The organism is Paenibacillus sp. Y568 (genome assembly GCF_059445545.1).
This window is the reverse complement of record NZ_JCAIUM010000006.1, coordinates 1-57,671: the sequence shown is the minus strand read 5'-3', so window position 1 is coordinate 57,671 and position 57,671 is coordinate 1. Positions and strand designations below refer to the sequence as shown.

Sequence of the window (57,671 nt, the reverse complement as noted above, 5' to 3'; positions counted from 1 at the left end):
ATCAAATTAAAGAATTGAATAAGCAAATAGAGCAGATGAATAAACAGATAGAATGGTGTACATTACAACTTATGAGAACAGTGAATGACAATGAACTACCTACACTGCAAGAAGATAATAATAGTAGAGAGCAGCTCAAGTCCGACAAGGAATGAGCTGCTCTCTTTTTAGGTCGTTATTGTGTAATTCTAATGATCTGTTGCCAAATTGCTAGAATTCAGTAAGGTATTAAAATCGTTGTTTCTAATAAATTCTAAGATTTTGTCAGAAATGATCTGATGGCCATCTTTATTGGGATGAATACCATCAATACAAATGAACTTCGTGAAATCAGGATGTTGCAAGAATGCGCTTCTCACATCGATGATTCTAGTCTTTGTACTCTCGGCTACTTTAATGATCGTTGAGTTATACCGTTCCTGCCACCAATAAATCTTGGTCACACTCCCCAACCATTGCATAATGTTCGTTTCTGAGACGGGGTTATTCTGGCTCACCCATTTGAAATAATTCTCTGCGTTTAGTGGAGGGAGATTCATCAATACAGGCGTAATTTGCTGGCTTTTTAAGAAATCTATCGTTTCTCTAAGCATCTTCTCAAATAAATTGAAATCTGTCTTAGGATTATGTTCTGCATTAGGATCTTCTGCAATTTCATTCCAATGGAAATCACAATCGTTGCCACCATACTCGATCAGAACAATGTCAGGTCGATCTTTCAATACATCTTTTTTAAGATTGTTAAGTCCTTTGAAAAGCGTATTTCCAAACCTCGCTGTATTACGGACGGCTCCTTTTAATTTATTCTGAAGGAGAGATACATAATTATCTTCTAGAATGATATATTTACTTCTCGTTTCATCATAGATAACTCCTTTGGATATGGAGTCTCCTGTAATCATATACTTGGTTTCGTTCGTAGATAACTGTTCAATATTCTTACTCATACGATACACCTCATCATTCCAAAGGAAACTAGACCCTTTGTTTGAGTGTAATACAGGTTCAGCAACAAGTAAATGGAAGGTTATTGAGTCCAGCAACGGATAAGAGGTTTGAGTATTAATGAAATTAAATAATAAAAAATAAAATAAGAAAACTTTGTGAAAAAAATAACTTAAATATTAAAGTTGTGTTAAAATGAAAATGTAATCAGATATGAGGGGGAAATCATAATGAAAAAGTTTATGAGTTTGGGATTGGTATTGGCGTTTGTACTACTGGCTGCTTGTGGTAACAATAATGAACCAGCTGCACAAGAACCGGCAAAAGAGGCAACTACGGATGCGCTAACATCAGCTTCAGTTGTTAATACAGAAGAAGCATTCTTGAATGCAATTAGTAAAGATGGAACATGGATTATAGCTGTTCTTAATGATATGAAGATTGAAAAGGATCTAGTATTAGAAGGCGAATTTACTAATAAAGATGCTGCAGCGCGTAAGATCGCTCTTTATGCACAAGATGCAGATCACAAAAAAACAGCTACTTATACACTAACAGCTCCAAAGTTAACTGTTAAAAGTGAAAACGCTAAAATTCAAGGTGGAACATTTGTTGGTGATGTTTATGTAGAAGCTAATGGTTTCACAATTGCTGATGCTAAGGTTGAAGGTAATGTATATTTCGCTAATGAAGATTTCAAATCAACATTTGATGTATCTAAAGAAGGTGTTGTAACTGGAGTAACTGAAGTGAAATAAACGTTCTATTATATTGGTTTAGAGAAAAGTCCTTAGGATAACCTAAGGACTTTTTTATGCTTTATTCTATGTTTTTAATAATAATTGGTTTAAATTTGATCTTTTTAGGTCTAAATAGGGTGGGAATTACTGGGTTGAAATTGACGATTTGACTTTCCATTGTAGGTCCAAATACCTAAGTGTGTTGAAATGGATGTTTTTCTTGTGGAAAAAGAGAGAATGACTGATATAACAGTGGTTACAATAATTTAATATAATAGTTACAGAATTTTAACTTTATTAATAACTGGAATATTTTAGTTTTTACCTATAACGTTACCAGTTCTTTGTACCTGATTCTCAGAATGTAAATTGAGACCAAAGACCGATTATCTGTTATGTGTGAAGCGTTCTACAATGGGACAAGTATGCAGGAACATAAGCATCTTAGGAGGTAACAACATGATGATTAGTAAAAAAGTGATAACTGCATCACTTACAGCAGTAATGTTATTCGGAGGCTTGTCCACGACAGTCTTTGAGGATAAAGTTGAGGCTGCTTCAACGACTTCACAAGTAACATGGGGAGTGAACTTACGTAAAGCTCCATCGAGTACATCGGCCATTATTCGCATGATCTCTAAAGGTGAGAAAGTTACAGTTGTGAGTAAATCGGGAACAGCATGGCTTAAAGTTAAAGATGCGAAGGGAAACAGTGGTTATATTTCATCCTCATCTAAATATACGAAGAGTGTTTCGGGAAATACGAATAATAATAGCACAGCTAGTAGTAAAGTTGAGAAAATGATTGCAGCAGGTAAGAAGTATTTGGGAACGCCTTATGAGTATGGTTCAAGCCGTTCGAATACGTCTACATTTGATTGTTCCGACTTCGTACGTCAGGCATTCATTGATAGTCTTGGAATAAAGCTACCAGCAGATTCGAGAGCACAAGGAGCTTACGTGAAAGCTAAGGGCGCAGTTAAGACAGATTGGAAGAAGCTAAAACGCGGTGATTTGATGTACTTCATGTCCTATAAAGGAACGAGCGCATCAGCGTATTCAAATAAATCTAAAGCGACCATTACACATACAGGGATTTACTTAGGAAATGGAGAAATCCTTCATACTTATTCTAAGGAATCAGGTGGTGTGACAACTAGCAAGATTAGTGGTACACATTGGGAGAAACGTTTCCTATTCGGTGGAAGTGCATTGTAATTTATATATAGATTATGATTATCCAGACAAAAGACCCCTTTCGAGACGAATTGAAAGGGGTCTTTTGTCTAAAGATATTCCCATGATCATGTTGGATAATCCAACATATCATTAAGAATGAATAATGATATACTGCTTGATAAGAACTAATTTCAACGCGGAGTTTTTCATAAGGAGAATATTGATGATTAGAAAAAGGTGTACGCTAGATACAGATTTTCAAAGATCGATGACTTTTCAAAGAAATGTCGAAGTGTGGATTAAAGAAGAACTAGCGATCGTTGGCAGAGTAGAGTCTTTTACAGCGGAAGTCGTTCGCATTGAGGGCAATGACTATGTCAGAGAATCAAGTGAGTTTATGATGGTCTAATAGAAATCAATGAAATATAGCCATGAAGAAACGGTAGATCTAGGTGATTTCTGGGTCTACCGTTTTTTTTTAAGAAGAAATCGTAGACGCTACTTCATCAATTGCTTCAGCTTCCTCCGCTCTAAACTGAATGTTGTATAATTCGGCATACAATCCGTTCATCGCAATCAAATGTTCATGAGAGCCTTCTTCAACAAATCTACCTTGATCTAACACGATAATTCTAGAAGCATCTCTCACCGTTGATAGTCTATGTGCAATGACCAATGTTGTTCGATCCTTCATCAGTAAATCAAGAGATTGCTGAACAATTCGTTCAGATTCGTTATCCAATGCGGAAGTTGCCTCATCCAACAGAAGAAGTGGTGCGTTACGAAGAAAAGCTCTCGCAATAGCAATACGTTGTCTTTGCCCACCTGATAAAGTCGAACCGTGTTCACCTAACAACGTGTCGTACCCTGCTGGCATTTTTGCAATGAACTCCTCTGCACCTGCAAGTCTGGCGGCTTCTTGGATTTCTTCTTCAGTCGCATAATCTGAGCCGAAGGCGATGTTGTCTCGTATGCTTCCTGAGAATAAATACGGAGTCTGAGGTACATACGTAATCATGGCGCGAGCTTCGTCAAGTTGATCATGAACCGATTTTCCATAAATAGAGATTGTACCGGAGTTAGGTTCATATAACCCACAACATAATCGTACAAGCATCGTCTTTCCTGAACCACTGGGTCCCACAACTGCAATGGTTTCTCCCGGGGAGATATGCATATGAATTCCGTCGAATAGCATGGATTCACTTCCAATTCCATCAAGCGAATGATGTCTGTAATGAATATTCTGTATAGATAACGCAGCGATTCCTTTAGAAACTGCCGGAGATGTGGGAGGTAATGGGTCCGTGTCCCCTTCGTCTGGCATTTCGAATATGGAGAATACACGATCAGCTGCACCTAAAGCTTCTTGCACACCACCCCATGTCTGAGACATGTGAACAAATGGCCATTGAACTCGACTCATCAGAATGACAAATGCTAATACTTCACCGGCTGTCGTTCCACCTCTCACAGCAGACAAAGCAATTAGACTAGCACATCCGATCATGACGATATTATTGATAAATGCGGAGGTTTGCCATAATAGTCCGTTCAGAAGATTCTTTCGTCGTTGTAACCGATTCAATGCCTCGCGTTCCTTCACATAGCGGTTAAGGAGAGTCTCTTCTAGGCCGAATGCGCGGACAACTTTCATCCCCTGTAATGTCTCTTGCAATAACCCACGTAGTTCGGCTTCCTTCTTATAAATCTCAGTAGATAATTTGCGTAGCTTACGATCAAAGAAGCGACCTGAAAGGAATACAACGGGTCCGGAGCCAAGCGCTAAAAGTGCAATCCATACGTCCATCTGGGCCAAATATAGAAAAGAAATAAAACAAAGAAGGAGATTGTACCCTAGATCGTATACTATGCTATTTACCATACCAATCGCCATGCCTGCATCCTTATTGTTACGTGAAGCCAAATCGCCTGAATGTAATGATTGAACATTGCGGAAAGGAATACGGTGACTTTTGTCAAAAAGTCTGGCACGTATATCCCAAGACATCCGACTCTGCACAACGAATCGCAAGTAATGTTGTAACATCAGACAACAGATAATGACGGCACAGACCGCAGCGCAAACAGCAGTTATACGAAACAGAGAGCTCATATTCGAGTTATTGATTGTATCAATGAATACCTGTTGAATGACTGCGAACCCAATATCCATAACGAGCCTAGCGGATAAAAGGAGGATGGCAGCCATAAATGCGATCTTGTAGGGAATAGAATATGGGATCAATCTACGTAGTACATACCCTAATGAATGATTCGTGGAATTCTTAAACTTCATGGTTCAACCTCCATAACCTCAGTAGAGACGTTCTCTTGCTTGAAGGTGGTCTCCACCATAGCGCGATACTTACCATCTAAATTCATTAATTCATGGTGAGATCCCTCTTCAACGATAGAACCGGACTCCATATAATAAATACGATCTGCATCTCTAATGGTGGACAATCTATGCGCGATCACTACGGTAGTTCGACCATACATAAGCACCTTGAGAGCTTGTTGAACAATTTCTTCATTATGGCTGTCAAGTGCTGCTGTAGGTTCATCGAGAAGCAAGAGCTTCGGCATCCGGACAAAGGCCCTTGCAATGGATAGACGCTGCCGCTCTCCGCCAGATAATGTGAGTCCGCGTTCACCGATGACAGTCTCATATTGTTGGGGAGTTGCCATGATGAATTCGTGAATACCTGCATTTTGTGCGGCCTTAATTATGTCTTCATGTAGGGCCTTGGGACTTCCCCAAGCGATATTCTCATACAACGTTCCAGAGAAAAGGTAGGGTTCTTGGGAAACGTAGGCGATGTCATGACGCCATACCCGCGGATGGATGTTACGTAACAACATATCACCACACCGTATGTTGCCTTCACGGGGTTCATATACAGCAAGGAGTAGATTGATGAGCGTGCTTTTGCCACTACCACTAGGCCCTGCAAATGCTGTCACTTTTCCAGGTTCGATTGTAATGGAGATGTTAGTCAATACCGGTTCATCGCTGTAGCGGAAGCTCACTTGTTCGAATGAGATCGCGTGGAATCCACCTACAGCCAAATGGGAATTAGCTGTTGATTTATCGGTGGAATCTTCATCAAGAACAGATTCAAGATCTCTACCTTCTTCTTTTAAATCGAGTATTTCAAACAAACGGTTACCCTGTGCCAAGGAAGCTTGAAATTCGGTCCATAGATTGGCAAGGCGTGACACGGGGTTCGTGATTTGCTCGAAACAGATAAGAAATGCTGCGACGGCGCCTACATCTAGTCGACCATCCATAACGAGGTACCCACCATAGGAGAGTACGTACAGCAAGCCAAAGAGTATAACGGCAAGAGGCATATTATATCCCACAGCTTCTATTCGAGAGACAGGTATATGAATGTTGAAATATTGCTTCACGCGTTGTGCAAATTGATCACGTAGCTTTGGAACAAGGGAGAAGGATCGCACAACCTCAGCACCTTGGATCGTATCTTGAATGAATACTTGCTGGGCTGTTTCTACTTGTTGTCTTCGCTCATGCATAGATCGCAGACGTGAAGTGAATGGAATCATCACTAGAGGAACTAAGGAGCAAATGATGAGGACTCCTAAGGTTAATACATACTGAAGGGACAATAGATAGGTTAGTAGGAAGGCGATCTGCATGAGGTTACTTAGTAACTCAATTGTTTTTTGATTGATGCCTTGTTGTGCAGCGGGAGCAGAATCATTCATACGACTGATGAGATCGGCAGAATGATAGTGGTCTAGATCCTTCATTTGAACTTTTAATAACTTAGACAATACAGATGCCTGGAGCTTAGCTGTTGATTTGAACTCGAGTTGGCCTGTTAATAGGGTATTGAGAAAGTTTCCGGCTGCTTCCACAATAAAGATCACACAGCCAAAGATGAGCGCAGACATCAATCCTGACATATCCTGGTGCGTGGCAGCGTTAATGATACGGCGTAATGCTTCAGCCACGGCAACATTCGCAAGTGAGACGACCGCCGCAATTAGGCACAATACAATATACCAACCTAAGTAAGGTTTGCCTAACTTCATGAGGCGTTTCAACGTGCTAGAAGCGACTGCTGTCGCTTCGTTACTTATAACCTCTTCTTTCGTAGTCCGACTCAAGTTACATCCTCCCAATGATTCAGCAGTTTATGTAGCTCATGGTTGTTTAGTAATCTTTCTCTAACATCACCCTAGTTGTAATAGCTAGTAATTCTTGAAGTTTATCCATATTAAGATGGTAATACATTCGATGGTCCTCTCTTTTCATTTCGAGTAGACCAAGGAAGAGTAAGAAGCCGGCATGATAATTGACTGCGGCTGGAGTAATGCCCATTTTTGTAGCTAATTCCTGTCCATAATAGGGGCGTTCACGTAGATGTAATAAGAAGTCTAAACGCTTTTTGTCAGAAAATGCTTTTAAGAACAACGCTGTCTTCTCTCGATCTGCTGCAGGTCCGAATACACGGTCGTTATGTATACCAAAAATGACCCATCCGATCCAAGAGGTTCCGTTATTTAGGAGTAAGGAGTGGCTACCTACTTGTGATATGAAACTGATATGAAAGACTGTAGGGACGTCATAAGTAGCAGGCTCAGTTTTGATCAGTTCACGTATGAATCGCTCGGGATTGGCATGAAATAGTTCCTTATAGACGAGTGTTGCTCGTTCAGACTCTTCTCTAAATCGATCTTTCCAGGGCGCAAAAGCATCGTGATAGAACATCCGTACAAGTTGCATATACCGTAGTTTTGTCTCTTCTGGATGAGCTAGACATTCGAGCAAGGGGTCGTGAGCTTTGACAAGCTCTGGTTGGGGTTTCGTTTTTTTGACGAGTTCAGAGAGCAAGCCAAGGTCCATCTTAATCACTTCCCAATCCATGCCTTGTAGGAGATCATCCATTTGGTCGTGATATACGCCGTATACCATTTCGGATACGACTTTCTCTGCAGGTCTTTGTTCTAGAATCGTAATCCACTCTTCTGCTGACTGAGGTTCTGATGAGATACAGATCGATTCATAGAAACCGAAATCAAGTCCTTTGTGTAAAAAATGATACTGGGAAAAAAACTGTAGCTCCCGAAGGACATGAGGTGATAATCGTGCTCGTGCTTCATCATGAAAGGACTCAGCTAGAGGATCCGTCTCAATCCTGTAATCCTCCGCAAGGGCGACCATTTGCTCCTCGCAAGCGAGCATACCCATGGAAACTACGAATTCGAGAGCTTCGTTGTAGGCAAAGCGGATATTTTTTTTTAATAGTTCTTTCATTATATCCTCCTAGGAACAGGTTTTAATATTTCGTTAAATATTTAGATGGAATGTATAAGTTTTAGTATCTATTTAATGTTAAAATAAACCATTAGGTAGTAATTGTAAATAGGAAAATAAAAATAATACAGAGTAAATAAAAAGTAGCGAAGATGGCGGAATTGTCCTGAAGAAGCGGTAGCGTTCGCCTTTATCCTTTGATTTCAACCGCTCAAGCAATATACAATCAAGAAATCAGAGGATAACAGCGATCGGAAGGACAATCCGTCATCGTAGCGGCATCCTACGAGAATGTTTGTAATTAACTGGATATAAAATATTTATTTCTATTCACCTAACAGAAGAAATTAGCGAAATTTAGTAGTTTTTGTAGAAGTCTATGTATTCAAAATTATAAATTGACGGGTTCATGAAAGCGGTATACTATATACATGCAAACGATTTCATTTATTTGGAAATTATACTAGTTATGGAATAGCTGAAATGTTTACTCAAGGTGCTAACTATCATGAATCGTACGGCTTCATCAGCTAAAGTTTAATAAAGGGGGGATACTGCCTTTTGGTGCAAGCGCTTGCACAATTTGTTGAATTTTAAATGAAGGAGTGTATTTTAAATGAAGTTTGCTTATAGAAGGAAGAAAATGTGGTCTATCTTCATGACTCTCATTCTTATTATTTCGAGTATCGGATTATATCCCTTACAGATTGAAGCAGCTGCTCCGAGCAAGGTCGTATTAGTTGGTAATTTACAGGTTGCCTTGGGAGCCACTAGTGACTGGGACCCAGCCGCCGCAGCAACTGAAATGATTGACGTAGGTAATGGATTTTATCAGTTTACAGGTACTTTACCCGCTGGCACTTATGAATACAAAGTAGCTATGGATGGGAAGTGGGATGTTAGTTATGGATTTGATAACTATTCCAACACAGCTGGGGTTAATGCTGGAGGAAACATCAGTATTATTCTAAAGCAAGATACAGCAGTGACATTCTACTACAACGGTAACACCCACAGAATTGCAGATTCTACCTACTATACTCCTCTTATAACCAATCAAGATAAACTTCCTAGAATTATTGGTGATTTACAGACTGAAATGGGTGATACTGGCGATTGGTCTGCTACAGATGCCCAAGCTATTATGTACGATAATACATTTAATCATATTTACTCCGTAACCAAGGCAGTCTATGCAGGAGATTATGAGTTTCTAGTAATTCTTGGGACAGACCTTACCACCGATCCAATGTATCCTACTAGCAAAGAACAACTAAGTCTTGCTAAAGATACGGATGTAACCTTTCATTTCAACGCGATCGATCATAGTGTGACAACAGACTATTCTAAACCTGTAGACAATATAGATCCGACAGATCTAATACCGGCAGATCACCTACGGGTTCACTATAATAGAACGGACGGCAATTATGCGAATCTTGGATTATGGTTATGGGGTGATGTTACATCACCATCAAGCGGGTGGGCACTAGGAGCAACGCCATTCCCGGCTGGACAGGTAGACAGTTATGGTGCTTTTGTAGATATTCCACTCACTAGTACAGCCAAAAGCATTGGCGCGATCGTTGTAAACCGTGTAAGCGGGGACAAAGATGGTGGCGACAAGAAAATTTCAATAACGACGTCTCAGATGAATGAAGTATGGATGAAAGAGGGCTCAGATCAGGTAACTCCGTATGAACCTGTGGATATTCCTACTAATACGGTTCGTGTACATTATCAAAGAGCAGACAATAACTATAGTCCCTATGGAGTATGGAATTGGGAAGACGTAGCGAGTCCTTCTGGAGGATGGCCTACAGGTGCAATTCCTTTCCCAGCAGGTCAAGTTGATAAATATGGGGCTTATGTCGATATCCCGCTCATTAATAATGCTAAGAAAATGGGGTTTTTCGTAGTAAATCGTACCTTGGGTGATGCAGATAAAGAGGAGAACAGGAACTTTAATCTGTTAGACCGATATAATCAGTTATGGATTAAACAAGGCGATAATATGGTATACGTTTCTCCTTTTGGTGAGGTACCTACGGGTCTTGTGTCCGCAGAGATCTTATCTGAAAGTAAATTACTTGTAAATTTCATGATGACAGATGGATTGGAAGAAGGAGCATTGAAAAGTGGGCTGAAGATAACGGACAAGAACGGGGATGCCGTAACAGTCAATAACGTTCAGATCACTAGTTCAACAGCAATCGAAGTAAATACAACTCCATTCTTAATGGAGAATGCTCCGTTAAGTATCACTTATTCAGGAATTACCGTAACCGCTCTCACGGGGTGGAGAATGATCGATGAAATGTACAACTATCAGGGTGATGATCTCGGAGCAACCTATCAGGCAGGAAGTGTAACTTTAAAACTATGGGCACCTAAGGCAAGTTCTGTCGTTGCGAACGTATATAACAAAGTTGATTCTACGCAATTGATAGGAAGCGTTAACTTAGCTAAGGAGGAAAAGGGTGTATGGTCCGCCAAGGTTGCCCCAAGTGATCTGGTAGGAGCTCATGTAACCGACCTCAAAGGCTATTTCTATCAATATGAAGTGACGAATAATGGGGATACGAAGCAGGTACTTGATCCATATGCTAAATCCATGGCCGAATTCAGTGTGGATACGAAGGGAGTTAAGGGTCCGGATGGAGATGCTGTAGGAAAAGCGGCGATCGTGGACTTAAGTAGAACGGATCCAGTAGATTTTGACTATGCGGATATTAAAGGGTATGAGAAAAGAGAAGATGCTATCATCTGGGAAATCCATGTGCGAGACTTCACTTCAGATCCAACGATTGAGAATGATCTAAACAATGCAACATGGGGATCTTTTGATGCTTTCAAAAACAAACTTGATTATCTCCAATCCCTTGGAGTTACACACATTCAATTACTTCCTGTAATGGCATGGTATTACGGGGATGAAAGTGCGATGAAACAAAGAGAATTGGATTACTCAGCACAAGATAATGAATACAATTGGGGCTATGACCCACACAACTACTTCTCACCGGATGGCGCTTACTCAGAAGACCCTACAGACCCGGAACTGAGAATAAAAGAGTTAAAAGCGATGATCGATGCCATTCATGAAGCCGGTATGGGCGTAGTGTTAGATGTCGTATATACTCATATGGCTCAAGCAAGTCTTTTGAATGATATTGTTCCTAATTATTATGCCTTCCAAGATGCGAATGGTAACAATATTGGAGGGTTCGGAAATAATCTAGCAACAAGCCATAAGATGGCAGAGAAATTGATGGTAGACTCTGTTAAATATTGGTTCGATGAATACAAAATAGATGGCATGCGCTGGGATATGATGGGTGATGCCACCTATGATGCAGTACAGAATGCCTATGATGCAGCAGAGGCAATCAATCCTAACGCCTTATTTATCGGTGAAGGTTGGAAAACGTTCGGTGGAGCAGCATCAGATCCTTCGTTGGCAGGAAAAGGCGCGGATCAGGACTGGATGGATAAAACCGACAGTGTAGGTGTTTTCTCAGACGAGATCAGAAATGAATTGAAATCGGGATTTGGCAGTGAAGGTGAGCCAAGATTTATTACTGGTGGTGCACGGGATATCAAGACAATCTTTAACAACATCAAAGCACAGCCAAGTAATACACCAGCTGATGATCCTGGCGATATGGTGTCATATATTGAGGCACATGACAATCTACCTTTATATGATGTCATTGCACAATCTATTAAAAAGGATCCTTCTATACCTGCAAATGATGAGGAAATTCTTAAACGTGTGAGACTTGGGAATATGATGGTATTAACATCTCAAGGGACAGCCTTTTTCCATGCGGGTCAAGAATACGGACGTACGAAACAATGGAAGGCACCAGGGAAGCCAGAACAGAAATATCATGAATTAGCAGATGACACAGGCCATGTATTTGGGTATTTTGTACATGATTCCTATGATTCATCCGATGCTATTAACATGTTTGATTGGAACAAGGCCACAAACGAAGCGCAATACCCTGAGAATAATATGACAAGAGAATATACAGCAGGATTGATAGCATTAAGGAAATCGACCGATGCTTTCAGATTAGGGGATAAGTCTTTAGTAGATACCAACGTCACCTTGATCTCAGCACCGGAAGTTAACGCAAGTGACAGTATCATCGCCTACAAGAATAAAGCAACAGATGGAACAGGCAATTATTATGTATTTGTGAATGCAGATAACAAGTCAAGAACGCTGACGCTTAGTGAAGATTTAACAACAGGTAAGGTAATCGTAGATAACGATGAGGCAGGGATCGAAGCGGTTACTACCCAATCGGGATTTTCACTTACGGGAAATACGATCACCCTTGAACCGTTAACATCCGTCATTATCAAACAAGATGCTGCAGCGGCGGTATTGAGTTCATTAGAACTGGACAAAGCGAACTACTCGCTAGAAGTAGGCAAGACGCATCAGACAGCAGCTTATGCGAAATACGATGATAATAGCAAGAGAACGATAACTAACACAGCTACTTACGCTTCAAGTAATAGCCAAGTGGTTACCGTGACTACCAAAGGTTTAGTGAAAGCAGTCGCTAAAGGGACAGCAACGATTACAGTTACTTATGGTGGGATATCATCCCAAGTTACAGTCACTGTTACTGCAACTGAAGGTAAACGTTATGTCCAATTGAACTATATCCGTCCAGATCGTGATTATACGGATTGGAATCTATGGGTATGGAATACGGGCGTGAAGAATGATCAGATTGATTTTGAAAAAGTGGAGAACGGTGTGGCGAGTGTGATGATTGAAATTGCACCTCAAGCTATAAGCGTCGGATTCGTTCTTCGTAAAGGGACAGATTGGAACACGGGCAAGCAAGATATTCAGGATGATCGTCTTATTTCGGTGACACCTGGAGATATGTTTACCAAAGTGAATGTGACGAGTATGGTCAAAGAACTTGATATTCTGCCAAGCATCAGAGGACCTATTCTGAATGATGGAAACATTACGTTTATGTACAGAGACGATGAACTATTTGAAAGTGGTCAAATGACGAAGATCACAAATACAAAGGTGAAGATTAACGGTATTGAATACGATATGACTTACGATCCAATGAAGGAATGGTTTAGTTATACTTTGACTGATGTCGTTGAGGGTACTTATGAGTACTCTTTCTTGGTAACGAAGGATGGCAAAACGAACGAAATTACGGATCCGCATAATACTATAAATGGCAAATCGGTTGTGGAATATCACATTCCGGTTGTAACGATTCTCTCGACAGTTAACCCGCCTTCACTTACGTCTAACACAAGTGCAGTGCTGAAGTTAAATGTATCATCAGATGTAGTGATAACTTATAAGGAAGCTTTTATGGATCTTTCGTTATTGGGTGGACCTTCTCAAGTTAAACTTGATACGGAACTGATGGAGCAGACGATTACCGTGAAGGATTCTATTACTGCGGGAATCAAAGAAATACCAATCACCTTAGTCGATCCATTCGGAAATAAACATAAGCATCTTGCAAAGGTAGAGGTCAAAGCGAGAACGTCTAATGGAGAACTCGATTTCGATTGGGATGAGGCCCGAATCTATTTCGCGCTAACGGACCGATTCCAGGATGGTGATTCAACAAATAATCAGGATGTTGATAAGAGTCATCTAGAAGCTTACCATGGTGGTGATTTTAGAGGTCTGATCGACAAGCTAGATTATATGCAGCAGTTAGGTATTAACACATTGTGGATTACCCCTATTGTTGACAACATTGACTTCAATAAGGGGCTTGATTTCAACAGTAAACAGTATGGTTATCATGGCTATTGGGCTAAAGACTTTACGAAGATTGATGAACATCTTGGCGATATAGAAACGTTCAAAGAGCTCATTGATACAGCTCATGATAAAGGGATTAAGATTATGGTAGACGTCGTATTAAATCATACGGGCTATGGTCTTAAAGCGGATGATAGTCGTCCTGGTATCACGCAGGATGATAAGGATCGTTTCGCCAACATGCTGAGAACAGATGGCATAGCATCGGATGAAGATCCAATGAAGGGAGAACTCGCTCAACTTCCTGATTTTAAAACAGAGGATCCAGTTGTTCGCCAACAATTAATTGATTGGCAGGCAGGCTGGTTGAATCGTGCACAAACAGAACGTGGAGATACAATTGATTATTTCCGGGTAGATACCGTGAAACATGTGGATGAGACAACATGGAAAGCGTTCAAGAATGCATTGACTACGATTGATCCGGAATTCAAAATGATCGGTGAATACTACGGTGCAAGCGTAGAAAGTGACGGAGGAAATCTCCAAAGTGGCCAAATGGACAGTCTTCTTGATTTCAGTTTCAATGAGAATGCAAGAGACTTTGCAAACGGAAAGATTGAATCGGTAGAAGCTTATCTTGCTAATCGAGAAGCACGAATGGATAACACGAGAACGATGGGGCAGTTCCTAAGCAGTCATGATGAGAACGGGTTCTTGAACGATTACGTAGGTGGAGACAAAGGCAAGCTGAAGATCGCTGCTGCGCTTCAAATCACCTCTAAAGGACAGCCTGTCATTTATTATGGTGAAGAATTAGGACGTTCGGGTAACAATGCAGTAGATATGAGTAAAGGACAATTCAGTGAGAATCGTGCAGATATGCCGTGGGATCAGTTAGATGCGGAGAAACCATTGCATGATCATTACCAGAAGTTGCTGAACATCCGCGCTAAGTATTCCAAATTGTTCTCCAAGGGAACACGGACTTCCATTGTTGCTTCTAACGAACAAGGATATATGGCATTCAATAAAAATCTGAATAGTGAGAATATCGTCACAGTCATCAATACAAAGACAACGGCGCAGAACGTTATTCTTCCTGTACCGTTTAAAGCTGGAAGCCAAGTCAAAGACGAGTACAGTGGAGTAGTCTACAACGTAACGAACGATAATAAAGTAAGTTTCAGTCTTCCAGGAATGAATGAAGGTGGAACCGTTATTCTTGCAACTATTGCATCAGTGACTCCACCAGTAACGACTCCACCAAGTGAACCTGGAGCGGGTAGTAATTCTGGAAATAATACGGGTGCTAGTAATCAAATAACACAGAGGAACGTCAGTGAGGATTTACTAAAGAATGCGAAAGGGACAGTAACCATTGATCTTGGAGACAAAGAGAATGGGGTTCTTCTACCGTTGAAGTCTGCGGAGTTAGTAGGATCTAATCCAATCGTAATCCACAAAGGAGATTTCACAGTTGAAATTCCTTCATCGTTATTGAAGGCCATTCAACAATCAATCTCCGCTGATCAATCGGAGGGTGCGATCATTTCGTTCAAACTGGATGAAGTGGAACAATCCGTAGCACAATCTCTTATTGGTCAATCAGATAGTTCGAACACCAAGGTGAAACTAGCAAGTAAGATGTACCATTTCAGTCTGTCCGTCAAAACAAAGGATGGGAAAGAAGTGAAGATCGATCGGTTCCTAACCCCGATCACGTTAATCTTCAACGTGGATCCATCCGTAGATGCAAAACTTCTAGGTGGGTATTTTATTGGGGATAACGGTAAATTGGAATACGTCGGTGGATATTGGGACAACAGCAAGTTGAAAGTAGATGTGTATCATTTCAGCAAGTATGTGGTAGTAGAATACAGTAAATCGTTTGCAGATATGAACGGTCACTGGGCACAAGCAGCAGTCAAGGAACTAGCAGCCAAACATGTTGTCGAAGGTACGACGGATAGTACGTTTAGTCCAGCACAACGCTTGACTCGAGCTCAGTTTGCAGCGATGCTTGTTCGCGCTCTGGGCATAGAAGATCAAGGTAGTGTATCTTTCAAGGACGTTGATCAGAACGCTTGGTATGCTTCAGCAATTTCCTCTGCGTACCATAATGGTCTAGTGAAGGGTAAGACTGAGTCTACATTCGCACCGTTAGAGACCATCACACGTGAAGAAATGGCTGTGATGATCGTACGTGCTTATAAGCTGAATAACGCTGAAACATCGATCCCTAATGATGTGACAGCTACCTACAGCGATGAACAACAGATTAGTACATGGGCCCTTGAACCGGTCCGAGCAGCAACATCACTTGGGTTGATGAACGGACAAAGTAAGAACACATTCGTGCCTAAAAAAGATACAAGTCGCGCGGAAAGTGCTCAAGCCATTGTGAACTTACTCAACAAAATGTAGTGAAACACGCAAAAACCTTCTTATGCTCAATGTTGAGCTAGGGAGGTTTTTCTATATTAAAAAGTGTAACTTTCTCCGTATATAAACGTTTCATATATTATTCCACAAAATACAAGCTACTTGGAGGTTTATCATTAATGAAAAAACAACTCGTTTCACTACTAATGTCTTCTGTACTAATGTTATCTATCGCCACTGTAGTCTCAGCTGATAGTGCCATGGTTTCGGCAAATAATGTCGATTATAAATCCAATAAAGGAAATGAAATGATTGTTCCTTATGCACTCAAAGATATACTAACTTGGAATTTAAATGGGGATACAACGGACCCAGTAACCTCTTATTCTGTAACAATTGGATATCCAAATATTAAACTGTATGCAAAAAATAGAGGAACACAACCATTTAGAGTGGAAGTTATGCACAACAGTAAGAAAACGGTTATTTTTAATACAAAAGTTCCAGTAGGTCAAATAGTAGAAGTTTTAAATAATGATTTTATGCCACTCGTTCCTTCAGGCACTTATACAGTGACTATTTATGGTGGAAGAGCTCAACCCAAAGGACAAGTTGTTCTTAAAAGTTCTGACACTAGATGGCCTTAAAAAATCCAATGAAATACGAAATCGTAGAACTGTAGGAATAAATGAATAGCAAACAAGTAAAGATTAGAAAAGGACCTTCAACACCTGAAGGTCTTTTAGTTTATTTCGCAATACATACAAGTATTTTATCCACCTAAGTTAAATGGAATCCGCAATAAGCTCATTTAGAACATGACGTTTGTCATACTCATGAGTTGACGTTTATGACTACAACGATGGTGATCTATATCATATACTAAATGGAGTAAACTACGCTGACATTGTAATACGTTAATAGAAAGCGTATATCTGAGGAGGAAACAAGTCATGACCGAGGCCAAACAAGTTAACTTACGGAAAAAGGTCGCCCCTTACGAAAAAACCGAAATGAAATCGAGTGTTAGACAGCTTATAAATACATTAGGACCATTAGTAGTACTCTGGTATGCAGCCTATCTAAGTCTTTCCGTTTCTTATTGGCTGACCCTAATATTAGCGATCGTCACATCTGGGTTTGTAATCAGAACTTTTATCATTTGCCATGATTGTACACATCAATCTTTCTTTAAAAGTAAACTAGCTAATAAAATCGTTGGAACGATTACAGGGATCGTTGCGTTAGTTCCATACGAACAGTGGAAATATAGCCATTCCATGCATCATGCAACAAGTAGTAATCTAGATAAACGGGGTACAGGAGATATGTGGCTTCTGACCGTGGATGAATATATAGAGGCTTCTAAGTGGCGTCGGTTGGCATATCGCTTCTATCGTAATCCATTAGTCATGTTTGGATTGGGACCGATTAGTGTATTCTTGGTTCAATATCGCTTCAACCGTAAAGGAGCAAAACGCAAGGAACGCATCAATACTTACGTCGTGAATATTTCTATTGTAGTGATCTATTCCCTATTGATCTGGGCTATAGGTTGGCAAGCGTTTGTGATGATTCAAGGTCCTGTTTTCTTCGTAGCCGGATGTCTTGGCATTTGGTTGTTCTATGTCCAACATCAGTTCGAGGATTCTTATTTTGAGAACGAAGATGAATGGGATTATGTAAAAGCCGCAGTAGACGGAAGTTCATATTACAAACTTCCTAAAGTCCTTCAATGGTTCACAGGTAATATTGGGTTCCATCACGTTCACCATTTGAGTCCGAAGGTGCCGAACTATCATTTGGAAGAGGCGCACAATGCAACACCCCCTCTTCAACATGCGACTACGATCACACTAAGTACGAGTTTGAAATCACTTCATTTCCGCTTATGGGATGAGAACAATAAGACCTTCATTAGCTTTGGTGAGATGAAGCGTCGTCTTCATATGAATTCTGTAGCAGAGAAATTAAATGTTCCTCGGCCTAATCTACAAGAAAAATAATGAAATATGGTAAACTATATAGATTAGAATCTAATCCAACGTAATTGGCATACAAAAAGAGGGTGTGAAGACCATGCTGAAATGGTATCAAATTTTTCATAAAAATACTGGACTTAGTCCTTATGTGTGGGTCGTCTTTTGCATCCTCCCTTTTTACTTTATATTTCGTGCATCGTCTCCATATCATGTAGCTTCAGGGATCGTTATGATTATTGCGTTCATGGGATGTTATGTGTTGTCTTTTATAACTAAAGGGTGGCAGGTATACTTCTGGACGAGCATACAGATTATCATCTCTATAGGCATGACCATTGTATTTGGTTATGTTTATTTTGCTATCTTCTTAGCCCTTTTTATCGGTAACATTCAGAATAAAGCGGGATTTATAACGCTGTATTGTATTCATCTTGTCACGACATTTATAAGTATCAATTATGGATTTGTTGCTCAGATTCCCTTATTTATTACGCAGTTCCCGTTTATTGTGATGTGTCTGATTGGGGTTATTTTATTACCTGTCAATACATATAACCGGAACAAAAGTGATAAGCTTCAGGGCCAGCTTGAGGATGCGAACAAGCGAATTTCAGAGTTGGTCAAGTTAGAGGAGCGTCAGCGAATTGCACGTGATCTACACGATACGTTGGGTCAGAAGCTGTCCCTTATTGGATTGAAGAGTGATCTAGCTAGTAAATTAATGACCAAAGATATCACGCGGGCCCAAGAAGAGATAAATGACGTTCGTCAAACAGCCAGAAGTGCATTAAAGGAAGTCAGGGAATTGGTTACTGAAATGCGAGGGACAAGAGTAGAAGATGAAATGTATCGAGTTAGTCAGATTTTAAAAGCGGCTGAAATTGAATGCAACATTGAAGGTGATCCTCAGTTGAAGAACACCTCATTGCTTACGGAAAATGTGCTAAGTATGTGTCTCAAGGAAGCGGTCACGAATGTAGTGAAGCACAGCGAGGCTTCCTCTTGTACGATTTACCTGGAGTCATCCCTAACGAATCTCTCCATTCGAGTGCAGGATAATGGGATTGGTATTGCTACGGATGATTTGAAGAGATCCTATAGTGGTAACGGACTGAAGGGTATGATGGAAAGGCTTGAATTCGTAAATGGGACACTTGAGATTCAATCGGACGAGGGAACAACACTTATCATTACAGTACCAAACGTTGTGAAGAAACCAGAAAAGGAGATGGAGGTATGATTCGTATAGTCATTGCCGAAGATCAGCGTATGCTGTTGGGGGCACTTGCGTCTCTGCTTGATTTGGAAGAAGATATGACGGTTGTAGGAAGAGCAAGTAACGGTGTCGAAGCAATAGCTATGGTTCACCTTCATCAACCGGACATATGCATCATGGACATTGAGATGCCAGCGAAGAGTGGATTGGATGCAGCTGAGGAACTCAAAGAGCTCAACTGCAAGGTGATCATCCTAACGACGTTTGCTAGACCTGGATATTTCGAGCGTGCGCTCAAAGCGGGTGTCAGTAGCTATATGTTAAAAGACAGCCCAAGCGAAGAGCTTGCAAGTTGCATTCGCAGTGTCATGGCGGGACGACGTATTTATGCGCCGGAGCTTGTAGATGATGCGTATGGTCAGGAAAGTCCACTGACGGAGCGAGAGAAGGAAGTTCTCCAATTGATTGCTGATGGCAAAAATACAAGAGAAATTTCAAATCAATTGTTTATTACGACTGGAACGGTTCGCAACTACATTTCCGTTATTCTTGATAAACTTGGCGTAAGTAATCGAATTGAAGCCATCACACAATTCAAGGAAAAAGGATGGTTTAAATAAAAAAAAGGAACCCACAGCAACGGGCTGTGGGTTCTATATTTATATATACTAAAAGGGGTAACTTCATTGTACCTTGACTACATTAATGCCAGATGAAAATTAGATTGCAGGTATATTACAATTAGTTGACTTTATATTACTTGATATCTGATATTATTAAAAAAGCGGGAATTGTTCATATATCTATAAATAGAAAAGGTAGGCGAACTTCATGGTGGAAAGAAAGAAAACGATGTTGATGTTACCTGTCATTGGGGCGGTAATTGCTGCAATCATTGGGGGTGCGATCTGGGCAACGATCGCGATCCTAACTGAATATGAATTAGGAATTATAGCATGGGCAATTGGTGGACTGACAGGATATACGGTAGCTGTATTAGCGAAGAAACAGACTACCCGGGCACATCAGATTATTGCAGTCATTGCTTGCTTAGCCGGGATAATACTTGGGAAGTATATTATTATCAGTTACATATTAAATGATGGATTTAAAGGGATTATGAATAGTCAGACTTTCCACTTTTTTAACTACAATTTTACGGGATTATTTAATGGAATGGATGTTGTAATTATCTTGTTCGCCATCGTGACGGCATGGAAGTTACCTAGTAAAATGAATCAACAGAAACATATTCAACCACGAAAGTCTTTATTCTAATGCATGATCGCTTCATTTTTCCATCGCATATTTCCTTTTTTGAATGTGACTATTATGTTAAATGAACTATGTATTTTCACGATAATTCGACAATTTAACTGAAAATCCCTTTTATTTTCAGAAAAGATAGATATCTTTTAACAATTTAGAATTACATAAGAAAAAAAGCCGTTCAATCTCAAACATGAGATGACCGGCTTATCGCGTTTAACGATTTCCTATTTAATGTACATGAGGTTAAAGTATTGCTCTAACATACGTTTACTTGCGAACTCGTGACGAGTAGTTTCAATGCTCTGCTTCATCATTTCGACCCACTTTGGACGGTTCTCGTAGTACGTAGGTAACACTTTGTTAAGTAAAGTGTCGTATAGAGCCTCCGTATCATGACGGTCTAATAGCTCGAAATCTGTCGTCTCAAAGCCATCACCAATTTGCCATCCATTGACTCCATCAATACAAGCCTCTGGCCACCAACCATCCAGAATGGAGCAATTCAATACACCATTCATTGACGCCTTCATGCCGGAAGTTCCACTTGCTTCAAGTGGTCTGCGAGGGTTGTTGAGCCAAATATCAGATCCACGAGTTAACATTGCTCCAATAGTCATATCATAATTCTCTAAGAATACGACACTCTTCGGATATTTCTTCATCATGGAGACTAGATTACTAACAATTTTTTTGCCGTTATCGTCTAAAGGATGAGCTTTGCCAGAGAACACGATTTGTACTTTACCTGATTTTAGATAAGGCTCAATGATTTCAGGAGTAGAGAAGATCAGATCACTTCGTTTGTAAGGTGCTGCTCTACGAGAGAATCCGATGAGCAGATTATTTACATCTAATTGAATACCAGAGCGATCTTGGATGAAATCAATTAATTCTTGTTTAAGATCCATATGGGTTGCCCACAAATCGCCATCATCTTCAAAGGCACGAGTAATACGTTCATCAACCCACGTTGGTGTGTGAATAGCATTCGTAATCGCAATAATTGGGGAACGTCCGGAAACTTCCTTCCACATTTTGTTGGAGGTATCCGCATGAAGTTCTGCTACGCCATTAGAAATGCGTGATAGACGTAAGCCAGCGACAGTCATGTTAAAAGGATTGCCACCAATACGCTCCATTTGGTCGCGAGTCAAGCCATTGAAAGCCGACATATATTCAAGACGCTCTAATGGATGTGTCTCATTACCTTCTTTAATCGGAGTGTGTGTAGTAAATACGACTTCTTCCTTTGTTGCTTTCCATGCTTCTTCGAACGTATCTCCCGTACACATCTTCTCGCGAATTAATTCGGTAGCAGCAAGAGCTGCATGCCCCTCATTGAAATGGTAGACGTCAATTGGGATTTCCAACGCACGCATGGCCTTTACTCCACCTATACCTAGAACGATTTCCTGGGCAATACGTTCTTCGCCGAACCAACCATATAGCTGACCGGTAATCCAAGCATCATTGTTCTCAGGAATATCTGTATCAAGCAAGTACAGAGGGTTATTTCCGAAATGTTCTGTTTTCCAGACTTTACAGATGACATCAATGTTTCTGACTTTAACAGTTACTTTTACACCCGTATCTTCTAGAAAGTCGTAAACGTAGTTATGGTAAGTATCGTAAGGGTTTCCGTCCGCATCAATCCTTTGGTCTGTATAACCCTGTTTCCATTTCACACCGATTGCGACAATCGGCATTTGAATATCTTTTGCACCCTTGATGTAGTCACCGGCTAGAATTCCTAGACCACCAGCATACATTTTGAAATCGGAATGAAGTCCATACTCCATGCTAAAGTAAGCTACTGTCGGTAATGTATTCTCATTCATTTGACAAGCCCCCTAATCATCTCATTGTGGTTAATCCATTAGCAATATGATGTAGTACTTCTCTCGATGCAAACGTTTGCTTCATAATCGATTTCAAATAAACATGTAAGCGATTACGCCCATATATTAGCATACTTATCCATGGAAAATCTATGCATATAAGATAAAATGACCTATTTTCACAAAAAATTCATGGAAATCGGTAGTAGTGACCTTATTTTGATGGGACAAACGTTTGCATTTCTTTCTCTATAGGGGAGCAATTGCACAATGTTAGCTTAAATATTGGACATGAAGATAGGAGAATGAGAGAATGATATTACAAAGATCACATGAGGGATGGGGAGATAAAATTATGATACGATTTGGTATTATTGGAACTAACTGGATAACTGAACGTTTCATCCTTGCAGCATTGGAGACAGAGGAATTTGCTCTTACGGCGGTGTACTCGAGAACAGAAGATAAAGGCAACACGTTTGCTGCTCAATATAATCATCCTAAGGTATTCACGAATATAGAAGAAATGGCTTCAAGTGATCTAATTGATGCTGTGTATATTGCTAGTCCGAATTCATTTCATGCGCAACAAGCAATTCTATGTATGAATCATGGGAAGCACGTCCTATGTGAGAAGCCTATGGCCTCTAATGCTACTGAGATGAAAGAAATGATTAAGGTTGCTAGGGAGAACGACGTGCTACTAATGGAAGCTTTGAAATCGACGTTAATGCCGAATTTCAAGATCATGAAGGACAATTTGTATAAAATAGGACAGGTTCGGCGTTATTTTGCAGGATATTGTCAGTATTCATCACGTTATGATGCGTTTAAACAAGGTACGATTCTGAATGCTTTTAATCCAATATATTCGAACGGTTCATTAATGGATTTAGGTATTTATTGTCTCTATCCGATGGTGACCTTATTCGGTAAGCCAGATGAAGTTCGTGCTGTGGGTGTGATGTTATCTTCAGGTGTTGATGGTGAAGGAAGTATGGTCATGAAATATAACGATATGGATGCAGTTGTTATGCATTCTAAGATTACAGATTCCTATTTACCTGCTGAGATCCATGGTGAGAACGGAACGATGGTGATTGATAAAATTAGTCAGCCGTACGATGTGAAAATTCATTATAGAGATGGCACGATTGAAGATCTAACTCGACCGCAACTCCATGAATCCATGTACTATGAAATTCAGGAGTTTATTGGATTGCTAGCGAGAGGGCAACGAGATGGATCCATCAATTCTCATGCGAATTCATTAGCCGTAGCCGAGGTTATGGAAGAAGCTAGACGTCAGATTGGTCTTCAATATCCAGCGGATCGTCATTCAGATGTATGATCCTACCGTTTACGACAATTTAAAGGTCGCTTTTGAGAATACGTTATACGATTTGGATAATCTGGATGGTACCATTCAGATGGTCAATCGGTTGGACCGGATGGAAATGTCGGTTATGTCGAGGGAATTCGTTATCCAGTTCGTATTGGCGGAATATACAGATATAACAGCTGAGATTTCTTTAGAGGTATCACTCCAGGATCTAGCTGCTGAAATCCTAGAGTTACCAGGTGAGGAACCGGGTTGCACGTTGCGTCTACGATTCTATATGCCAATTCGTAATGTGGAGACACAGTGTGTTCAGGTTGATCAGGCCCTCCTAGAGATCTGGAAATCGCCGACAACACCGACACAAACGTTAAGTTATGTATATGGTCAAGATCCCTCAGGCTATATGAATACCATTGAGGTAAGATTTGAGCGTAAAATAAATGAGGATCAGATGGGAGATATCCCTGAGGTTGTGGATCATGTCATTCAGACACTACGCAATTTAAAAGATATTTAAAATACGTGATTTCCCTTGAATAGATCATAGGTGAGTTATCTAATCAAGGAAGAATCATGTTTTCCCTAATGTGAGAGTTTATTTAAGGTTTCAGGATAACCTTGATGCAATCATCTTCATGCTCATAGAACATTTTATAAGCATCACGGTGCTTGTCCCATCTTCAGGATGATATTTCTTTCAAACATACTTCCTAGAGGGAACATGTTATAGACAGAACCATAGACTCCAGTAAGTTGAATAGTGTAAGCGATAAGGAACATGATCAACCGCAATAACTCTTGATGCACCCTTCATCCAAGCGAATTTTTGCGCCATTAACCCAACAGGGCCACAACCTAGAACCGTCACCGTATCTCCGGGTTTCATACCCGAATGCTCTACACTCCAGTAAGCTGTGGGAAGAACGTCAGACATAAATAATAGGGCCTCATCTTCAAGTTCGCATGACTCTGGAATAACAAAAGGCATGAAATTTCCATAGGGCACATGTAAATATTCGGCCTGTCCTCCAGGATAGTTACCATAACGATCTGTGAATCCAAAGTATCCACCCGTATCTACCTTAGGATTTCGATTAGAGTTGTTACATTGGCTTTCTAAATCGTGCTGACAGTAATAACAATGCCCACATGAAATGTTAAAAGGAAGTACGACACGATCGCCTTTCTTCACCTTCGTGACCTCAGATCCGACTTCTTCAACGATTCCCATCGGTTCATGACCAATCACGTAGTCCTTATCGGCAGGTAGTGCACCAAGATAAATATGGAGATCAGAACCGCAGATGGCTGTTGATGTGATACGAACAATGATATCTTCTTTATTCTGTAAAGTAGGATCTTGGACTTCCTTAACTTGTATATCTTTCGCTCCCTGATATGTAACGGCTCTCATGATCATTCTCCTTTCTATAGGTATCTATTGAATTATGCCCCAGGGTAAAGATCACCATTCCCATGAATTAAAGCTTAAATAATCAAAAAAATCTGGAATCGCTTGTTAGCTATCCCAGAACTTTTGATCTTACATTTAGTTTCCTTTAAACCATTAGCATTTTTTGGTGCTCTGTTGTTGTCTAGTAATGACTAGAACTTCACAAGGAAGAACACCGGTACGTTGAATTTCGAGAACTTGGCTTTCTGTCAATCTAGTACCTACGAGAATAAATGATGAAGTCACATTGTTGAAGTTCGTTGTACTTAAGTTAGCTACATTCGTTCTTCCAGTGTAGATCCGGTATGAACCTTTGAAGTTATTTCGAGAGAAAAGAACTAAGGTTACATTTTGTGGAACCATGGTGTTGTTAACTTTAAAACTAGTGAGTAGATTGTTGAATCGTAAGGCTCCTAGATTCTTTACGGCTACTCCTCCGTTTCTAAAAACAATGTTTCTCCCTGTATAGTTGGCTCCTGCAAACAGGGAGAGTCGAAGATTGTCATTATTGATTGGCATTGCTATCACTCCTTATATGAGATGATAACAATATATGAAAGTATTATAGATTTGGAGTAGACTTTTGAGACGAAATTGAGTTTGCTTTTCTGTTAGCTGAGGGTTGAATGCTAGTTATCCATTCCTTGTCGTTGTTGTTTCAACAAGTCACGGATTTCAGTAAGTAATCGTTCTTCGTTAGAAGGAGATGATGGCTCAGAAGCCTTGGTTTCTTCTTTGCGTTTAAATCTACTCAACACTTTAATAAATAAGAAGATAGAGAAGGCAATAATGGTGAAATCAATAACGGTCTGTATGAATGAACCATATTTCAGAACGGCATCACCTAGAGGATATTGCATTCCGGAGAAATCACGACCCTCAAGAAGTAACCCAATTAAGGGCATCAGTAAGTCATCGACCAAGGAAGAAACAATTTTACTGAATGCAGCTCCTATGATAACTGCAACAGCAAGATCCATGACATTTCCCTTAAGCGCGAAATCTTTAAATTCTTTTAACAAAAGTACGTCACACCCTTATTCTATTAATATTTTATTAAATTATAACAATGTTGAGGATGGGTTACAATAACGGAGTGTGTAAGAGATCGTATTGACCAAGACGAGCAACTTCAAAGGTTTATTGCAAGATAATAGGAGGGAAATCCGATTGTAATCATTAATTATATGAAATATATCACGTAGAAATTGTGGTATACTAGGTGAAGATTGTCATTTTCTAGAATGATGATAATCTTGATAGCCAAATGTGGATACGACGCTCGCTTAGACGATATGTCTTGTGGGCATTATTTTTGTTTGTCTAGGACTTACATAGGTTACTATATATTCGTTCATGATGTGAATGAATAAGCTATCCCTACAAAAGGAGGATACTCTTGATGATTTCTTTGCATCAAGTGAGCAAAACATTTGTTACATCAAATAGTCATTTTCAAGCCATAGATTCTGTATCGCTTCAAGTGGGAGCAGGAGAAATATATGGCATCATCGGCAGTAGTGGAGCAGGGAAATCCACGCTCTTGCGAATGATGAATTTACTGGAAAGACCTGACGAAGGTACGGTGATCGTAGATGGTCAGGAACTGACAGCGATGACCGATAAGCAGCTTCGTGAAGCACGTAGATCGATGGGGATGATCTTTCAATCTTTCAATCTGGTTAATAATCGGACGGTAAGTGGGAATGTCGCGATTCCTCTCGAAATGGCTGGATTACCGAAGAAGGAGCGCTTAGAAAGAGTTCGAGAATACTTGGACTTTGTCGGATTACTGGATAAGTCAGATGAATATCCATCCCGTCTAAGTGGGGGCCAGAAACAACGGGTAGCCATCGCTAGAGCGCTAGTCACTCGCCCGAAGGTACTGTTATGCGATGAGCCGACATCCTCTCTAGATCCGCAAACGACGGCAGGAATTCTGGATGTTCTGAAACATATCAACTGTAATTTCGGAGTTACCGTCGTAATTGTAACCCATGAAATGGATGTAGTTACGAATATGTGCTCTACGGTATCGTTGATGGAGAACGGTGGTTTGGTCCGAACGTTCACGGCGGAGCTAGGGCATGGTATTTCACCCGATGATATTCTGAGCATGACTGAGGCACAAACAGGGAATAAAGTGAGGGAGACTCATGTTTGACTACATCATGCAATTTCAGTCTGAGATATGGCACGCGATTGGTGAGACTTTTGTCATGGTTGGAATTTCGATTGCTGCAGCCATATTATTAGGACTTCCAGTAGGGACATTATTATACTTGTGCAGAAAAGGTCAGTTGTATGAGAATCGTGTCTTGTTCGCTATTATGAATATTGTAGTTAATATTGTCCGATCGTTCCCTTTTCTACTACTTGTAGTGTTCCTCATTCCGTTTACGCGATTTGTTGTAGGAACAGCGTTAGGAACACTTGCAGCTTCTGTACCCTTATCCATTATGGCGATTGCTTATTATTCCAGATTAGTGGAACAGTCACTCTTGGAGGTTCCCAAAGGTGTTATAGAAGCAGCTACCTCAATGGGAGCATCGACGTTACAGGTCATCGTCAAGTTTCTGTACGTTGAAGCACGTTCAGGTCTCATGCTGGGGTTAACCACATCTACGATTAGTTTTATCTCGTATTCAACGGTGATGGGAATCGTAGGTGGGGGTGGAATTGGAGATTTCGCGATCCGGTATGGATATCAAAGGTTTGAGACAGAGATTATGATATTTACGATCATTATTATGATTGTTCTGGTGCAAGCGATACAGTATACGGGTAGCTTTATTTCTAGAGTGTTAGATAAAAGATAATACAGAGTTAAAATAGACAATGGGGGTTTTTGAGTTGATTAGAAATAAATCATTTATGTTGATTGCGGTTGTTGTATTGATGTTAGTTGTGGCTGGATGTGGGAATAAGAACAACAATGACCAGAATCAGGCTGAGGATAAGGCTCAGACTCAAGAAGAAGTAACGTTGAAAGTGGCTACACTTATTCCACCAATGACAGAGGTATTGGATATTGTAAAACCTATGTTAAAAGAAGATGGCATTAATCTTGAAATCGTCGTGCTGTCAGATAACGTTCAACCGAACAATGCCTTAGCTAATAAGGAAGTTGACGCTAACTTTTTTCAGCATGTTCCTTATATGAATCAATACAATGAAGCCAATAAGAGTGAGTTAGTGCCTGTACAACCCATCTATAATGCTATCTATGGTGCATACTCCAAGAAATATAAGAAGATAGAAGAGCTGCCTGAAGGAGCAACGATTGCGATGGCAAATGACCCTTCAAATATCGGACGTTCCCTTGTAATGTTTGAAAAAGATGGTCTGATCAAGTTAAAAGAAGGTGTAGGTATTAATGCAACACAAGCAGACATTATTGAGAATAAGAAGAATTTCAAATTTCAAGAGGTAGATTTGTTGATGTTGGCTCGTACGTTAGATGATGTGGATCTTGTTGCCATGACGCCAGCCTATGCTAAGCCACTAAACTTGACGCCTAAGAAAGATGCTTTGATTACAGAAGGCGATGATTCTGACTTCGTGATTACGTTAGTAGCTCGTAAAGATAATGTAGATTCAGCACCGATTCAGAAGCTCGCTGAGAGAATGACAAGTCCTGAAGTGAAAAAGTTCTTTGAAGACAATTATGCTGAAATTGCTGTACCTGCATTTAAATAGTTGAAGTTGTAAGGCATAGAGCACGGATCTTCGGATCGGTGCTTTTTTTGTTTTTATTTAAAAGGATTAGAAAAAAAGAGTGCCCCTTGTCATTTCATCAATGACTTTCAGGACACTCCCTTAATTACAACCTATTCATCTAAGATTCTTAAGCCTGTGGCACCGACAATCCTAGTCCTTCGGCTACACGTTGCCCGAATTCAGGATCAGCTTCTAACAAGTGACCGATTTGGCGAATCTTGATTTCATCCTTATCTACAGGCATCATAGCACCAACATAGTTCCGAACAAGACGCGTACGTTCATCTTCGCTCATTAGACGGTACAAGTCACCGGCTTGTGTATAATGATCATCTTGATCATAAGCTACGCTGGCTGCTTGCCCAGATACTTCGAATTCAGCTGGTTTATGTTGAGGTACTTCTGTAGCCCCACCATAGCTATTGGGTTCATAATATACAGCACTTCCACCATTGTTATCAGGACGCATTTGTCCATCACGTTGATTGTTGTTTACTTTGGCAGCATAAGGGCAGTTGATTGGCAACGCATTATGGTTGGCACCAACACGATAACGATGTGCATCTCCGTAAGCGAACAAACGGCCTTGTAGCATTTTATCTGGAGAAGCTTCGATACCAGGCACAAATGATCCAGGAGTGAACGTTGCTTGCTCCACTTCAGCGAAATAGTTCTCAGGATTGCGATCTAGTACCATCCGACCCACTTCGATCAGAGGGTAGTCTTTCTGGGACCACACTTTAGTAACATCAAATGGATCGAAGCGATACATATCAGCATCTTCTAATGGCATAATCTGAACATGCAGATTCCAGACTGGGAAATCTCCTTGGTCTATAGCATTAAATAAATCTTCTGTATGATAATCAGGATTCTCACCTGCAAGTTTAGCAGCTAGATCGACATCAAGATTCTGAATACCTTGTGCTGTTTTGAAATGATATTTCACCCATACCGCTTGACCTTCAGCATTAACCCACTTATAAGTATGACTACCGAATCCATGCATATGTCTTAGTGTTGCAGGAATACCTCGATCGGACATGAGAATGGTGACTTGGTGTAATGATTCCGGTGATAAAGACCAGAAATCCCATACCGCATTTGGACTCTTCAAATGAGTCTGTGGATGACGTTTCTGTGTGTGAATGAAATCAGGGAATTTAATCGCATCACGGATGAAGAATACCGGTGTGTTGTTCCCTACTAAGTCATAGTTACCTTCTTCTGTGTAGAACTTGAGAGCGAATCCGCGTGGGTCACGAACAGTGTCAGCAGATCCAAGTTCACCTGCGACCGTGGAGAAACGAGCGAACATAGGTGTACGTTTGCCTACGGTATTAAGAAAGGCAGCTTTAGTATATTGAGATAAGTCATTGGACACTTCGAAATAACCATGAGCTCCGGCACCCTTAGCATGAACGACACGTTCTGGAACACGTTCCCGATTGAAATGAGCCAATTTCTCTAGGAGATGAACATCTTGAATTAATACCGGACCACGAGGCCCTGCGGTCATAGAATTCTGGTTGTCTCCGACAGGAGCACCCCAACTGGTAGTAAGATTGTTGTTATTGTTAGTCATAATAATGAAATCACCTCATAAAATAATTTGTATAAGTATATGATAACAACTTTTAAAATATAATCAATACTTATTTATAATTATTATAAATAAGAGGTATATATGTAGTTTTAGGTTCATCCTAAAACCCAGCATGCAACAGCAACAGCCACCGTCACCGTCACAGGAACAGCAACTCAATCAAGTTCCACAAACTCACGTAATTATGGAGCATTCACAATAGGTCGGCCCCACACGTTCTGTTAACAATGATTGAAGCACTAATCTTACTCGTGATCGGTTACTGGTCGAATTACCTGGAATAACTCCTGTTAATAATCTAATAAATCCACTATTTAACTATGCAACTGGAAATTCTACCGTTAATTCATTCGATTCTCGGCTATTGTTGCTTAAATGCTCGAACTAGATGGAGAATAACGTATCTTCGTATCGTCGTAGCAACCTATCATCATACCGTCGTAGCGGTACCAAACACCGCGGTTTCTCTAAGATGTTGAGTCTAGTCATACCGGATCCATACGATATAAAAAAAGAAAACCGAACGGCTCTTAAAGAGTCGTTCGGTTGTTTGGTGCAGACCATAATGATTCGATTTCTTCCAGCGTCTTGCCCTTTGTCTCGGGAATCACACGCCAAGTGAAAAGGAAGGCAATCAAGGACATGCCGCCGAAAATCCAGAATGTAATTCCAGGTCCAATGGAATCAAGCATCGGTGGAAAAGATTGCGATACAATATAATCAGCCACCCATAATGCCATGGAAGCAATGGCTGTAGCTTTACCACGAATTCGGTTCGGGAAGATCTCCGACATGATTACCCATACGACAGGCCCAAGCGATACGGCAAAGGAAGCGACGTAGAGTAATATGAAGATGAGAACCAAAGGTCCTGAGGTATGACCTGTTTGAAAAGCAGCACCTATAACAATGAGACAGATCATCATCGAAGCTGATCCAACTAATAGCAGTGCTTTACGTCCGACTTTATCAATAAGCCATATGGCCAGAATCGTGAATAGGAAATTGACTAACCCGACAAGAATCGTCTGAGTTAATGCAGCATTTGTACCTGCGCCCGTTGCCTTAAATATCTCCGGTGCGTAATACATGACCGCATTAATTCCTGTTACTTGTTGTAAGACTGCAATCACAACACCTACAATGAGTGCAATACGTAATCCTGGTTTGAACAATTGACGAATAGAGCCACTTTCTTGCTCGAAAGATTTCTTGATATCGATAACTTCTTTTTTCGCTAATTCTTCCCCATGAATACGTAATAGAGCAGGTAACGCTTCAGCGGGTCTTCCTTGTTTAATGAGCCATCTAGGGCTTTCAGGAACGAAGAAGAGGAGACCAAGAAATAGTAATCCTGGAATAGCGCCTACACCGAACATCCAACGCCAAGCCGTAGTGATCCCCCAAGCCGCATCCCCAGAATTTGAGATCCATAAATTAATGAAATAGGTTAAAAAGATACCTGTTACGGTAGCGAGTTGGTTCAACGCGACTAGACGACCGCGATATTTAGCAGGAGCTATTTCAGCATTATACAGTGGGCATAAGGTAGATGTAATCCCTATACCAAGGCCGCCTATAATACGAGCTACTACATAAAGAGAGAACGTATCGGCTAATCCTGAAGCAATAGAACTGATTATAAAAAGGATTGCAGCAGTCATCAGAATTTTTTTGCGACCGAATTTGTCACCTAACATGCCTGATGATGCGGCTCCTACAATACAGCCGATAATTAGACTGGACACAGCCCAACCGACTTGTAACTGACTTAATTGAAAGTGTTGCTCCATGAAACCAATGGCTCCTGAGACAACAGCTGTATCGAATCCAAATAATAATCCACCAAGAGCGGATACAATGGACACTAGAATCACAAATTTCATGCTAATGTGTTCATGGTCTTTCTCTATCGTACTTTCCAAAGGTGTTGACCCCTCTCATTATCCACTAAAAACGATCTCATTGTATCATAGATAACCAAAGTGAAAGGGGGCAAATACCTTCACTTATCTGTGTTCTTACCGCATTTAATTCATACAGCGTATTTATAGCCTTATGACGATGCTGAATTAGCACATTTATGTCTTGGAAACACAAAAAAGTCCATGTCGTAGACATGGACATTACTCAAGATTTCTTCTGATTCCGGAATTCACTTGCGGTTATTCCGGTTACCCTTTTGAATACACGACTGAAATAATTCGGATCGTTGTAACCTACTTTGTAGCATACTTCCTTGAGACTTAGACTCTCAGAGCTCATTAGGAGTTTAGCCTTATCGATTCGTAACTTCGTGACATAATCAATGAAATTACTTCCTATTTGTTGTTTGAATATTTTACTGAAATAGTGTGCGTTAAGATGGACGAAGTCTGCCACTTCTTCAAGAGATAAATCCTCTGTATATCTGTCCTGTATATACGCCTGTGCCCGATCGAGGACGGTTATCGTTTGTTGTTCACGTTCCTCTCGAATCTGGTGCAACGCAGATATAACATAGGATTTATGACCTGATTCGGAGATGGAAGAATGGCTCTCCGACTCGGTTGAGTGTATATCCCTTTGCTTCAATTCCTCAAAGTGACAGATATTACTATTGTGTTCGTCATAGGTAGATGCAAATACTGCTTCAAAATAAGACTTGCGAAACCCTTCCGCTCCGCTATGAAGCGTTCCTATCCCGATGGATACGTCGTATTGGAGTTGCCTTTTCGTCAATATGGCGAGTTTCTCTCCATAACGTTTGGATTCTTCCTTCCATAGATCTTCAGGAATGGTAGGGTCCTTTTCTATGAAAATAGCCATGTGACGTTCAATTAATGAACTAACGATACAACTCGATTTATTCGTCTTTGCGAAACTTCGAATGGTATCATATATTTTCTGTTTGTTTTGTTGATGAATATGCTCTGGGAATGCGATCACAATCGCACAGCCTCGATGAAGAGGAAAGTCGAGCCACTCGGATAACTGTTCAGCATCCGTATCTAATGTCTGGTCGACCATAAACATTAAAGAAAGTTCATTCTCAACTAACGGGAGTAGCTGGGATACTTTATGTCTAAGTTCTAGTTCGTCCGTACGTCGTTTCTTCTCTAGGGTTAGCTCGGAGACAAGTTCTTCAAGCACGCTAATCACTTGATCTCGTTTGGCTGGTTTGAGAAGATACTCTTTCACACCAAGCGTCAGAGCTTCTTTAGCATAGGCAAAGTAATCGTAAGCTGTGACTAGGACGAACTTCGTATCGGGTAGTTTTCCTTTAATTTCTCGTATGGCAGTTAAGCCCTGGATACCTGGCATATTAATATCCATCATCACGATATGTGGCCGATGTTCTTCCGCTCGTTCAATAGCTGTTCGGCCATTATCCGCATGAATGATCTGAAATGTATCTGGCATCATGCGCTGAATGATCCATTCTAGTCCTTCACGTTCCAATGCTTCGTCATCCGCGATCAATATCCGATACATGCTGGGATTCTTCCTCTTTTCTAGTGGGAATTAGAATGGTAACCGTTGTTCCATATCCTAGTGTGCTATCTATGTTCACCAGATCATGTCGTCCGTAGAATAACTGCAGACGTTTGAACACATTTCGTGTACCCAGACCGGTGGAATGTTCTTTCTCCGTACTTGCTTCCATGCGAAGTAAGGATTGTCTTGTTGCTTCGCTCATCCCGCACCCATTATCCGTTATGGTAATGCGTACCCCTTCAGGCACTTTACCTATTTCGAGACGAATGAGGGCATCCTGTTCCATCTCTTGGATTCCGTGTATGAAAGCATTCTCGACTAAGGGTTGAAGCGTTAATGAAGGAATAGATTCTTGTAACGTTGTTTCATCAATATCTAACTCGAATGAAACGCGGTCTCGAAAACGTGCTTGTTGAATCGTGAAATATTCTTGGACCATGGCTAACTCATCTTGGAGTGTGACGGGTTGGTCTAGATTTCGCAAATTATATCGTAGCAGATTCGACATGGACACAATCAGATCGCTTGTCTTCTCAGCGCCTTCAATCAAGGCCAATCGGGAGAGAACATTTAACGTGTTGAAAAGAAAGTGTGGGTTCATCTGATTCTGTAGAGCTTGTAACTCCAATTCTTTCACAAGTTTCTCTTGTTGGATGTTCTCTTTATCTTTCTCTATAAATACCAATAGATCACTCGTCATTTGTTCGAAAGCACCGGATAGAATTCCTAGCTCGTCATTGGAACGTGGCACAAGAGGTTGGACGTGAAGATTACCTTTGGCAATTCTTCTAGCCATACCTACGAGTTGGCTGACCGGGATCGTGATGCTTCGAGAGATCCAGTATGCGAGCACGATACTAATGAGTGTATTAATAACAAATAGGGCTGAACCCAAGTGATTCAGGCGGTTATTCTCTTGTTCAATTTCTTGATATATGCTTTGGTAGAAGCTAATCTCTGAATCGACAAGCCGTCCTGCTCCTTCACGGATGAAGCTTGTCGTCTCCTCTGCATCCGCATAATGGGCAAGTGCCGTACGCGTGATATGATCTTCATCTGCTGTAATGGCGTCTGCTGTCTGCTCCATTAGTGTCTCCAACATATGGACATAACTTATCATATCCGAAGGTGCGAGAGAGGGGCTTGTGATATTCGAGAGTTGATCATGTATATTCTGTAAGTTCTTCTGTTCTTGTTGGAGTTCAACCTGGCTACCCTCTTCAGTATGGATCAAATGGTGATAAAGCAACCTAAGATTACGATCTGCTGTCTGAGAAGATTGTTTATACAGCAAGATTCGTTCCATCATGATGTCGTAGCTTTGTTGAACGGTTTTTCCACTTTGGAACAGAAAGTAGGTGACTACATTGACGAGTAGTACGAGCAAGGGAATAAATAGAAGTAGTTTTTTTCGAATCGTCATGGGCACGAGACCTCTTTAGGAATACCAGGTGAAGGACGGTCTAATATTGTAATCGCTGTGAAATGGTGTTGTTGTACAGTCTTGTTCTGAAAATAGTCATGGATTAACGATATTGCATCGTATCCCATGCGATTCGGCTGCTGTACAATGGTCAATTCAATCTTACACTGCGCGATCCCTTTCTGCGTCTCGTCTAAATCGTCAAAAGCAAAGATATGAATATCTTGTAGCTTCGCACGTTGTGTGGCATCTAAGATACCTAATCCATCGAGAGAGCTGAGACCGACCATATAGCGTACTTCAGGATGATTAGTCAGAATAGTCTCTGCTTGGTCTGCCGCTTGAAGACGAGAAATATTAGAGGATCTCACATCAACAATCGTAAATCTGTCAACTTCATTAATGACGGAGCGGAACCCCTCTAGGCGTTGTTGCTGATTGTCTGCTGACTCGTTGCCAATCAATACACCAATGCTTGCTTGTCTTCCTGTCGCTTGAACGACAAGGTCCCCCATCCTTTTCCCTGCCTCGAAGTTATCTGTCCCTACATAAGACAACCTGGAACTGTTAGGTTCATCCGTATCGATCGTGATTACGGGAATACCTTGATTCGTAGCGGTCATAATTAATGAACGATATATGGGATCATGGATACCTTGAATTAGAATGGCATCGGCTTTGGTAGCGATGGCTTTCTTGAATAGTGTGATTTGTTCATCTGGATTGATTCGAAATGGCCCACTGTACTCCAGATTGATATGGTATTGCTCAGCGGCTTCTCGCGCTCCTTCTTCAATAGAACGCCAGTAAGGATTGTCCAATTCCTGAGAGATTAACACGACGTGCCGACGGAGCGGATCAGCATTCTTCGATGTAGATCCCAAGGGTTCAATCATGTCACGAATACGAAGCATAGAGAACAAGAAACTAAGCATCAATGTAACAAATATGGTAAATAGGATCACTATACTAAGATTCCATTTCCTGTTAGACATGCTGCAACTCCTTAGATTCTTCTTAGTATGGACATTATACAAGAAACATGAGGTAAACCCAAAAGTGAACTTATCCCGGGTTTTCCCTACATAGACCAAATGATTGGAGATAAGATTTATATAGCATTCTTCAATGCGAAATTTAGTAGATTTATACATGAATAATGGAAGATTGAAAGAGAGATTAGAGGGTTTTTTAGCGAAAAAAACAGCAAAATGTCGGTTTGAAGCAATTTTTAAAATTTAAAATAAAAAGCCTAGCGTATATCGTTAAATAAATGTGTATTTTTTCCTGAATCTACTCTATTATAGTATTGTAACTCTAAAAAAGTTATAAAATATTACATTGAAGGGAATGAAATGTTTCATGGAAATGAGTTTCAAGAGCAAGTTTCATAAAGTTATGGCATCGTCGTTGACATTAAGTTTGCTTCTTTTACCTGTCGGAGGCGTTTATACTTCAGCAGCTGCATCAGACGATTCGTCTCTTAAATTGAGAATTATGGAGACAACAGACATTCATACGAACATCATGTCTTATGATTATTATAAAAGTGCTGTTGCACCAACAGTAGGGCTTGCTAGAACGGCAACTGTCGTAAAAGAGGCTCGGGTAGAGAATCCTAACACATTCTTAGTAGATAATGGTGACTTAATTCAAGGAACACCACTTGGGACTTACAAAGCACTTGTAGAACCTATCAAAAAAGGTGAAGTGCATACGGTATATAAAGCTATGAATCTTATGGGATATGATGTAGCAACATTCGGTAATCATGAGTTTAACTATGGTCTAGATTACTTGGATAATGCGATCAAACAAGCTAACTTTCCTTATATTAATGCTAACGTATATATAGACGACAAAGATAAGAATCCAGACAACGATGTAAATCGTTACGAGCCTTACAAGATTATGACTAAGACATTCAAAGATGAAGCGGGTAAAGAACAAACATTAAAAATAGGTGTTCTAGGTCTAGTAACTCCTCAAATTACAGAATGGGATAAGGTAAACCTTGAGGGCAAAGTTATTACTAAGGATATCGTAGCTACAGCTGTGAAATTCGTTCCTGAGATGAGAGCAAAAGGTGCAGATATTGTTATCGTTATGTCTCACACTGGGTTCAATGGTAGTGCACAAGCCAATGTAAATGCAGAAGATGCTGTTCTTCCTTTAAGTAAGGTCCCAGGAATCGATGCCATTACATTCTCTCATACTCATAAAGTATTCCCTGCTGCGAACGAAAAAGCTTTGGATAATCTATTCAAAGATAGCACTGGAAAATTGTTACCAGGTGTAGATAATGCCAAGGGAACAATTAATGGTGTCGCTGCCGTTCAAGCGGGCTATGGTGGTGCTAACCTAGGTCTTATTGATCTGTCTTTAGAGAAAAAAGATGGTAAATGGTCTGTGAAATCTACACAATCATCGACAAAAGCTATTTATGATGCTGTTGCTAAGAAATCGACAGTAGAACCTGATCAAGCGATTGTTGCTGCAGTAACTGCAGATCATGAAGCAACCATTAAATACGCAAACAGTCCAATCGGTACAACAACTTCAGCGATTCACAGTTACTTCGCTCTTGTACAGGATGATCCGTCCGTACAGATCGTAACTAATGCTCAAAAAGCATATGTAAGTGACTATATTAAGAAGAACCTTCCTAAATATGTAGATACTCCGATTCTGTCTGTTGGAGCTCCGTTCAAAGCAGGACGTAATGGAGTAGAAGAGTACACAGATATTGCAAAAGGTCCATTAGCTATTAAGAGCGCTGGAGATCTTTATTTGTACGATAATACACTTAAAGCGATCCTTGTGAAGGGATCCGTTGTTAAAGAATGGTTGGAAATGTCAGCAGGTAAATTCAATCAGATCGATCCTACAAGTAAAGAAGAACAAGAGTTATTAGATTCTTCTTTCGCAGTGTTTAACTTCGACATTATTGATGGTGTAACCTATCAAGTAGATGTAACTAAACCAGCGAAGTACAAAGCAGATGGAACTATGAATGATGAGAAATCAAGCCGTATCGTTAATCTTCAATATAACGGTAAAGCTGTGACTGCCGATCAAGAGTTTGTAGTTATTACTAACAACTATCGTGCAAGCGGTGGTGGTAACTTCCCAGGCGTGAAAGGTAGCACTTATATTATTGATAGCCCAGATGAGAATCGCCAAATTCTGATGGATTATATCTCAGCAAACAAAGAAATTAATCCTTCAATTGATAACAACTGGTCCATTGCTCCGATTACAGGTGAAGTGAACGTTACATTTACTTCTTCGCCAAAAGCGGAATCCTATGCTAAGTTAACAGACAATATCAAGTATTTGAACAAAACAGATGATAAAGGATTCGGAGTATTCTCCATTGATTTAAGCAAGACAAGTATTACACCAACACAACCAACAACACCAGAAGTAACACCAACACAACCAACAACACCAGAAGTAACACCAACACAACCAACAACACCAGTAGTTCAAGTACAATTTAAAGATGTACCTTCGGATCATTGGGCTTATGAGTATATCAGTGATCTAGCAACGAAGAAGATTGCTGCTGGTAAAACGGTAGATACATTTGCTCCTAGTGCAACTGTTACTCGTGCTGAATTTGCAAGCTTACTTGTAAAAGCACTTGGTCTAAAAGCTACAGGTGCAGCAACATTTAAAGATGTACCTGCAAGTAGTTGGTATGCATCGTCAGTGAATGCTGCATTTGAGAATGGATTAATTAAGGGTATAAGTGCTGATAAATTCGAGCCAACACAAAATATCACACGTGAACAAATGGCTGTCATGGCTAAACGTGCGTTAGATCTTAAGTCTGGCAAGACTGTACAAGCGACTACATTAACTAGTTTTACAGATAACAGTGAGATTACTGAATCTGCTAAAGCAGACATTAGTGTTCTTGTAGAGCTTGGAATCATGAAGGGTCACGATAGTGGCGCATTCGCACCTAAAGGAATCTCAACACGTGCAGAAGCTGCTAAAGTCATCGATCTTATTATTACATTGAAATAATAAGAGTAACGCATTGGATAGAATTCATGTCAATGAATAGCAAGTGTTTTTTCTAAGCAAGGCGTTCAAGTATCTTAAGATACGTTGAACGCCTTGCTTTTTTACGTGAATGTAAGGAAACACAACGCGTCCAAGCCTTATTTCATGAAATGTATTTAAAAGAGCCTGTACATTGCAGCCTGAGTTTGCGGAGTGTTTGACTTGATCGTCGAGATCTGAGATGCAGATTCAGATTCAGATGTTAGGTCTTTAAATTGCTGAGGGCCACACTCACGTCCTCCCCTTCCGATACTCCCTTGGTGACACATGAGACACCTTCTTAAAGGTTTTGCCGAAATGCGAGAAGTTATCGAAGCCACATTGCATAGCGATTTCAGAAATGGGTAATGTTGACTCTCGGAGAAGTCTCTGAGCTTCTGTTATTCGGGTTAAGTTTATGTAGCTGCTATAGGTGAATCCGGTGGTTTCTTTAAAGATACGGCTCAGATAAAATGGGCTGATGTAGAAATGTTGTGCAACATCAGATAAGGATAGTGGATCCGCTAGATGATCATTCAGATATCGAGCAATGTCCGCTATTTTGCGGCGAATGGGAGTCTCATTCTCATGTGTGAGGTACTTATTATGCTGACTCTGTCGATGAGCATGAAGTAGTAATTCAACCATTTGATGCCGAAATAAGAGAGAGCTGCTGGGTTGTAACTGAGTTAACTCGCGCTTCATCTTTTCAATGGTATCTGTTACATAACGACTCTCGTATAGGGGGAGTCGGAGAACGGGAATATCCCACTTAAAGGGTTCATCTAGAATATGAATCCATTCGGGATATAGCTGTTCTAGAACGCTGCGATGCAAATAAATGACGATGCGTTCATGATCAGGAATGCCCACATCAGATGTTTTGTGAACAGCATGGCGGTCGATAAATACGAGATCTCCAGCTACAATACGATAGCTTCGATCTTTAATGAAATAGAATCGTTCTCCTGATATTAAGTAATAGAGCTCATAATGATCATGGATATGATCATCATGCATGGTAAAGTGTCCGACTCTACGATCGTATTCAATTTCTATCGCTTGATTGGGGTCACGGAACGTTAAATGGTAAGGCAGGTTCAATACAATCACCTCTAATTAAATTATAGCAAGAATTGCGGGGTATTAGAAATATTAGTCATATTTTGAGGAGTAAACCGTGCTTGATTGCGCTATTCTTGATGTAATACAAAGAGGAGGCGGTTACATTGAGTCACAAGAAACGGTATGTATTGGTAGGTACTGGAGGAAGAGCGGAATTCTTCTATGCTGCATTAGCACAACATTATCATGAGACTTCAGAGTTGGTCGCCTTTTGCGATACGAATCAGACTCGTATGGACTATGCGAATCGATTGTTGAAGGAGAAGTATGATTATCCTGAGGTTCACACGTATACTGCAGATCAGTTCGTTCTGATGATTCATACAGAGCAACCCGATGAAGTTATTGTAACTAGCGTAGATCGTACTCATCACACCTATATTATTCGGGCAATGGAGCTTGGTTGTGATGTGGTAACGGAGAAACCTATGACCGTTGATGAAGAGAAGTGCCAGGAGATTCTAGACACGGTCAAAGAGACAGGACGGAATGTGCGAGTAACATTTAACTATCGTTATGCGCCACATCATACGAAGCTGAAGGAATTAATTATGGATGATGTGATTGGAAATATTCATTCTGTGCATTTCGAGTGGTTGCTTAATACGCAACATGGAGCAGATTATTTCCGTCGCTGGCATCGCGATAAACGTAATAGTGGAGGATTACTTGTTCACAAGTCAACGCATCATTTCGATCTTGTGAATTTCTGGATCGGATCTCAACCTGAGACGGTGTTTGCCTTCGGAGATTTGATGTTCTACGGTAAAGAAAATGCTGAGAAACGTGGCGTAACGAAGTTCTATGAACGAGCTACGGGTAATGAGATAGCTAAGGATGATCCATTTGCTCTTCAACTAGATGATAATGAACATTTAAAGGCCATGTATTTGGATGCAGAACATGAAGATGGATATCGTCGTGACCAAAGTGTGTTCGGGGATGGGATTAGTATTGAGGATACAATGGGTGTGTTAGTTCGTTATAAGAATAAGGCGATTCTGACCTATTCACTTGTTGCTTATCAGCCTTGGGAAGGATACCGGATTGTTTTTAATGGGAGCAAAGGGCGCATGGAGGTAAATGTCGTTGAGAAATCTTATGTAAACTCCGGTGGAGATAAAGCATTAGAGGGTGCTTTGCAAGGTAAGTCAATCCGCGTATTTCCGATGTTCGATGAACCTTTTGACGTTGAAGTAGAAGAGAAGGAAGGTGGACACGGAGGGGGAGATCCGGTATTACTTAATGATATTTTCGGGAATCCAGAGCCAGATAAGTTCAATCGTGCTGCCAATCATATGGATGGTGCGAGGTCGATCTTAACTGGAATTGCCGCTAACCAAGCGATCCGTACCGGACTTCCTGTTCGAGTAGATAGCTTAGTGAAGTTCTAAAATAGTCTAAAACAGAGGAGAAGCCACCTATACTAGGGGGCTTCTTTTGGCTTCCTCCATTTGGTAGAATGTAGTCATTACGTTATGATAGATAGAATGCACTAAAGCTATATTACTAGAACCCAAGGAGGAACATCATGGTAGAAGCAAACAGTCAAAAGGTTAAATGGGGCATCTTAGGTACAGGTTGGATCGCTGATCAGTTCGCTAAAGATCTAGCTCATGTAAGTAATGGTGAATGTTTAGCTGTTGGGTCGCGAACCGTTGAAAGCGCTAATACTTTTGCTGAACGATACAGTATCCCACGGGTTTATGGAAGTTATGATGAATTAGTTCATGATCCAGAGGTAGATGTGATATACGTGGCTACGCCACATCCTTTTCACAGAGAGAATGTCATGCAATGTCTACGGGCGGGTAAAGCCGTTCTATGTGAGAAGCCTTTTACAGTTAATAGTGGTGAGTTAGAAGAGATCGTAAGTTATGCGAAGGAACACAAGGTATTCCTAATGGAGGCCATGTGGACACGCTTCTTACCTCCAATCGTCAAAGTGAGAGAGTGGTTAAAGGAACAACGCATTGGGGACGTAAGGCTAGTGAATGCTGAGTTTGGGTTCCGTACGGGATGGGAGCCAGAGTCTAGACTACTTAATCCGGCTCTAGGTGGAGGAGCACTGCTCGACGCAGGCATCTATCCTGTCTCTTTCGCTTCTATGATATTTGGAGCTGAACCTAAGACGGTATCTAGCTTTGCGCATATCGGAGAGACAGGTGTAGACGAAGAGTTCTCCATGTTATTATCCTATGAATCTGGACAAAGAGCGATGTTGAATGGAGCAGTTCGCTTGGACCTCCCGAATGATGCCTTTATCCATGGAACAGAAGGATATATCCACATTCCACACTTTTTGAACGCACAATCAGCCACACTGTATGTGGGTGGAGAAGAAGTGGAGAAGTTCACGGATGATCGTGAATGTACAGGGTATGCTTTTGAAGCAGAGGAAGTGGGCAGATGCCTACTTGAAGGTCTTACAGAGAGTCCAACTATTACACTGGATGAATCTCGTAACATTATGAAACTACTTGATCAGGTCCGCGGACAATGGGGCTTGAAATATCCGTTTGAGAAATAAATATCATAGGATCCTACATGAGACATTTGAACCTTTATTAAAGGGTTTGAATGTCTTTTTTGTTTAGTTATTTCCAATTGTGACTATTTATACTGAAGGGAAGGCGACTTGTCTGATATAATCCTATCCTATTATATGAAATGCATGACTTCAGAAGGATACAGAGAGCTTCGTAGAATTCATTAGGAATGGGGGGACTCTGATTAGAAATTAGATGATAGTTGTAAGTTCAAATACCAAAATGAAAGAGGGGATAATATGAAGAAAACGAACTTTAAATCCAAATCTCGATATAAACCGAAGTCCAAATCGAAGTCTAAATATATCATAATCATCGGAGTTGTTGTGTTTATTGCCTTAGTAGCCCTGATTGGTATACTTAACAAATCTCAGAATTCCTCAGCACTGGAAGATATGCCTAACTTTACGGAAATCCGTGGAGAGATGAATCTGGATGGTATTGACTACAGTAAGCAACCACATTTGGGCAAAGGAGATACAGGAATCCAAGTCATAGAATTTGCTGATTTCAAATGTCCTGCTTGTAAAGAATGGGACGCAACCTATTTCGAGAAGCTAAAGGCAGAATTCGTGGATACGAACAAAATAGATCTCTACTTCATGAACTTCGCCTTCCTTGACCGGGATTCTATTCTAGCGGCTACTGCAGGAGAAAGTATTGGCAAACAGAATAACGATGCATTCTGGCAGTATAAGAAATTGTTGTTCCAGAACCAAAAGGATGAGACTCAAATCTGGGCAACGGAGAAATTCCTGCTTCAATTTGTAAAGGACAATATCACAGGCATCGATTATGATCTATTCAAGAAGGATCTACAGAATCATACAGATGCTCTAGCTGCCAAAGAAGATTATAAAATCAGCGCATCGTTAGGTGTAAATGGAACGCCTAAATTTATGGTGAACGGTAAGCTTCTCCCTAGTTCCTCTTATGAAGAATTAGTAGCTGCGATTGAAGATGAAATCTCTAGTGGAAAGTAAATAGGTTACTATGAATTACAATTTGAAAGGCACTTGCTGTAAGCGGCGAGGCCACAGAAAAACCTGAATCTGTAAAAGTGGATAAATAGATAAAGGCGAATTCTCACTCCATTTCGAGTAAGAATTCGCCTTTATTTATGTATATTCTCATGATTTTTACTTTAATAGCGTATATTCTTTTGAGATTGACTGCGAATATAGCCATCGCCCCTTGCATTTCCAAGCCTATGAGAACTGAAGAAGATGCCAGATCATACCCGTGTCGGTGTTTTAATTCGCTATTTTTAGGAGGCGCCTTCTAAAAGATGCCTTTATAAAATTAAATAACATTAGAGGAGCGTAGCGAAGGGGGGATTTGAAACTGTAGGAGCGATAGTGACCGCCTTTGTCTCCGGATTTCATCCGCTAACAGCGGCCGGAAGTTCAAATATTCCTCGTAGCTACAACGGACTCCTTAGATGCATAGGTCTCAAATTAGTAGGGACTTCTTCGGTGGCCTAGTAAACAGCAGGTGTCTTTTTTGCGTTGGATTTTATGGTTGAGAAAGTATTAAACATTGTTGGTGTTGGACGACACGGCTTATTAAATGGCAAATGAATTAATTATTCATATAAATTAGACACTTCACACGAGGTTCGAGAATAAACTGCCAATAAGTTTCATTATTGAACCGAGACGGGGGAGCATGACGTGCCGAATCGATACCAGAAGAGTAAGTTTAGGGCCATCACGAAGCAATATGGATTGGACCTTATACGTATTAAAACGCATGATTCTCTATACAAAAAAAATGCCGTGTATTGTGCCACAACAAACAAAGGTAAATTCCTCGTGAAAGCACTAAATACCAGAAGTATGGGTAAGGATTTACCGAAAAAAGAATTCTTCTCGTATGTTCGAAAGTTAAAGGAATCACATTATCCTTATGCTCCACAGTGGTTAAAAACGGGATCAGGCAAGTTCTTGGTTGGTTGGCATGGAAGACCCTATTATATGACTGAATGGGTTACGGGCCGAGCCCTTAATCGTGAACCTGAGGACTATGTATCGCTGGGAAAAGCGCTTGGTCATCTCCACAAACTCCGCAGAATTCATCGTACTCCAACACCGCTCTATACGCAGCAGAGAATAAAAACATTCAAAGCTCAAAGTCATCTTTTTCAACAGCATTTGAATTACATTCGCAATAAGAATAACGAATCGAGTCGATGGCTCGAGAAACATGGTGAGCGTTGTGTCCAATTGTCGAATGAAGCATGGGGAATTCTTCAAGATGCTAAAGTAAAACGCCTTCTTGCAAGAGAAAAGAGACATCCCACCTTGGTCCATGGTGACGTTACCATTCCTAATATCGTGATTCATCACAGGGGATTGTTTCTTATTGATTGGGATTGTCTGAGAACGGAGTCTATGTACTATGAAGTTGCGAAGACACTTGCCAACACAACAGCTTTCAAACCAACACTAATAGACGGTTTCTTGCAGGGCTATGAAGCGATTAGACCACTAAAGTCATCTGAACGTCTACTAATTAGTGCTCTGTTTAGGTTCCCACGGGAAGCATGGAATGTGGCGCGTAAGACGGCTACAGGTAGAAGCTACCATGAACTTGACATACTTGATGAAACATGGAGTGACCGCTTGAATGCCATAAATCATCTTGATGAATGGGCTAAGAGGTAGCCATTACCTTTCAAGGATTCGGATAATCAAAATTTGATGTAAGACGGGTGATCAAGGATGGGTCTAAGATCTGAACTCGAGAAGCATTATGGTATTCATATTTTAAAAATGGCTAGAATTCGCGATGTATACAAAATAGCAACACGAAGTCATGGTCTTCTATGTTTGAAGAGTTATGAGATCCTAGAAGAAGAGATGCAATTCATTACACAGGTCTTCACACACTTACTCCAAAGGGATTTCAACTATGGCCCTAAGGTGCTATTAACGGTTGACCATTCTTATTGTCTTGTAATCAATGGTGTGTATTACATGCTTACGAATTGGGTGAAAGGGGAACATCCGCAATTTACAAAAAAGGAACATTTCAAGAAAGGTATTCGAAGACTGGCAACATTTCATTCCATTGCCCAGGGATTCAACGCCCCACATATTCCAGCTAATCGGATTAGATACACTCAGTTGAAGAAGCATATTAAATCTGATTGTAATTACCTTGTAGATTATCCCAAGCTGAAACATATGATGTCGATTTGCGAAGAAGCATTGGATCATGTTGATAATCCAAGTGTTATTCAAGGGATCGAACGGGAACAAGAGGCGATGGCTTTTATACATGGCGATTACAATTATCCGAATCTGATGTTAGACACAACGAAAAAGATGCATATGATTGATTTCGATAATACATCGTTACATGTGCGTATGGAGGACTTTGCTCATATTTTACATCGAAATGTGGCTTGGAAGGGAAAGGATATGTTGCGTTGGATACAATACTATGATAAATATCGCCCTTTAAGTAAAGAAGACCTACATGTATTGTATACGTTATTGCTTGTTCCTTATCCTATAATTAGGGCACTTAAGCAGAGCAAGCGGTATAACCGACAGCATATCATGCTTCCCTCCAGCCAGAAGATCAAAGAATATAAGCATGAGTTAAAACAGATGTTATAAGTGGCTTGATATTCGTCCACACCAATTAATTGATGTTGGCATTAAATACAACGTATCAATTAATTAGTGATGGAGGTCTTTTAAATGAGTGATTCTGATTTCAAAGAAAAGCATTCTGGGTTTGAAAAGGAAAATCGTAAATTTAAAAAACATTCTAGAGAAAGCCGTAACCATTTCATGGAAGTGAAAGATAAGAAATTATCGGAGGGCTTAATCACACTCGTTCATAGTCTTAAAGGAATGAATTCAAAGTTGAATCGAATCAATAAAAAGGTATGCCGGATAGAAAAATGTTGCAAACGTCAAAACAGACACAAACACTAAAACTTGTTAAAGATCCTCCTCATCTCCTCATCTTGATTATTCAGGTGGGGGATCTTTTTTTTGAAATATAAGCTACTTATGAGGTGACAAAAAATTCAAATGACATGACAGGAGATGATACCAGTGGTATTCTCTTAAGTATACATAGGGTAAGCGCTATCATAGTGATTATATTTGCGATGCGATAAGGGAAGAGGGGACGAACGGATGTATAGAAAGAGAATCACTTCAGGTTGGATGATCATACTTGTGATGATGGTTGTATTAGCTGGATGTGATGGGTCGATTGGTAACACATTGAAAGAAGGAAATAGCACAGCAACACCAACAGATAGTAATGACCAGAAGATTACATTGAAAATGATGCATTTATGGTCGGCGGCAAATTCTGCTCAACAGAATAAGTTAGTGAATGAGATCATTGGCCTATACCAGACAGATCATCCTAACGTGACCATTAAGCAAGAAGTTCTGGAGAATGAACCATATAAGAATAAATTAAAAGTATTATCCGCGTCCAATGAGTTACCGGATGTGGGTATTACTTGGGCCGCAGGGTTTATGGAACCTTATGTAAAGGGAGGGTTGTTTGCAAACTTAGACGATATTCTAGGTGGGGAACAACTGAAGGATAAATTCGTTGCAGGTACAACGGAGGCGTATGCCGTAGACAATAAGACGTATGCTCTTCCCATTGAGTTGAGTATATCGCCGATCTACTATAACAAAGCTATTTTTGCAAAATATAACCTTCAAGTCCCTACAACATATGATGAATTCAAACAAGTTGTAAAAATGTTAGCAGATCGTGGTGTCGCACCCATCGCGTTGGGTAACAAGGATCGCTGGACAGGCTCATTGTGGTATATGTATCTAGCTGATCGAATTGCTGGTAATGAGACGTTGAAGAATGCTATTAATGGTTCGGGTTCGTTTGATGATCCAGGTCTCATACAAGCAGCTGCGGAGATTCAGATGTTAGTGGACATGAATGCTTTTAATAAAGGATTTAACGGACTATCTCATGATGAAGCTAAGTCGGAGTTCATGAATAATAAAGCGGCTATGTATTTAATGGGATCCTGGGAATTACCTAACTATACGACAAGTCCTGATACTCCGCAGAATTTCAAAGATAACATTGGATTCTTTAAATTCCCTACTGTAGAAGGGGGAAAAGGGGATATTAACAGCTGGGTAGGAGGTCCAGGAGTAGGACTATTCGTAGCTGAGAATTCGAAGGTGAAAGACGAAGCTAAAGCTTTCGTAGAATATTTTGTCTCCAAGTGGGGAGAGCAATCCGTCTCAAGTGCAGGCATTATTCCAGCAACGAAGGTGGATACAACCAAAGGGTCCTTACCCGCATTATATAAAGATCTATTTAATGAATTGAATAGTGCTAGTAGCATTACACTATATACGGATGTTCAAATGAAGCCGAACGCGGCACAAGTACATTTGGATATGATTCAGGCATTATTCGGTAAGGTCGTGACTCCTGAAGAATTTGCGAAGAAACATATAGAAGCAATTCGGAAAGGAAATTAATTAGGTAGTTTGGATCAAGGTCTACGAGAGTGTCTAGTTCATTAGTGAAAAAGGGTGAAGGAAGAATAAATAATACAAGAATAAGAGAAGTACGACGCTGTATATGATAATTTTTGTTTTCGTTGGTTTTTGGTAAATGTCATAACATGGGGTTATAACAATCATTACAACTGCGATTAAAAAGGATAACCGACTTGGGAAAGCTATGAAAAAAATCATGCTAAGAAAGTTAATCATTTTGATGATTGTTTCGAACTTCCAACTTTTCATGCTATATCTCCTTAAATATTAGTTTATTATCTACTTAAGTAAACGCAAGGTTACGGTGTGAAGTTTAAAAAAGATGCTATGAGTGGAAACAGTCGTGTGTATGGAACAGCATACTTTCATAAAAGAAAGGCTACCTAATCTGTCCAAGAGATAGATTAGGTAGCCTATTTGTTTGCCTAACTTAATAGTCCCAGCATTTGCAAGGCATGTAATATGCCATCTTCATCGACGGCCTTGGTCACGTATTTCGCAGCATTCTTAGCTTCAGGGATCGCATTTCCCATCGCTACGCTATTTGGAATCATAGATAACATTTCGATATCATTTAATGCATCTCCGAAAGCATATTGGTATTCAGGAGCAATACCAAGCTTGTCGGTAATATGACGGATTCCCTTAGCTTTGGAGCCTCCTGCTGGAACAACATCCACAGCATTCAGATGCCAACGTACGAAATCAAAGGCATGGAATACATTCTCATAGAAGGATTCTTCCTCTGGTCGACACATCAATAGCGACTGGTAGATATCTCTACCTTTGTAATACAAGGGATCGTGAATAGGGACGATTTGGCTTTTAAACGTGTTGATGGTCTTCGCCACATATTCATCGTCAGGAACGTTAGCTCGCATATTCTCATGGTCCATATAGACGATTGCGTGTTCATTGGATAGGGCTACTTGAGTCAGATCACTCAAACTCTCACTGTTCATCGGGTTGCTATAGATGGCTTCTCCTCGTAGAACTACGTACTGACCATTAAAGCTAACATAGGTATCAATATCGAGTTGTTTACGAAGATCTTCGAACATAAAGGGTGCTCGTCCGGTAGCGATAGCTACTTCATGTCCTTGTTCCTTCAGGGAGAAGATGGCTTGTTCCGCAGTCTTGGGGAGTTCCTTGTTATGATCCAGAAGGGTACCGTCAATATCGAAAAAAATAATGCTCTTATTATGCATATAGCTACACCTAATTTCCACAATATTAGTTACATTCACGCTAGTATTCTCCATTATACCAAAGAATAGGCCTGAATTAAGTGATGATGCTCATGACATCGAATATTTACGAATAATCTATATAAAAAGGAAAAAAATGATATTTTTATATACCAATTTATAGAATTAGTGATAATATGTTATGAAGAAATAGAATGTTTCGCGTTAGAGGGGTAGAGCAATAAAGTAAGCGGGAGATTATTGAACATCAGGAGAGGAAGATTCTATGATTAAGCGATCTTTTTATTTATTATGGGGAACACAGACGGTATCGAATACAGCTGATATTATCTATCTAATGGGATTGATCTCATTTGTATTTGGTAGTACGCAATCCCTCATCTTTACAAGCTTCGTTCCATTGTTCCGCATGTCTTCCAAAATACTTAGTGGGTTAATGGCTCCCCTAGTCATTTCACGTTACAAGCTCACGCGTATTTTATTTGTCTCACAGGTAGGACAATTTATTCTGTTCACAAGCATGTTATGTTATCTATGGCTCGTTCCAGCCAATCGGTCCTATGTGATTATATTCCTTATTGTATTTGGAATGTCATTCTTGGATGGGTGGACGAATCCAGCTCGAAATGCACTCGTGCCAAGACTAGCTTCAGAAGAAGGGTTAATGAGAGCAAACGGTTTAATCTCTGTTAGTGATCAGGTTGTTAGATGTGGTGGTTGGGCGCTTAGTGGAGTGATCGTGGCTATCCTAGGTCCAATACCTACGCTAACTATAGCTTCCGTCTGTTATGGTATTGCTATGGTACTAACAGCTTTTATCCGTGATACAACTGTAGATGGTAGAAAGAGTAGCATTCATAGAAAAAGTATGAAACAAGTGCCAACAGATGGTTCGACCATCGTAGCCGAATCTTCTTTACATAAAGAATCACGCTGGAGCAACCTTACTGAGGGATGGATCCTTCTTGGGCGTAATCGTCGCTTACGTTCACTCGCCATTATTGATGTGTTTGACACGTTGGGAGGAACAGCTTGGATTAGCGTATTCCTTCTTGCCTTTATTCAACAAGTACTCCATCGTGATGAGAGCTGGTGGGGGATTATGAATGGATCTTTTTTTGCAGGATCTATAGTGGGTGGATTATTTGTAGTAACCTTAGTGAAGAAGTTGCAAAAGCGAAGTTATCTAATCATGCTCCTAGGGTTGTCCGTATACGTCTTGTTGACGGTCCTATTCGCTTTCACAACACAGCTGTTAGTTGCCTTGATCCTTCTTACGTTATCTGGATTTCCTGTACAAGTAGCGGGTGTGATCCGACATACATTGATTCAAGAGAGCGTAGATTCAACTCAATTACCGAAGGTTTTTGCCGCTTGGGATGTCGTGGTTAATCTAACCTTTATGAGCTCCATGGTGGTATTAGCTTGGTTCGCTGACACATTCGGTATGGTTAATTTATATCTTCTAGCAGCAGCACTTACCACGATTTCAGTTATTATTGCTGTGTTTTACCGCAAAGCATTCAAGGCACCTGAAGTCGTTCAACAAGATCCAATAGGGTTAAGTAATCAGGTGAGCTGAGATTGTTATTATATAGAAATATAGCATTAGCAGATATATACATTTGTGTATAGACCAGATGCGAGGTTTGAAGTATATTAAAATAGATTAACGTTAGCAACGCAATAGTTCCCCTTGAAGCACAAGGCGGATTTCCTCTTTAGGGAAATTCGTCTTTTTTGTTGTCTAATATTATCGGAAGATAGGTAAATATATATTTACTTGTTAGGAATATTATACCAATTTATTTCAGAAGTATGATAGAATGGCTTTGATTTTCGTTTAGTGCAGATTGGGAGGCAGCGGCGCTGATCTATTTTCACGTGAGCGTAGCTGAAATAAATGTAAGGATGTGAGGCTTGGATAATGTTCTTGTAACAAAGAGGGATGAGAGGAAATTATGAGGAGGACAGAAGAATGAAAAAAATATTATTATCTCTAACGATGGTTGTGATGTTCGCTAGTACGGTGGTCATTCCAGTAAATGCTGCGGAAAGTACCATTCCCAAAAATACGGTTATTAACGTGCTTATGGATGGGAAGAAGATTAAATTTCAAGGTGGTAATCCATACTCGGACAGTGCAAGTAGAATTCAAGTTCCCTTTCGAGGGATAGGTGAAGCGATGGGAGCAAAGGTTGATTACTCTGGGAAGAATGTTTCTTTTGAGAAAGGTGATATTTCTATTCAATTGACGTTAGGTTCAAACATGGCTGCGGTAAACGACAAGACCATTACGTTGGATTCTGTAGCCACTGCAAAGAATGGACGAACTTTTGTGCCTCTTCGTTTTATCAGTGAAAACTTAGGTGAGAATGTCCGCTGGGATGGAGAAGGGAACATGGTGTGGATCGGGGAAGAGAAGTTCTATACACAAGAGGAGATTGCAGGAGCGGGTGAAGATATTAGTAAATATGCTTCGTTGTATACAGGTGATGAGTATCTAATGAGTAGTGCTATTAGAGTTCCATACACTAAGATTCATATACTGTCTATCGACCAACTTCCAGTGAAAGTCGGACCTAATATTATTTATGATATGTGGACATATCGGGAAGATGGAAAGAGCTATATTGCCATAAGACATTCGGATACATCTCCTAACATTTATTTTCTTACAGATGAATTTAGACCTAAGTTTAGATACCCTTGGAAAGAAGATTCTAAGAAAAAGGTAATCAAAACAGATGGTTATGCTGTTATGGAATATGCGGATCGCCTGTATGGAGATAACAATGCTGAGAATTTTAAGATCAACCAAGCGAAATATATTGGATTTAGAATTGACACGACCTCTATTGTTCTGCTGAAAAATCCCTGGGAATGAGGTCGTAAATATTGATCAAAAAGAGAATATTTATAACAATCATAGCGATTCTCATTTTCATTGGTAGTCTACCATATTCAGATTCTATTCATGCAGCAGGACTAACGTTGCCTACGTATCCGGATGGAGATAATATAAACATTCATTATTTTGTGGGATTAGGATATCACGATATATGGCAACGGACGAATGGGCAATGGACGAGCGATGGCTATCCTGGGGGTCCTTCAAATACGACTTGGATTTATGAGTTTTATTTCCCAAACAGAAAGATTAAAAGTGTGAAGGTTGATCCATTTGTTTATGCTACGATAAACCGTCAGGTTAAGGTAAATACAGATGTAAATGGTGACGGTCAATTGAATGCACAAGATATTTTCTATACCTCTCGGTATAAGCAACTACACTATCATAATTTTGTAGATAAAATGGTGCAAGAAAACACGTTTACTGTTGGGAAAATTTCTGGGCAGGAGATTGGTGTAGGATCTGATAATGTTAGTGGCCAAGTGGATGTGAATGGAATACTTAATGCTCCTAATCCAGAGAGACTTACGCCAGGAGCAGATAAAGATCCATCCCTTGTCGGTTTAAGGCACTATTTTCCGATCTTCTATACCATTGAGCTTGAACCCGAAGGTGGTACTGCTGAAATACGACACTTATCCACAACAGGTAAAAGCCTAAATGGTGTAGCTGGTTTCACAGATAAAACGAAGGATTTAATCGTAGGTACGAATTACTCCTTCACACATACGTCAGGAACAGTAGACTACGTATATAAGGGATATAAGAAAAGTACAGTATCCACCCCTTCAGGTGGTAGTATCGTTACCGGAGATCCACCGGCGCTCAATCCATATGACGGAAGCTTTCCAGTGTATTATATCAACTACTATTATGAGACTAATGTTCCACCACCACCTGATGCTGAATGCACTATCCCCGCACCCGGACAACCCATATCAGGAAAGTACATGGATCCCGTAGTTACAGCAAGGATTCGAGCAGATTCTCGTGGAAGTGAGCAATTCGATGTGTTGCTAGGTATACCGACATCCGAGAGCCTGTATGGAAATGTATTAGCGAGAAACTACCTATATCAAGATGAGTTTGTTCAAATGACAGGAAAGTGTACCTTTACCGTTTCAGTGAATAAGGAATACACGTTAACGTGGGACCCAGGACAACCAAGTATAGATGCACAGGGAAAACCAATAACCATACCCGATCCTCAAAGTGATACCGTTAGTAAAACTTATCAGTATAAAATAGAGCGTCCATACTCATATTGGACAATTAAAAATTTAGAAGTCTACAAAATAGATCAGGCTAGTCTAGTGAATTATGCGCTCCCGAATTCGGGTATCGTCATTCAACCAAACGGTTATACAGCGCCTTATTATTCGTCATCAACCAATGGTAATTATTATCCTCCAGTACCCCCTGATGAGGTGCAAGCACCCGGACAAACATTAAGTGGAGGGAAAACAAAACCTAATGTTCCAGATGATCAATCTAGTCTGAAATCAAGTGCAGACAAAGTAGTAGAGAAAGTAGAAGTGGAAAATGATTATTTAGAGTTTAACGGACAAAAGATTCTGAACAATTCACGAGTGAAGGAAATCGGACTAACACCAGGGCAAATTCCAGCACCACAAATGGTTGGTCAAAATGTTTTGTATAGTCCCAATCATATGATTAGTAGCAGCAAGGTGAATAAAAAAGATACACCGAGCAGCGGAGTCATTAATTATGATTTAATGTCAGGCAATATTAATGGAGGATCAAACCAACAATTTGCAATCAATGGTATTAACACAGTAACCGTACACACGCCGGTCGTAAATTATTCATCCGTAACAGATGATAGGGCACATAACCAGAAGACGACACCTAACCCCAATCGTGCTGCATTCATATTAGATCGACCTTTTACCGTTCGGATTCCCACAAGTGGACAGCACGTGAATTACCCAGGGTACGGCAACCGAGATTATAGCAAATACATAATGACCAAGCAGGTCTATTTTCCATTCGATGTATACAATATGAACAAAACGTTGTTTATTCCTAAAAAAACGTGGATAGATGTTCCGATCAATCAGCTTGATACGACATTCTTCCTACCTGTATGGGTAGATGAAGGAGATTATACCGTCTATTTCAGGACGATTGCCGAGAATTCACCAACACAGCTAGAGACACAGCCCGACGCGAACATAGATCTAATCCATCATGTAGCTACGGATGAAGTATCGGTCGAAGTAATAGGACGAATCTATGACTTCCGTGTAACGGACATCGCAGACTATCACTGGGAGACCGTCTTCCGTGTGAAGAAGGGAGATTTCACACCACGTGGAGTTTCTTATTGGGTAGGTACAAATTCTATCGATGGAGCTCCGCGAGGAAATCTATCACCATACCTGCTTCCAATCGCTCCCGGGAGTCATCCACAACAAGGATATAAGAATGTCAGTGTGAAGACGGGATACCATTTTAAATTCGATCTGAAGACAAAAGGAAATATGTTCGGATTGCAAGATGGGATCGATATCACACCCAGTTTTTACTTCGTAAGTAAGGACGGGAAGACGCGCCAAAGCGTGGATCTCTACTATAATAGTGGCTCGAAGACGATGATTAAAATTGGATCACCGCAAGATACCGTAAAGAGGTATGTCATCCTGAACGAACGACTGCGGAATGTTCCGCAGCAAGAACTCATGAATACAGCGTCTTATCGGTACAACCATGATGCGTTAGCGCAGAAGGAAGGCAGCAGTAGTCAATATATTGAGAAATATATCAATACGTTGACTAAGGAGAAAACGTGGGTTGGATCGTATAGCGCCCTTACCCTTTCATCGAATATTCGTACCCTCTTTGGACCTACTGCAAATATACCCAATGGGGTAGATACGGAACGAGCGAATGCTTCGATTCAGCACTGGTACGGGGAATACAGCATACCAGCGGATGTATATGCGGTGAAGAAGGGGACGAACGTGGCGGATTACGCTCGGACGAAGGGGCTAGACGATCATTCATCCCTATTCCTAAAGAACGGTTATATTGTCGTTAACTTTGATATGGAGACGTTACAGAATGGAGATGTCACCCACCCGCATTTGCAATATATCCATGCTCCCCTCATGAATCAATGGCAGATGGAAGGATTCAATAGAACGTATACCGACCCGAAAGGACAGAACTTCACACTTCAAGATGGGGATGTTGTATTCTATCATGCGAACTTATCTAGCCGAGATGATTTCGACTCACAAGTTCCTCATTAAAGAATAATTAATGAGTCTATTAGATCTCAAAGACCACAGCAAATCTGGATGCAATAGTATCCAGATTTGTTTTATTTACAGGTTTAATTTGGCTAGAATCCATTTCGAATGCATTCATTATTATTCTTAATATTCAATAATATTGAATTTAACCAAATATTATGAATTGATCTTGCCGATATAGATTAAGGTAATAAATGTACCTATCGTAAGTGAAGTTAGTTAAGGGGGAGCAGCATGAGTTGGTATTTAAAGGCATTAAAGAATTATGTGGGTTTTCAAGGGAGAGCGCGGCGAAAGGAAAACTGGCTATTCGCCCTTTTTACTTTCATAGTCTCCATGATGCTTCTAATCGTGGATACCATTACAGGTCAAGACGGAGTATTAACACTAATATATTACGTAGCCTCAATATTACCATCGCTAGCTGTTGTAGTTCGTAGGCTACATGATACGGGAAGAAGTGGATGGTGGTACTTTTTGAGTCTGATCCCTCTAGTTGGAGGTATTATTGTACTTGTGTTTTTGTGTCAAGATAGTGTAGACGATAATAAATATGGACCTAATCCAAAAAAATTAGGTTAAGTTAGGTTTAGAACCTCTCTCAATGTTGAGAGAGGTTCTGTTAAAACGGTGCCGTCTTTGAAAAGGAACGGCACCGCTTCTACTTGCATCTATATTCCAGGACCGTTAACACTCACTTGGTATTAGAGCATTGGAAAGCTTAGTTCGGTACGAAAGTATTGCCCCGGAAGGTGAGCTTGATGGCTATGGATGACGAATAACAGGAAATTCTCCTGCTAATGTGACTAGTGCACGTTCGGGAGATAATTTAGATGGAATTATTTCATCTAAAGTTTTCTTTACCAGGAAATTTGCGGATAATGGATTGAGTTAAGGGGATAATTGTAGCTAGAATAAAAAGTGGACACCTGTTAAGAGAAACTGGATAATTTACTTAACAAAGAAAGAGGTGTCCTTTTATGAGGGAACAACGACAACGGTTTAATGAGGAATTCAAAAAACAGACGGTGAAATTCATTCAGGAGCAGACAAAAACAGTTGCAGAGATGGCACTGGAAATGAATATTCCTGCAGGAACCATTCATCAATGGATTGCAAAGTACAGAGAGTTTGAGAATGAGTCTTTGGCAAGTCCGGAGAAAGTTCGTCAGTTAGAACAGTTGTTAAAAGAGAAAGAACGTGAATATCAAGAGAAAGATCGTGTATTTGTGGATCTTCAGGAAGAAATGGCAATTTTAAAAAGGCTCTGCACATCTTCAGCAAAGAAAAGAACTAAGGTTCCAGTTTATCGAAAATCATCGCTCTGAATTTCGATTGGAGAAGATGTGCAAAGTGATGAAGGTTTCAAGGAGCGGTTATT

42 protein-coding genes and 2 pseudogenes (1 of these 44 running past the window's edge) are annotated in these 57,671 nt (G+C 40.4%); 28 read left to right on the top strand and 16 right to left on the bottom strand.

What is annotated here, in order from left to right; all coding sequences use genetic code 11:
• A protein-coding gene (locus AC1D7X_RS10240) for a class I SAM-dependent methyltransferase (protein WP_495475156.1) crosses the window boundary here: on the top strand, window positions 1-155 show its 3' end. It extends 712 nt beyond the left edge of the window; only the last 155 of its 867 coding nucleotides appear in the window; its start codon lies off the left edge, out of view; the stop codon is at window positions 153-155.
• A 33-nt stretch (window positions 156-188) separates the two neighbouring features.
• Here AC1D7X_RS10240 and AC1D7X_RS10235 read toward each other — a convergent pair whose 3' ends face one another.
• Window positions 189-947 carry an SGNH/GDSL hydrolase family protein gene (locus AC1D7X_RS10235; RefSeq protein WP_495475155.1) on the bottom strand — a complete coding sequence of 253 codons (759 nt, stop codon included), beginning with the start codon at window positions 945-947 and terminating at the stop codon, window positions 189-191.
• 228 nt (window positions 948-1,175) lie between these two features.
• Between AC1D7X_RS10235 and AC1D7X_RS10230 the strand changes: the two genes are divergently transcribed.
• The 3 genes from AC1D7X_RS10230 to AC1D7X_RS10220 all read left to right on the top strand — a co-directional run bounded on the left by AC1D7X_RS10230 (window position 1,176) and on the right by AC1D7X_RS10220 (window position 3,273).
• Window positions 1,176-1,703, top strand: a complete 528-nt coding sequence (locus AC1D7X_RS10230; protein WP_495475154.1) for a hypothetical protein — start codon at window positions 1,176-1,178, stop codon at window positions 1,701-1,703.
• Window positions 1,704-2,144: 441 nt separating this feature from the next.
• Window positions 2,145-2,903 (top strand): C40 family peptidase, encoded by a 759-nt coding sequence (locus tag AC1D7X_RS10225; RefSeq protein ID WP_495475153.1) that lies wholly within the window; start codon window positions 2,145-2,147, stop codon window positions 2,901-2,903.
• A gap of 184 nt (window positions 2,904-3,087) precedes the next feature.
• Window positions 3,088-3,273: a hypothetical protein gene (locus AC1D7X_RS10220; RefSeq protein WP_495456944.1), complete on the top strand. Its 186-nt coding sequence runs from the start codon at window positions 3,088-3,090 to the stop codon at window positions 3,271-3,273.
• 69 nt (window positions 3,274-3,342) lie between these two features.
• On the opposite strand, the gene AC1D7X_RS10215 is transcribed toward AC1D7X_RS10220, so the two are convergent.
• The 3 genes from AC1D7X_RS10215 to AC1D7X_RS10205 are packed head-to-tail and all read right to left on the bottom strand — an operon-like array spanning window position 3,343 to window position 8,154.
• Window positions 3,343-5,163 carry an ABC transporter ATP-binding protein gene (locus AC1D7X_RS10215; protein ID WP_495475152.1) on the bottom strand — a complete coding sequence of 607 codons (1,821 nt, stop codon included), beginning with the start codon at window positions 5,161-5,163 and terminating at the stop codon, window positions 3,343-3,345.
• Window positions 5,160-7,004 (bottom strand): ABC transporter ATP-binding protein, encoded by a 1,845-nt coding sequence (locus tag AC1D7X_RS10210; RefSeq protein ID WP_495456942.1) that lies wholly within the window; start codon window positions 7,002-7,004, stop codon window positions 5,160-5,162. Before AC1D7X_RS10210 ends, AC1D7X_RS10215 begins: the two co-directional genes overlap by 4 nt.
• Window positions 7,005-7,050: 46 nt before the next feature.
• Window positions 7,051-8,154 carry a hypothetical protein gene (locus tag AC1D7X_RS10205; protein ID WP_495456941.1) on the bottom strand — a complete coding sequence of 368 codons (1,104 nt, stop codon included), beginning with the start codon at window positions 8,152-8,154 and terminating at the stop codon, window positions 7,051-7,053.
• A gap of 616 nt (window positions 8,155-8,770) precedes the next feature.
• Here AC1D7X_RS10205 and AC1D7X_RS10200 point away from each other — a divergent pair.
• The 6 genes from AC1D7X_RS10200 to AC1D7X_RS10175 all read left to right on the top strand — a co-directional run bounded on the left by AC1D7X_RS10200 (window position 8,771) and on the right by AC1D7X_RS10175 (window position 20,791).
• Window positions 8,771-16,357, top strand: a complete 7,587-nt coding sequence (locus AC1D7X_RS10200; RefSeq protein ID WP_495475151.1) for a pullulanase — start codon at window positions 8,771-8,773, stop codon at window positions 16,355-16,357.
• Between the two features lie 137 nt (window positions 16,358-16,494).
• A complete protein-coding gene (locus AC1D7X_RS10195; RefSeq protein WP_495456939.1) occupies window positions 16,495-16,962 on the top strand; it encodes a hypothetical protein in 468 nt (155 codons plus the stop codon).
• Window positions 16,963-17,268: 306 nt separating this feature from the next.
• Complete coding sequence (gene desA / locus AC1D7X_RS10190; RefSeq protein ID WP_495475150.1) at window positions 17,269-18,321, top strand: Delta(5) desaturase DesA; 1,053 nt, start codon at window positions 17,269-17,271, stop codon at window positions 18,319-18,321.
• Window positions 18,322-18,394: 73 nt separating this feature from the next.
• Window positions 18,395-19,537 (top strand): histidine kinase, encoded by a 1,143-nt coding sequence (locus tag AC1D7X_RS10185; protein ID WP_495456937.1) that lies wholly within the window; start codon window positions 18,395-18,397, stop codon window positions 19,535-19,537.
• A complete protein-coding gene (locus tag AC1D7X_RS10180) occupies window positions 19,534-20,133 on the top strand; it encodes a response regulator (RefSeq protein WP_495456936.1) in 600 nt (199 codons plus the stop codon). Before AC1D7X_RS10185 ends, AC1D7X_RS10180 begins: the two co-directional genes overlap by 4 nt.
• 211 nt (window positions 20,134-20,344) lie before the next feature.
• Window positions 20,345-20,791 (top strand): hypothetical protein, encoded by a 447-nt coding sequence (locus tag AC1D7X_RS10175; RefSeq protein ID WP_495475149.1) that lies wholly within the window; start codon window positions 20,345-20,347, stop codon window positions 20,789-20,791.
• Window positions 20,792-21,009: 218 nt separating this feature from the next.
• Here AC1D7X_RS10175 and glgP read toward each other — a convergent pair whose 3' ends face one another.
• Complete coding sequence (gene glgP / locus AC1D7X_RS10170) at window positions 21,010-22,623, bottom strand: alpha-glucan family phosphorylase (RefSeq protein WP_495456934.1); 1,614 nt, start codon at window positions 22,621-22,623, stop codon at window positions 21,010-21,012.
• Between the two features lie 355 nt (window positions 22,624-22,978).
• Here glgP and AC1D7X_RS10165 point away from each other — a divergent pair, with 355 nt between their 5' ends.
• On the top strand, window positions 22,979-23,974 hold the full coding sequence (locus AC1D7X_RS10165) for a Gfo/Idh/MocA family protein (protein ID WP_495457122.1): 996 nt from the start codon (window positions 22,979-22,981) through the stop codon (window positions 23,972-23,974).
• Window positions 23,967-24,482, top strand: coding sequence for a hypothetical protein (locus tag AC1D7X_RS10160; protein ID WP_495475247.1), 516 nt, complete (start codon window positions 23,967-23,969; stop codon window positions 24,480-24,482). The genes AC1D7X_RS10165 and AC1D7X_RS10160 overlap by 8 nt, the downstream gene beginning before the upstream one ends.
• 82 nt (window positions 24,483-24,564) lie before the next feature.
• Here the strand turns inward: AC1D7X_RS10160 and AC1D7X_RS10155 are convergent.
• The 3 genes and pseudogenes from AC1D7X_RS10155 to mscL all read right to left on the bottom strand — a co-directional run bounded on the left by AC1D7X_RS10155 (window position 24,565) and on the right by mscL (window position 26,440).
• Window positions 24,565-25,379 (bottom strand): annotated as a pseudogene (locus AC1D7X_RS10155) (alcohol dehydrogenase catalytic domain-containing protein).
• Window positions 25,380-25,532: 153 nt separating this feature from the next.
• Window positions 25,533-25,937: a hypothetical protein gene (locus tag AC1D7X_RS10150; RefSeq protein ID WP_495456932.1), complete on the bottom strand. Its 405-nt coding sequence runs from the start codon at window positions 25,935-25,937 to the stop codon at window positions 25,533-25,535.
• A gap of 110 nt (window positions 25,938-26,047) precedes the next feature.
• Complete coding sequence (gene mscL, locus AC1D7X_RS10145) at window positions 26,048-26,440, bottom strand: large-conductance mechanosensitive channel protein MscL (protein ID WP_495475148.1); 393 nt, start codon at window positions 26,438-26,440, stop codon at window positions 26,048-26,050.
• Window positions 26,441-26,820: 380 nt separating this feature from the next.
• On the opposite strand from mscL, the gene AC1D7X_RS10140 reads away from it, so the two are divergent.
• Genes AC1D7X_RS10140 through AC1D7X_RS10130 form a run of 3 tightly spaced genes read left to right on the top strand, consistent with a single transcriptional unit; the run spans window position 26,821 to window position 29,117 of the window.
• Window positions 26,821-27,582, top strand: coding sequence for a methionine ABC transporter ATP-binding protein (locus AC1D7X_RS10140; RefSeq protein WP_495475147.1), 762 nt, complete (start codon window positions 26,821-26,823; stop codon window positions 27,580-27,582).
• The gene (locus tag AC1D7X_RS10135; protein WP_495475146.1) at window positions 27,575-28,237 is read left to right on the top strand and encodes a methionine ABC transporter permease; all 663 of its coding nucleotides are present in this window, start codon (window positions 27,575-27,577) and stop codon (window positions 28,235-28,237) included. The genes AC1D7X_RS10140 and AC1D7X_RS10135 overlap by 8 nt, the downstream gene beginning before the upstream one ends.
• A 55-nt stretch (window positions 28,238-28,292) precedes the next feature.
• Window positions 28,293-29,117: a MetQ/NlpA family ABC transporter substrate-binding protein gene (locus tag AC1D7X_RS10130; protein WP_495475246.1), complete on the top strand. Its 825-nt coding sequence runs from the start codon at window positions 28,293-28,295 to the stop codon at window positions 29,115-29,117.
• A 148-nt stretch (window positions 29,118-29,265) separates the two neighbouring features.
• On the opposite strand, the gene katA is transcribed toward AC1D7X_RS10130, so the two are convergent.
• The 5 genes from katA to AC1D7X_RS10105 form a co-directional block, all read right to left on the bottom strand.
• Window positions 29,266-30,723, bottom strand: coding sequence for a catalase KatA (gene katA, locus AC1D7X_RS10125; protein ID WP_495475145.1), 1,458 nt, complete (start codon window positions 30,721-30,723; stop codon window positions 29,266-29,268).
• A 551-nt stretch (window positions 30,724-31,274) separates the two neighbouring features.
• Complete coding sequence (locus tag AC1D7X_RS10120) at window positions 31,275-32,630, bottom strand: sugar porter family MFS transporter (RefSeq protein WP_495475245.1); 1,356 nt, start codon at window positions 32,628-32,630, stop codon at window positions 31,275-31,277.
• A 244-nt stretch (window positions 32,631-32,874) separates the two neighbouring features.
• Window positions 32,875-34,218, bottom strand: coding sequence for a response regulator (locus tag AC1D7X_RS10115; RefSeq protein WP_495475144.1), 1,344 nt, complete (start codon window positions 34,216-34,218; stop codon window positions 32,875-32,877).
• Window positions 34,193-35,644 carry a sensor histidine kinase gene (locus AC1D7X_RS10110; protein ID WP_495475143.1) on the bottom strand — a complete coding sequence of 484 codons (1,452 nt, stop codon included), beginning with the start codon at window positions 35,642-35,644 and terminating at the stop codon, window positions 34,193-34,195. Before AC1D7X_RS10110 ends, AC1D7X_RS10115 begins: the two co-directional genes overlap by 26 nt.
• Complete coding sequence (locus AC1D7X_RS10105; RefSeq protein ID WP_495475142.1) at window positions 35,641-36,639, bottom strand: substrate-binding domain-containing protein; 999 nt, start codon at window positions 36,637-36,639, stop codon at window positions 35,641-35,643. Before AC1D7X_RS10105 ends, AC1D7X_RS10110 begins: the two co-directional genes overlap by 4 nt.
• A gap of 367 nt (window positions 36,640-37,006) precedes the next feature.
• Here AC1D7X_RS10105 and AC1D7X_RS10100 point away from each other — a divergent pair, with 367 nt between their 5' ends.
• A complete protein-coding gene (locus AC1D7X_RS10100) occupies window positions 37,007-39,679 on the top strand; it encodes a bifunctional 2',3'-cyclic-nucleotide 2'-phosphodiesterase/3'-nucleotidase (protein WP_495475141.1) in 2,673 nt (890 codons plus the stop codon).
• Between the two features lie 270 nt (window positions 39,680-39,949).
• Here AC1D7X_RS10100 and AC1D7X_RS10095 read toward each other — a convergent pair whose 3' ends face one another.
• Complete coding sequence (locus AC1D7X_RS10095; RefSeq protein ID WP_495456923.1) at window positions 39,950-40,801, bottom strand: helix-turn-helix transcriptional regulator; 852 nt, start codon at window positions 40,799-40,801, stop codon at window positions 39,950-39,952.
• Between the two features lie 125 nt (window positions 40,802-40,926).
• On the opposite strand from AC1D7X_RS10095, the gene AC1D7X_RS10090 reads away from it, so the two are divergent.
• The 3 genes from AC1D7X_RS10090 (at window position 40,927) to AC1D7X_RS10080 (ending at window position 44,354) form a co-directional block, all read left to right on the top strand.
• On the top strand, window positions 40,927-42,216 hold the full coding sequence (locus AC1D7X_RS10090) for a Gfo/Idh/MocA family protein (protein ID WP_495475140.1): 1,290 nt from the start codon (window positions 40,927-40,929) through the stop codon (window positions 42,214-42,216).
• Window positions 42,217-42,353: 137 nt separating this feature from the next.
• The gene (locus AC1D7X_RS10085; RefSeq protein WP_495475139.1) at window positions 42,354-43,352 is read left to right on the top strand and encodes a Gfo/Idh/MocA family protein; all 999 of its coding nucleotides are present in this window, start codon (window positions 42,354-42,356) and stop codon (window positions 43,350-43,352) included.
• Window positions 43,353-43,610: 258 nt separating this feature from the next.
• Entirely contained in the window at window positions 43,611-44,354 is a 744-nt protein-coding gene (locus tag AC1D7X_RS10080) for a DsbA family protein (protein ID WP_495475138.1), read from the top strand.
• A gap of 103 nt (window positions 44,355-44,457) precedes the next feature.
• Here the strand turns inward: AC1D7X_RS10080 and AC1D7X_RS10075 are convergent.
• Window positions 44,458-44,652 (bottom strand): annotated as a pseudogene (locus tag AC1D7X_RS10075) (hypothetical protein); the annotation flags it as partial.
• Window positions 44,653-45,044: 392 nt separating this feature from the next.
• Between AC1D7X_RS10075 and AC1D7X_RS10070 the strand changes: the two are divergent.
• The 4 genes from AC1D7X_RS10070 to AC1D7X_RS10055 all read left to right on the top strand — a co-directional run bounded on the left by AC1D7X_RS10070 (window position 45,045) and on the right by AC1D7X_RS10055 (window position 48,869).
• Window positions 45,045-46,037 carry a phosphotransferase gene (locus AC1D7X_RS10070; protein WP_495456919.1) on the top strand — a complete coding sequence of 331 codons (993 nt, stop codon included), beginning with the start codon at window positions 45,045-45,047 and terminating at the stop codon, window positions 46,035-46,037.
• Between the two features lie 57 nt (window positions 46,038-46,094).
• A complete protein-coding gene (locus AC1D7X_RS10065; RefSeq protein WP_495456918.1) occupies window positions 46,095-46,997 on the top strand; it encodes a phosphotransferase in 903 nt (300 codons plus the stop codon).
• An 84-nt stretch (window positions 46,998-47,081) separates the two neighbouring features.
• Window positions 47,082-47,321 carry a hypothetical protein gene (locus AC1D7X_RS10060; RefSeq protein WP_495456917.1) on the top strand — a complete coding sequence of 80 codons (240 nt, stop codon included), beginning with the start codon at window positions 47,082-47,084 and terminating at the stop codon, window positions 47,319-47,321.
• A 207-nt stretch (window positions 47,322-47,528) separates the two neighbouring features.
• Window positions 47,529-48,869 carry an extracellular solute-binding protein gene (locus AC1D7X_RS10055; RefSeq protein ID WP_495456916.1) on the top strand — a complete coding sequence of 447 codons (1,341 nt, stop codon included), beginning with the start codon at window positions 47,529-47,531 and terminating at the stop codon, window positions 48,867-48,869.
• A 446-nt stretch (window positions 48,870-49,315) separates the two neighbouring features.
• On the opposite strand, the gene AC1D7X_RS10050 is transcribed toward AC1D7X_RS10055, so the two are convergent.
• Window positions 49,316-50,098, bottom strand: a complete 783-nt coding sequence (locus tag AC1D7X_RS10050; protein WP_495456915.1) for a Cof-type HAD-IIB family hydrolase — start codon at window positions 50,096-50,098, stop codon at window positions 49,316-49,318.
• 265 nt (window positions 50,099-50,363) lie between these two features.
• Here AC1D7X_RS10050 and AC1D7X_RS10045 point away from each other — a divergent pair, with 265 nt between their 5' ends.
• From AC1D7X_RS10045 to AC1D7X_RS10025, 5 genes are all read left to right on the top strand, one after another.
• Complete coding sequence (locus tag AC1D7X_RS10045) at window positions 50,364-51,680, top strand: MFS transporter (RefSeq protein ID WP_495475137.1); 1,317 nt, start codon at window positions 50,364-50,366, stop codon at window positions 51,678-51,680.
• Between the two features lie 396 nt (window positions 51,681-52,076).
• Complete coding sequence (locus tag AC1D7X_RS10040) at window positions 52,077-52,985, top strand: copper amine oxidase N-terminal domain-containing protein (protein ID WP_495475136.1); 909 nt, start codon at window positions 52,077-52,079, stop codon at window positions 52,983-52,985.
• Between the two features lie 11 nt (window positions 52,986-52,996).
• Window positions 52,997-56,287, top strand: coding sequence for a DUF5704 domain-containing protein (locus AC1D7X_RS10035; RefSeq protein WP_495475135.1), 3,291 nt, complete (start codon window positions 52,997-52,999; stop codon window positions 56,285-56,287).
• Window positions 56,288-56,524: 237 nt separating this feature from the next.
• The gene (locus AC1D7X_RS10030) at window positions 56,525-56,872 is read left to right on the top strand and encodes a DUF805 domain-containing protein (RefSeq protein ID WP_495475134.1); all 348 of its coding nucleotides are present in this window, start codon (window positions 56,525-56,527) and stop codon (window positions 56,870-56,872) included.
• Between the two features lie 398 nt (window positions 56,873-57,270).
• Window positions 57,271-57,618: a transposase gene (locus tag AC1D7X_RS10025; protein WP_495475133.1), complete on the top strand. Its 348-nt coding sequence runs from the start codon at window positions 57,271-57,273 to the stop codon at window positions 57,616-57,618.
• Window positions 57,619-57,671 lie beyond the last annotated feature (53 nt).

Excerpts from the sequence above, each read along its gene's own strand:
- AC1D7X_RS10225 (WP_495475153.1), top strand. The coding sequence starts at position 2,145 with ATGATGATTAGTAAAAAAGTGATAACTGCATCACTTACAGCAGTAATG.
- AC1D7X_RS10080 (WP_495475138.1), top strand. The coding sequence starts at position 43,611 with ATGAAGAAAACGAACTTTAAATCCAAATCTCGATATAAACCGAAGTCC.
- AC1D7X_RS10100 (WP_495475141.1), top strand. The coding sequence starts at position 37,007 with ATGGAAATGAGTTTCAAGAGCAAGTTTCATAAAGTTATGGCATCGTCG.
- AC1D7X_RS10030 (WP_495475134.1), top strand. The coding sequence starts at position 56,525 with ATGAGTTGGTATTTAAAGGCATTAAAGAATTATGTGGGTTTTCAAGGG.
- AC1D7X_RS10060 (WP_495456917.1), top strand. The coding sequence starts at position 47,082 with ATGAGTGATTCTGATTTCAAAGAAAAGCATTCTGGGTTTGAAAAGGAA.
- AC1D7X_RS10065 (WP_495456918.1), top strand. The coding sequence starts at position 46,095 with ATGGGTCTAAGATCTGAACTCGAGAAGCATTATGGTATTCATATTTTA.
- katA (WP_495475145.1), bottom strand. The coding sequence starts at position 30,723 with ATGACTAACAATAACAACAATCTTACTACCAGTTGGGGTGCTCCTGTC.
- AC1D7X_RS10045 (WP_495475137.1), top strand. The coding sequence starts at position 50,364 with ATGATTAAGCGATCTTTTTATTTATTATGGGGAACACAGACGGTATCG.
- AC1D7X_RS10055 (WP_495456916.1), top strand. The coding sequence starts at position 47,529 with ATGTATAGAAAGAGAATCACTTCAGGTTGGATGATCATACTTGTGATG.
- AC1D7X_RS10025 (WP_495475133.1), top strand. The coding sequence starts at position 57,271 with ATGAGGGAACAACGACAACGGTTTAATGAGGAATTCAAAAAACAGACG.
- AC1D7X_RS10085 (WP_495475139.1), top strand. The coding sequence starts at position 42,354 with ATGGTAGAAGCAAACAGTCAAAAGGTTAAATGGGGCATCTTAGGTACA.
- AC1D7X_RS10105 (WP_495475142.1), bottom strand. The coding sequence starts at position 36,639 with ATGTCTAACAGGAAATGGAATCTTAGTATAGTGATCCTATTTACCATA.
- AC1D7X_RS10205 (WP_495456941.1), bottom strand. The coding sequence starts at position 8,154 with ATGAAAGAACTATTAAAAAAAAATATCCGCTTTGCCTACAACGAAGCT.
- AC1D7X_RS10140 (WP_495475147.1), top strand. The coding sequence starts at position 26,821 with ATGATTTCTTTGCATCAAGTGAGCAAAACATTTGTTACATCAAATAGT.
- AC1D7X_RS10180 (WP_495456936.1), top strand. The coding sequence starts at position 19,534 with ATGATTCGTATAGTCATTGCCGAAGATCAGCGTATGCTGTTGGGGGCA.
- glgP (WP_495456934.1), bottom strand. The coding sequence starts at position 22,623 with ATGAATGAGAATACATTACCGACAGTAGCTTACTTTAGCATGGAGTAT.
- AC1D7X_RS10185 (WP_495456937.1), top strand. The coding sequence starts at position 18,395 with ATGCTGAAATGGTATCAAATTTTTCATAAAAATACTGGACTTAGTCCT.
- AC1D7X_RS10195 (WP_495456939.1), top strand. The coding sequence starts at position 16,495 with ATGAAAAAACAACTCGTTTCACTACTAATGTCTTCTGTACTAATGTTA.
- AC1D7X_RS10160 (WP_495475247.1), top strand. The coding sequence starts at position 23,967 with ATGTATGATCCTACCGTTTACGACAATTTAAAGGTCGCTTTTGAGAAT.
- AC1D7X_RS10200 (WP_495475151.1), top strand. The coding sequence starts at position 8,771 with ATGAAGTTTGCTTATAGAAGGAAGAAAATGTGGTCTATCTTCATGACT.
- AC1D7X_RS10215 (WP_495475152.1), bottom strand. The coding sequence starts at position 5,163 with ATGAAGTTTAAGAATTCCACGAATCATTCATTAGGGTATGTACTACGT.
- AC1D7X_RS10230 (WP_495475154.1), top strand. The coding sequence starts at position 1,176 with ATGAAAAAGTTTATGAGTTTGGGATTGGTATTGGCGTTTGTACTACTG.
- AC1D7X_RS10050 (WP_495456915.1), bottom strand. The coding sequence starts at position 50,098 with ATGCATAATAAGAGCATTATTTTTTTCGATATTGACGGTACCCTTCTG.
- AC1D7X_RS10110 (WP_495475143.1), bottom strand. The coding sequence starts at position 35,644 with ATGACGATTCGAAAAAAACTACTTCTATTTATTCCCTTGCTCGTACTA.
- AC1D7X_RS10235 (WP_495475155.1), bottom strand. The coding sequence starts at position 947 with ATGAGTAAGAATATTGAACAGTTATCTACGAACGAAACCAAGTATATG.
- AC1D7X_RS10135 (WP_495475146.1), top strand. The coding sequence starts at position 27,575 with ATGTTTGACTACATCATGCAATTTCAGTCTGAGATATGGCACGCGATT.
- AC1D7X_RS10115 (WP_495475144.1), bottom strand. The coding sequence starts at position 34,218 with ATGTATCGGATATTGATCGCGGATGACGAAGCATTGGAACGTGAAGGA.
- AC1D7X_RS10130 (WP_495475246.1), top strand. The coding sequence starts at position 28,293 with ATGTTGATTGCGGTTGTTGTATTGATGTTAGTTGTGGCTGGATGTGGG.
- AC1D7X_RS10040 (WP_495475136.1), top strand. The coding sequence starts at position 52,077 with ATGAAAAAAATATTATTATCTCTAACGATGGTTGTGATGTTCGCTAGT.
- AC1D7X_RS10165 (WP_495457122.1), top strand. The coding sequence starts at position 22,979 with ATGATACGATTTGGTATTATTGGAACTAACTGGATAACTGAACGTTTC.
- AC1D7X_RS10150 (WP_495456932.1), bottom strand. The coding sequence starts at position 25,937 with ATGCCAATCAATAATGACAATCTTCGACTCTCCCTGTTTGCAGGAGCC.
- AC1D7X_RS10120 (WP_495475245.1), bottom strand. The coding sequence starts at position 32,630 with ATGAAATTTGTGATTCTAGTGTCCATTGTATCCGCTCTTGGTGGATTA.
- AC1D7X_RS10175 (WP_495475149.1), top strand. The coding sequence starts at position 20,345 with ATGGTGGAAAGAAAGAAAACGATGTTGATGTTACCTGTCATTGGGGCG.
- AC1D7X_RS10220 (WP_495456944.1), top strand. The coding sequence starts at position 3,088 with ATGATTAGAAAAAGGTGTACGCTAGATACAGATTTTCAAAGATCGATG.
- desA (WP_495475150.1), top strand. The coding sequence starts at position 17,269 with ATGACCGAGGCCAAACAAGTTAACTTACGGAAAAAGGTCGCCCCTTAC.